This is a genomic window from Nocardia sp. NPDC055321, from assembly GCF_053645575.1.
Map to the genome: position 1 here is coordinate 154,367 of NZ_JBSHMS010000012.1, position 56,482 is coordinate 210,848.

The 56,482-nt window shown below is 70.0% G+C and carries 55 protein-coding genes (1 of these 55 only partly in view); 26 read left to right on the forward strand and 29 right to left on the reverse strand.

Features of this window, described 5'->3' with window-relative positions; all coding sequences use genetic code 11:
- Positions 1-179 precede the first annotated feature (179 nt).
- From ACWIGI_RS20780 to ACWIGI_RS20850, 15 genes are all read right to left on the reverse strand, one after another.
- A complete protein-coding gene (locus tag ACWIGI_RS20780; RefSeq protein WP_454204051.1) occupies positions 180-893 on the reverse strand; it encodes an alpha/beta hydrolase in 714 nt (237 codons plus the stop codon).
- A 109-nt stretch (positions 894-1,002) separates the two neighbouring features.
- Positions 1,003-1,650 carry a TetR/AcrR family transcriptional regulator gene (locus ACWIGI_RS20785; protein ID WP_454204052.1) on the reverse strand — a complete coding sequence of 216 codons (648 nt, stop codon included), beginning with the start codon at positions 1,648-1,650 and terminating at the stop codon, positions 1,003-1,005.
- Positions 1,640-2,503: an alpha/beta fold hydrolase gene (locus ACWIGI_RS20790; RefSeq protein ID WP_454204053.1), complete on the reverse strand. Its 864-nt coding sequence runs from the start codon at positions 2,501-2,503 to the stop codon at positions 1,640-1,642. The genes ACWIGI_RS20785 and ACWIGI_RS20790 overlap by 11 nt, the downstream gene beginning before the upstream one ends.
- Complete coding sequence (locus tag ACWIGI_RS20795; protein ID WP_454204054.1) at positions 2,500-3,765, reverse strand: acyltransferase family protein; 1,266 nt, start codon at positions 3,763-3,765, stop codon at positions 2,500-2,502. The genes ACWIGI_RS20790 and ACWIGI_RS20795 overlap by 4 nt, the downstream gene beginning before the upstream one ends.
- Before the next feature lie 2 nt (positions 3,766-3,767).
- The gene (locus tag ACWIGI_RS20800) at positions 3,768-4,706 is read right to left on the reverse strand and encodes an SGNH/GDSL hydrolase family protein (protein WP_454204055.1); all 939 of its coding nucleotides are present in this window, start codon (positions 4,704-4,706) and stop codon (positions 3,768-3,770) included.
- Positions 4,707-4,748: 42 nt separating this feature from the next.
- Positions 4,749-5,138 carry a hypothetical protein gene (locus ACWIGI_RS20805; protein ID WP_454204056.1) on the reverse strand — a complete coding sequence of 130 codons (390 nt, stop codon included), beginning with the start codon at positions 5,136-5,138 and terminating at the stop codon, positions 4,749-4,751.
- Between the two features lie 26 nt (positions 5,139-5,164).
- Positions 5,165-5,734: a 1,2-dihydroxy-3-keto-5-methylthiopentene dioxygenase gene (locus ACWIGI_RS20810; RefSeq protein ID WP_454204057.1), complete on the reverse strand. Its 570-nt coding sequence runs from the start codon at positions 5,732-5,734 to the stop codon at positions 5,165-5,167.
- A complete protein-coding gene (mtnA, locus tag ACWIGI_RS20815; protein WP_454204058.1) occupies positions 5,731-7,308 on the reverse strand; it encodes an S-methyl-5-thioribose-1-phosphate isomerase in 1,578 nt (525 codons plus the stop codon). The genes ACWIGI_RS20810 and mtnA overlap by 4 nt, the downstream gene beginning before the upstream one ends.
- 13 nt (positions 7,309-7,321) lie before the next feature.
- Positions 7,322-8,428 carry a DUF3419 family protein gene (locus tag ACWIGI_RS20820; RefSeq protein ID WP_454204059.1) on the reverse strand — a complete coding sequence of 369 codons (1,107 nt, stop codon included), beginning with the start codon at positions 8,426-8,428 and terminating at the stop codon, positions 7,322-7,324.
- Positions 8,425-10,032: an MFS transporter gene (locus ACWIGI_RS20825; protein ID WP_454204060.1), complete on the reverse strand. Its 1,608-nt coding sequence runs from the start codon at positions 10,030-10,032 to the stop codon at positions 8,425-8,427. The genes ACWIGI_RS20820 and ACWIGI_RS20825 overlap by 4 nt, the downstream gene beginning before the upstream one ends.
- Positions 10,029-11,507: an FAD/NAD(P)-binding protein gene (locus ACWIGI_RS20830; RefSeq protein ID WP_454204061.1), complete on the reverse strand. Its 1,479-nt coding sequence runs from the start codon at positions 11,505-11,507 to the stop codon at positions 10,029-10,031. Before ACWIGI_RS20830 ends, ACWIGI_RS20825 begins: the two co-directional genes overlap by 4 nt.
- A gap of 37 nt (positions 11,508-11,544) precedes the next feature.
- Complete coding sequence (locus ACWIGI_RS20835) at positions 11,545-12,657, reverse strand: acyl-CoA dehydrogenase family protein (RefSeq protein ID WP_454204062.1); 1,113 nt, start codon at positions 12,655-12,657, stop codon at positions 11,545-11,547.
- 31 nt (positions 12,658-12,688) lie between these two features.
- On the reverse strand, positions 12,689-15,307 hold the full coding sequence (locus tag ACWIGI_RS20840) for an aminotransferase class III-fold pyridoxal phosphate-dependent enzyme (RefSeq protein WP_454204063.1): 2,619 nt from the start codon (positions 15,305-15,307) through the stop codon (positions 12,689-12,691).
- A 25-nt stretch (positions 15,308-15,332) separates the two neighbouring features.
- On the reverse strand, positions 15,333-16,373 hold the full coding sequence (locus ACWIGI_RS20845; protein WP_454204064.1) for a 3-oxoacyl-[acyl-carrier-protein] synthase III C-terminal domain-containing protein: 1,041 nt from the start codon (positions 16,371-16,373) through the stop codon (positions 15,333-15,335).
- A gap of 1 nt (position 16,374) precedes the next feature.
- A complete protein-coding gene (locus tag ACWIGI_RS20850) occupies positions 16,375-18,447 on the reverse strand; it encodes an AMP-binding protein (protein WP_454204065.1) in 2,073 nt (690 codons plus the stop codon).
- Positions 18,448-18,748: 301 nt separating this feature from the next.
- Between ACWIGI_RS20850 and ACWIGI_RS20855 the strand changes: the two genes are divergently transcribed.
- Positions 18,749-20,284, forward strand: a complete 1,536-nt coding sequence (locus ACWIGI_RS20855; protein WP_454204066.1) for an amidase — start codon at positions 18,749-18,751, stop codon at positions 20,282-20,284.
- Between the two features lie 411 nt (positions 20,285-20,695).
- On the opposite strand, the gene ACWIGI_RS20860 is transcribed toward ACWIGI_RS20855, so the two are convergent.
- On the reverse strand, positions 20,696-21,859 hold the full coding sequence (locus ACWIGI_RS20860; RefSeq protein WP_454204067.1) for a PucR family transcriptional regulator: 1,164 nt from the start codon (positions 21,857-21,859) through the stop codon (positions 20,696-20,698).
- A gap of 193 nt (positions 21,860-22,052) precedes the next feature.
- Positions 22,053-22,256, reverse strand: coding sequence for a hypothetical protein (locus ACWIGI_RS20865; protein WP_454204068.1), 204 nt, complete (start codon positions 22,254-22,256; stop codon positions 22,053-22,055).
- Positions 22,257-22,281: 25 nt separating this feature from the next.
- Between ACWIGI_RS20865 and ACWIGI_RS20870 the strand changes: the two genes are divergently transcribed.
- A complete protein-coding gene (locus ACWIGI_RS20870) occupies positions 22,282-22,779 on the forward strand; it encodes a CGNR zinc finger domain-containing protein (protein ID WP_454204069.1) in 498 nt (165 codons plus the stop codon).
- Between the two features lie 49 nt (positions 22,780-22,828).
- A complete protein-coding gene (locus tag ACWIGI_RS20875; RefSeq protein ID WP_454204070.1) occupies positions 22,829-23,725 on the forward strand; it encodes an NAD-dependent epimerase/dehydratase family protein in 897 nt (298 codons plus the stop codon).
- Positions 23,726-23,769: 44 nt separating this feature from the next.
- Here ACWIGI_RS20875 and ACWIGI_RS20880 read toward each other — a convergent pair whose 3' ends face one another.
- Both ACWIGI_RS20880 and ACWIGI_RS20885 read right to left on the reverse strand, forming a co-directional pair.
- Positions 23,770-24,057, reverse strand: a complete 288-nt coding sequence (locus tag ACWIGI_RS20880) for a YciI family protein (protein WP_454204071.1) — start codon at positions 24,055-24,057, stop codon at positions 23,770-23,772.
- A 46-nt stretch (positions 24,058-24,103) separates the two neighbouring features.
- Positions 24,104-24,646, reverse strand: a complete 543-nt coding sequence (locus tag ACWIGI_RS20885) for an amino-acid N-acetyltransferase (protein WP_454204072.1) — start codon at positions 24,644-24,646, stop codon at positions 24,104-24,106.
- Between the two features lie 119 nt (positions 24,647-24,765).
- Between ACWIGI_RS20885 and pgsA the strand changes: the two genes are divergently transcribed.
- The 14 genes from pgsA to ACWIGI_RS20955 all read left to right on the forward strand — a co-directional run bounded on the left by pgsA (position 24,766) and on the right by ACWIGI_RS20955 (position 37,702).
- A complete protein-coding gene (gene pgsA / locus ACWIGI_RS20890) occupies positions 24,766-25,443 on the forward strand; it encodes a CDP-diacylglycerol--glycerol-3-phosphate 3-phosphatidyltransferase (protein WP_454204073.1) in 678 nt (225 codons plus the stop codon).
- The gene (locus tag ACWIGI_RS20895) at positions 25,433-25,960 is read left to right on the forward strand and encodes a CinA family protein (RefSeq protein ID WP_454204074.1); all 528 of its coding nucleotides are present in this window, start codon (positions 25,433-25,435) and stop codon (positions 25,958-25,960) included. Before pgsA ends, ACWIGI_RS20895 begins: the two co-directional genes overlap by 11 nt.
- Positions 25,961-26,042: 82 nt before the next feature.
- On the forward strand, positions 26,043-26,522 hold the full coding sequence (locus tag ACWIGI_RS20900; protein ID WP_454204075.1) for a helix-turn-helix domain-containing protein: 480 nt from the start codon (positions 26,043-26,045) through the stop codon (positions 26,520-26,522).
- A 183-nt stretch (positions 26,523-26,705) separates the two neighbouring features.
- Positions 26,706-27,521 (forward strand): PspA/IM30 family protein, encoded by an 816-nt coding sequence (locus ACWIGI_RS20905; protein WP_454204076.1) that lies wholly within the window; start codon positions 26,706-26,708, stop codon positions 27,519-27,521.
- A gap of 654 nt (positions 27,522-28,175) precedes the next feature.
- The gene (gene pspM / locus ACWIGI_RS20910; RefSeq protein ID WP_454204077.1) at positions 28,176-29,150 is read left to right on the forward strand and encodes a phage shock envelope stress response protein PspM; all 975 of its coding nucleotides are present in this window, start codon (positions 28,176-28,178) and stop codon (positions 29,148-29,150) included.
- Between the two features lie 231 nt (positions 29,151-29,381).
- Complete coding sequence (locus ACWIGI_RS20915; protein ID WP_454204078.1) at positions 29,382-29,558, forward strand: hypothetical protein; 177 nt, start codon at positions 29,382-29,384, stop codon at positions 29,556-29,558.
- A 121-nt stretch (positions 29,559-29,679) separates the two neighbouring features.
- Entirely contained in the window at positions 29,680-30,621 is a 942-nt protein-coding gene (locus tag ACWIGI_RS20920; protein WP_454204079.1) for a quinone oxidoreductase family protein, read from the forward strand.
- Positions 30,622-30,731: 110 nt separating this feature from the next.
- On the forward strand, positions 30,732-31,892 hold the full coding sequence (locus ACWIGI_RS20925; RefSeq protein ID WP_454204080.1) for a sugar ABC transporter substrate-binding protein: 1,161 nt from the start codon (positions 30,732-30,734) through the stop codon (positions 31,890-31,892).
- A gap of 36 nt (positions 31,893-31,928) precedes the next feature.
- Positions 31,929-32,702 (forward strand): ATP-binding cassette domain-containing protein, encoded by a 774-nt coding sequence (locus tag ACWIGI_RS20930; RefSeq protein WP_454204081.1) that lies wholly within the window; start codon positions 31,929-31,931, stop codon positions 32,700-32,702.
- A complete protein-coding gene (locus tag ACWIGI_RS20935; protein WP_454204082.1) occupies positions 32,699-34,138 on the forward strand; it encodes a sugar ABC transporter permease in 1,440 nt (479 codons plus the stop codon). The genes ACWIGI_RS20930 and ACWIGI_RS20935 overlap by 4 nt, the downstream gene beginning before the upstream one ends.
- Before the next feature lie 64 nt (positions 34,139-34,202).
- The gene (locus tag ACWIGI_RS20940; protein WP_454204083.1) at positions 34,203-35,354 is read left to right on the forward strand and encodes an ROK family protein; all 1,152 of its coding nucleotides are present in this window, start codon (positions 34,203-34,205) and stop codon (positions 35,352-35,354) included.
- A gap of 57 nt (positions 35,355-35,411) precedes the next feature.
- Complete coding sequence (locus tag ACWIGI_RS20945; protein WP_454204084.1) at positions 35,412-36,122, forward strand: PIG-L deacetylase family protein; 711 nt, start codon at positions 35,412-35,414, stop codon at positions 36,120-36,122.
- A 72-nt stretch (positions 36,123-36,194) separates the two neighbouring features.
- Entirely contained in the window at positions 36,195-37,355 is a 1,161-nt protein-coding gene (locus ACWIGI_RS20950) for a glycosyltransferase (protein ID WP_454204085.1), read from the forward strand.
- A gap of 155 nt (positions 37,356-37,510) precedes the next feature.
- Positions 37,511-37,702, forward strand: a complete 192-nt coding sequence (locus ACWIGI_RS20955; protein WP_454204086.1) for a DUF3046 domain-containing protein — start codon at positions 37,511-37,513, stop codon at positions 37,700-37,702.
- A gap of 11 nt (positions 37,703-37,713) precedes the next feature.
- Here ACWIGI_RS20955 and ACWIGI_RS20960 read toward each other — a convergent pair whose 3' ends face one another.
- Positions 37,714-38,268, reverse strand: coding sequence for a CGNR zinc finger domain-containing protein (locus ACWIGI_RS20960; RefSeq protein ID WP_454204087.1), 555 nt, complete (start codon positions 38,266-38,268; stop codon positions 37,714-37,716).
- Between the two features lie 149 nt (positions 38,269-38,417).
- On the opposite strand from ACWIGI_RS20960, the gene ACWIGI_RS20965 reads away from it, so the two are divergent.
- On the forward strand, positions 38,418-38,873 hold the full coding sequence (locus ACWIGI_RS20965) for a nuclear transport factor 2 family protein (RefSeq protein ID WP_454204088.1): 456 nt from the start codon (positions 38,418-38,420) through the stop codon (positions 38,871-38,873).
- Positions 38,874-39,001: 128 nt separating this feature from the next.
- On the opposite strand, the gene ACWIGI_RS20970 is transcribed toward ACWIGI_RS20965, so the two are convergent.
- The gene (locus ACWIGI_RS20970; protein ID WP_454204089.1) at positions 39,002-40,408 is read right to left on the reverse strand and encodes an MFS transporter; all 1,407 of its coding nucleotides are present in this window, start codon (positions 40,406-40,408) and stop codon (positions 39,002-39,004) included.
- 96 nt (positions 40,409-40,504) lie between these two features.
- Between ACWIGI_RS20970 and ACWIGI_RS20975 the strand changes: the two genes are divergently transcribed.
- The 4 genes from ACWIGI_RS20975 to ACWIGI_RS20990 all read left to right on the forward strand — a co-directional run bounded on the left by ACWIGI_RS20975 (position 40,505) and on the right by ACWIGI_RS20990 (position 45,111).
- Positions 40,505-41,527, forward strand: a complete 1,023-nt coding sequence (locus tag ACWIGI_RS20975; RefSeq protein ID WP_454204090.1) for an Lrp/AsnC family transcriptional regulator — start codon at positions 40,505-40,507, stop codon at positions 41,525-41,527.
- Between the two features lie 203 nt (positions 41,528-41,730).
- On the forward strand, positions 41,731-42,771 hold the full coding sequence (recA, locus tag ACWIGI_RS20980; RefSeq protein ID WP_454204091.1) for a recombinase RecA: 1,041 nt from the start codon (positions 41,731-41,733) through the stop codon (positions 42,769-42,771).
- Between the two features lie 1,044 nt (positions 42,772-43,815).
- Positions 43,816-44,502, forward strand: a complete 687-nt coding sequence (gene recX, locus ACWIGI_RS20985; RefSeq protein WP_454204163.1) for a recombination regulator RecX — start codon at positions 43,816-43,818, stop codon at positions 44,500-44,502.
- A gap of 207 nt (positions 44,503-44,709) precedes the next feature.
- Complete coding sequence (locus ACWIGI_RS20990) at positions 44,710-45,111, forward strand: hypothetical protein (protein ID WP_454204092.1); 402 nt, start codon at positions 44,710-44,712, stop codon at positions 45,109-45,111.
- A 233-nt stretch (positions 45,112-45,344) separates the two neighbouring features.
- Here the strand turns inward: ACWIGI_RS20990 and ACWIGI_RS20995 are convergent, their stop codons facing one another.
- Complete coding sequence (locus ACWIGI_RS20995; protein WP_454204093.1) at positions 45,345-45,851, reverse strand: hypothetical protein; 507 nt, start codon at positions 45,849-45,851, stop codon at positions 45,345-45,347.
- A gap of 321 nt (positions 45,852-46,172) precedes the next feature.
- Here ACWIGI_RS20995 and ACWIGI_RS21000 point away from each other — a divergent pair, with 321 nt between their 5' ends.
- A complete protein-coding gene (locus tag ACWIGI_RS21000; RefSeq protein ID WP_454204094.1) occupies positions 46,173-46,823 on the forward strand; it encodes a hypothetical protein in 651 nt (216 codons plus the stop codon).
- A gap of 56 nt (positions 46,824-46,879) precedes the next feature.
- Here ACWIGI_RS21000 and ACWIGI_RS21005 read toward each other — a convergent pair whose 3' ends face one another.
- The 5 genes from ACWIGI_RS21005 to ACWIGI_RS21025 form a co-directional block, all read right to left on the reverse strand.
- Positions 46,880-47,152 (reverse strand): hypothetical protein, encoded by a 273-nt coding sequence (locus ACWIGI_RS21005; RefSeq protein ID WP_454204095.1) that lies wholly within the window; start codon positions 47,150-47,152, stop codon positions 46,880-46,882.
- Positions 47,153-47,315: 163 nt separating this feature from the next.
- The gene (locus tag ACWIGI_RS21010; protein WP_454204096.1) at positions 47,316-48,209 is read right to left on the reverse strand and encodes an amino acid ABC transporter permease; all 894 of its coding nucleotides are present in this window, start codon (positions 48,207-48,209) and stop codon (positions 47,316-47,318) included.
- Entirely contained in the window at positions 48,206-48,886 is a 681-nt protein-coding gene (locus ACWIGI_RS21015) for an amino acid ABC transporter permease (RefSeq protein WP_454204097.1), read from the reverse strand. The genes ACWIGI_RS21010 and ACWIGI_RS21015 overlap by 4 nt, the downstream gene beginning before the upstream one ends.
- A 77-nt stretch (positions 48,887-48,963) precedes the next feature.
- Complete coding sequence (locus ACWIGI_RS21020) at positions 48,964-49,791, reverse strand: glutamate ABC transporter substrate-binding protein (RefSeq protein ID WP_454204098.1); 828 nt, start codon at positions 49,789-49,791, stop codon at positions 48,964-48,966.
- 45 nt (positions 49,792-49,836) lie between these two features.
- On the reverse strand, positions 49,837-50,565 hold the full coding sequence (locus tag ACWIGI_RS21025; protein ID WP_454204164.1) for an amino acid ABC transporter ATP-binding protein: 729 nt from the start codon (positions 50,563-50,565) through the stop codon (positions 49,837-49,839).
- A 283-nt stretch (positions 50,566-50,848) separates the two neighbouring features.
- On the opposite strand from ACWIGI_RS21025, the gene miaB reads away from it, so the two are divergent.
- Positions 50,849-52,375, forward strand: coding sequence for a tRNA (N6-isopentenyl adenosine(37)-C2)-methylthiotransferase MiaB (miaB, locus tag ACWIGI_RS21030; RefSeq protein WP_454204165.1), 1,527 nt, complete (start codon positions 50,849-50,851; stop codon positions 52,373-52,375).
- Between the two features lie 272 nt (positions 52,376-52,647).
- Positions 52,648-53,229, forward strand: coding sequence for an Rv2732c family membrane protein (locus tag ACWIGI_RS21035; protein WP_454204166.1), 582 nt, complete (start codon positions 52,648-52,650; stop codon positions 53,227-53,229).
- A gap of 9 nt (positions 53,230-53,238) precedes the next feature.
- Here ACWIGI_RS21035 and ACWIGI_RS21040 read toward each other — a convergent pair whose 3' ends face one another.
- Complete coding sequence (locus ACWIGI_RS21040; protein ID WP_454204099.1) at positions 53,239-54,021, reverse strand: phosphatase; 783 nt, start codon at positions 54,019-54,021, stop codon at positions 53,239-53,241.
- A 354-nt stretch (positions 54,022-54,375) separates the two neighbouring features.
- The gene (locus ACWIGI_RS21045; RefSeq protein WP_454204100.1) at positions 54,376-55,800 is read right to left on the reverse strand and encodes a DUF349 domain-containing protein; all 1,425 of its coding nucleotides are present in this window, start codon (positions 55,798-55,800) and stop codon (positions 54,376-54,378) included.
- 175 nt (positions 55,801-55,975) lie between these two features.
- On the opposite strand from ACWIGI_RS21045, the gene ACWIGI_RS21050 reads away from it, so the two are divergent.
- Positions 55,976-56,482, forward strand: the 5' portion of a protein-coding gene (locus ACWIGI_RS21050; RefSeq protein WP_454204101.1) for a hypothetical protein. Its footprint extends 252 nt past the window's final position; the window shows 507 of its 759 coding nt (coding positions 1-507); the start codon lies at positions 55,976-55,978; its stop codon lies off the right edge, out of view.

The following is a 56,482-nucleotide window of genomic DNA, read 5'->3' on the forward strand; positions in this document are numbered from 1 at the left end:
TGGCAGCTGGCGGTGGCAGCTGGCACCCTGCGGTGACTCAGCTTCGCTGACCGCGCCGGCTTCCCGGGTGCGGTGTGCGCACCCGGAATGCCCACGGCGACCCCGCTGCGCCGCCCCGTGCTCTCGGCGCTTTCGAGTCGATCGGGGTCCGCTCGGTGTACGACGGCTCGAACCGTGCGCTACGTGACGCGCGACGGCTCTTGTCGTACCACCCGGACGGTCCCGCGCGCCCCCGTTCCCGTCGAGCTCGGCCGCGCGTGCTCGACCAGCGGTGCGCGAGCCTCCAACGGCTTTCGCAGACCGTCCACCTCGCGCTGCACGAACTCCACTATCAGAGAATGGATTTCACCCCGCACCGGCTCGTGAAGCAGATCGTGTCCGGCATCGGCGAACTCGTGGAAGCGGACGCCGGCGGAGCGAGCGGCCCAGCGCCGTACCGGATCTATCGCGGCGATGTGGTCGTCGGCCCCGTGCAGCAGCAGCGCCGGGATCGGCGGGGCGGGCAAGTTCATGATCACATCGCGGGTCGGGGTGCCGGTCAGCACGAGGGCCCGCACCTGCCGCGCGGCGGCTCCGCCGGCCTGGGTGGCGAGTAGCGCCACACCGGCGCCGAGCGAGTGCCCGGCCAGGATCAGCGGCGTCCGGGGATGCGCCGCGTGCGCCATGGCCAGGAAGAGTTCGGCATTGGCCACGAGGGTCGGAATCGGCGCCATCGTGTCCGGCTCGCCCTCGCTCAGCCCGTGTCCGGCGTGATCGAGCCCCCAGACCTCGAAACCGCCGCGATTCATCGCCCTGCCGAATCGGTGGTAGAGGGCACTGGACTGCCCGATACCGTGCAGAAAGACCATGACGGCGGCGGCGTCGCCGTCACACCGCCAGATTCGATAACTCATGCGGCCACCCGCGCCGTCGAAAAACACAGTGCACCCTCTCCGCAGCGGATGCTGCCGGAAACGCGGTCGACATTCGTTGACGGCGGGTACTTTCCGGCAGGCGCCGGGGCTACCGCATGGGCTCCGCGGCGCCGTCGACTCGGCTCGCTTCGCCCACCGGGACGCCGCCCACGACCCCGGACACGATCGCCATCAGCGCCCGCAGGGCGCGGTCGGCGGCGAGGTCCGGGTCGGGGGCGCTCGCGACGATCAGTCCCGCCTCGGTGATCGCGCTGAGCAATAGTTGGGCCAGAACGGGTATGTCGACATCGGCCAGGCTCCCGGCCGCCCGCGCCGCTTCCAGCGGCGGGACGACCAGGCCCAGCCCGTGCCGGATCTCGAATTCGCGCCACGCCTGCCTGCCGAGCACCGCGGGACCGTCCGACAGCGCGATGCGCACCATCTCCGGGCGCACGCAGATGTCGAGGAATGTCCGCAGGGCCACCTCGATCAGGACGATCGGTTCCTCCGAGTTCGCGGCGGCTGTCGCCACGCTGATCTCCTCGCTGTTCTCTCGTTCCAATCGTTCGAGCACCACCAGGAACAGTCCGCGCTTGTCGCCGTACTGGTACTGCAGTGCGCCACGGGTGACGCCCGCCGCCGCGACGATCTGATCGGCGGACACGGCGCTGAAGCCGTGCTCGGCGAACAGTTCACGAGCGGCACTCTCGAGGGCGAGTCGTGTAGTGAGCGAACGCTTTTCGTGGCTAGTGGTCATACATGCGAGTGAACTCCAGAATCATGCGGGTCAGCAACTCGGGCTGATCCTCCGGGCTCGCGGTATAGGAGTCGTCTATGAGTTTGAGGGTCGCGTTCGGCAGGTCCGCGGCCAGTCGCTCGGCCAGCCGCAGCGGGAACAATTTGTCCTCGCGCGCCCAGGCCAGCAGGACCGGAATATCGATCTTGTCGAATCGGGCGGCCGCCTCCAGGGTGTACTTCCGGTCGGCGGTCAGCAGGAAGCGGCGCAGGTCCGCGCGGATGGCCGCCGAATTCCGGCTCGGCAGTAGGTAACTGTCGACGATCTCGTACGGCACCTGGTGTTTGGCCACCCAGCCCAGGGCCACCGGCAGCGGATGCAGTGCGCGGATGCGCAGCAGTTCGGTCAGCGGCCGAATGGATCCGGGGATCCGCGCCAGCGGCGGCAGGACGTTGAACGGCGGCGGCAGGAATCGCTCGTAGCAGTCCACCGAGGCGAGCACCACCCGCCCGATCCGGTCGGTCCGGCGGCTGAGCAGCACCTGGGTGATGGCCCCGCCGGTGTCGTTGGCGACCAGGGTCACATCGTTCAGGTCGAGCCGGTCCAGGAAGGCGGCCATGAGATCGGCCAGGCCGGTCGGGGTCAGGTCGGCGTCGGGGACCGGGATCGAATGCGCGCCCAGCGGCCAATCGGGGGTCAGGCAGCGATAGCCGGCGGCCACGATGTCCGGCACGATCTTGCGCCACAGGTTGGCGTTGACCAGCAGCCCGTGGACGAACACCACCGGTGCGCCGGACCCGGCCTCGTAGTACCGGATGCGCGCGCCGGGCAGATCGATGTCGCGCGGGTGACCGAGGGATGCACTGAGCGTCATGGGTTCTCCGTATTCCGGGTAGCGGGATCGGGTGAGGTCGGCCGGCGCCGGCCGGCGAATCTGCGCATCAGCGGCTCGTCGAGCCGGTGGAAGATCAGCGCCGCCGCGGCCGTGGAGACCACCAGGCTCAGCGTGGCGAACCCCAGCCAGCCCAGCGGGCCGAACTGCCGCCCGCCGATGAACCAGCGGGTGATCAAGACCATCACCGGGAACTGGATCAGATAGAAGGCGTAGGAGATCTTTCCGAACCACACCATGGTGCGGGTGGAGTTCAGCCCGCCCCGGCCGGTCAGATCCCGGGCCGCCATCGTCGCCACGACCGCGACCATGGGCCCCACCAGCAGGGCCGACATCTTGTAGTTCACCGGCACGACCCAGGTCGCCAGGTACGCGAGGGCCAGCGCGGCCAGCGGCAGCCGCACGTCGGTCAGACGCCAGCGCCCTTCCAGGACGAGCCTTCCCGCGAGCACGCCCAGGAAGAACTCGGGCAGTCGTGACAGCGGGAAGTAGTAGCTGAGCCAATAGGCCTGCGGCACCGGGATATCCGCCTGCCGGAACCATGCCTGCGACGCGTGGATCTCGTAGTGCGGTGAATCCTCACCCGGTAGCAGCCGCGGGGCGAAGGCGTTCTCGATCCCCTTGGGGCCGGGCGCCCCCAGGTAGTAGATCGTGTGCAGGACGAGGACGAAGGCCAGCAGTCCGCCCAGCCACCACCACAGCCGGCCCCCGCCGATCCGCAGCACCAGCGGCAGGAACAGCGGAAAGCTCAGGTAGAAAAGGATTTCCGCGCCGAGCGACCAGGCCGGGACATTGAGCCCGCCGACCGTCGTCCACTTCGGCACCCAGGTGTGCACCAGGAACAGATTCGGGACCCACACCACCGCGCGATACAGCGGCACGGACGCGGCCAGGATGAAGACCGCGGCCGCCGCGAGATGGGTGGGATAGATCTTCAGCACGCGCCGCCAGTAGAACATCCGCACCGAGCTGCCCGGCGTGAACGACCAGTAGATGATGAAGCCGGACAGCACGAAGAAGAAGGTGACCCCCGCCGCGCCCAGCTGCATCGGAATCGCCTGGTGCAGTTGCCGGAACAGCTCCGACTTCTGGAACGGATACACCGGCAGGAACACCAGTGCGTGCAGGACGAACACCGCGAACGCCGCCCACCACCGCGCGCCCGTCAGCGACGGCAGGGCCGGGCGCGCGGCGCCGGGCGCGGGTGGGGCGTGCGACCGGGGCGTGGCGATCTCGCGGGTCACGGTCAGCCCGCGATCAGCTGCCGCAGCCCGGCGGCCACCACGGCGTCACCGCGGGTGGACGGGTGCACCGGCGTGCCGAGGAATTCACTGGCGGGATCGAGGATTCCGGCCAGCCACGGCTCGGGCGTGCACAGGCCGTGGCCCGCGGTGACGGCTCGGGCATCGAAGAACTCGACGCCGAGCCGGCGCGCGCCCTCGCGCTGGGCCGTATCCACCCGGTTCCACAGCTCGATCGCCGAACCCGCACGCTGCTGCACGATCTGGCCGACGCCGAGCACGTTGACGCACCAGGTCTGCGAACCGGGGGCGTTCATCTCCGGGTAGCCGACGAAGATGATGCGGGCGTTCGGCGCGTAGTAGCGAACGTAATTCACCACGGGCTCGACCCGTTTCACGTATTCGTCGGTGGTCAGGCCGCGGTAGTCGGTCGCGCGCCCCTCGGCGGCGGCCTCGGGCCCGCAGCCGCGGATGACGTCGAGTACACAGTTCAGCAGCGTCTGGCGCAGCTTGACCTGGTTGTCGCCCCAGGAGTCGTTGAGTCCGGTCTGGATCAGCACGGCCTCGGTGCGCGGCCCGAAGGCGCCCTGCGCGTCGACGGCGCGGGCCTCGTGCACCAGGGTGTACCCGGGGCCGCTCACCAGCGTCGCACCGCGGCAGGACGCGTCGATGAAATCCGTTGTGCCCCACAGTCCCATGCTCTGGGCCAGCTGGGTCGGCCACGAGGTGGGGCCGTGCGAGCAGTCGGGTTGCGCGCCGGGCGCGGTGTTCTCCAGCGCGGCGGCGATATCGCCGTTGGCCGTGAAGGAATCACCCATGACCACGATGGATTTGCCGCCGTCGGCGGGGGCGGCCGCGGCGTGCGGCGCGGGCGCGGACAGCAGGGCCGCGGCCGTGATGACGGCGGCGGCGCCCAGCACACTGGGTCGGGTCGAATTCGTCATGCTCTTCCTTGTCGAGTGCATCGGAAACGGACCTGCGGGAGATCAGTAACCGGCTTTGGGTTCGAAGCCCGGCTCGGGCAGGGTCGGAGCTTCGGCCGCGGGCGGTTGCGGCGCGGGCTTCTCCGGCGCCGGGGGCTGGGTCGCGGGACCCTGGGGCGCGCGGGTCGGCGCCGGGGGCGCGACGGTCTCCGGCTCCGGAGCCCGGGCGGGCGGCTCGGTGGTGATGGGTGCGGTACCTGGGGACTCCGGCGCCGTGCTCGGCGGCGCGGACGGCGCGGCCGCGGTGGTGGTGGCCGCGACCGTGGTGGTCGTGGTCGCGGGGCTCTCGGAACTGTCCGAGCCGCACGCGGCGCCGCCGATCGCGATCGCGCCGGCGGCGGCCGCGGCCAGGACGGCCCGTGCCGCGCGTGAGTGAATGACGTGCTGTCGCATGGCGACTCCTGCCGATCGGATGCGGATTACGCGAGCAGTTCGTCCAGGGTGGGCATGTGGCCGCCGATGGGGTCGCCGGTGAAATCGCCGACCCAGCCGTCCTCGCGCTCGAAGAAGCGGATGGCGCAGAATTCCGGCCGTTCGCCCATGTCGAACCAGTGCGTGGTGCCCGCCGGAACGGAGATCAGATCACCGCGCTCGCAGACGACGGCGAAGACCTTGTCACCGAGATGGAGGTAGAAACAGCCCCGCCCCTCGACGAAGAATCGCACCTCGTCCTCGGCGTGCCGGTGTTCGTCGAGAAACTTCTCGCGCGCCGAGACCGCCAGCTCGCGCCAGTGCGCGCTGTCGGGCTCCGGGACCATACGCACCACGTCGACCAGCTGGTAGCCGCCTTCGGCGCAGACCTCGTCGATCTCGGCCCGGTAGGCGGCGATGATCTGATCGGTTCCGGCGTCGAGCGCCAGTTCCCGGGTTTCCCACTGCCGCAGCGTGATTCCGTACGGCGCGAGCAGCGTCGCGATCACCTCGGGGTCGGTGGTTCGTTCGATGACGGTGTGGCGGTCGCCCTCCGGCATCACCTGCACGATGGTCATGGCCGTCGCTCCCTGGTTCGTAGATGTAGTTCGCACAGCAATTCCAGGCACTCCATCCGGTTGCGCGCCGTCTCCAGATCCGGGCCCCACACCGTCGCGCCGTGCCGGCGGATGAGGACGGCGGGTGGGCCGTCCGGTCGCAGCGTCTCGGCCAGATCGGCGGCGATGCGCGGGACGTCGTCGTGATTGGTGAGGACGGGCAGCTCGAAGGGTCCCGGCCGGCGCGGGCCGAAACCCTTGATGATCTCGAAGTTCTCGAAGTCGATCGTCGGGCCGTAGGACATTCCGGCGACCAGGGTCGCGTGCGGTGGATGCGCGTGCACCACCGCGCCGCAGTCGGGCAGCGCGGTGTAGAGCGCGGCGTGCAGCGATGCCTCCGCAGACGGTCGCGGTCCCCGATCCGAGACCGCCGCAGCGGTTTTGGTATCGATGTGGACCAGATCCCGTGCGGTGAGCGCGCCCTTGCTCAGTCCGCTGCCGGTGATGACCGCCCGATCCGGTGAACCGGGCAGCCGCACCGACAGGTTGCCCGCGGTGCCGTCCATCCACCCGCGCCGGTAGAGCTCGGCGGCAACGTGGGGGAGGCCGAAACCGGCTGCGGGCCAGAGGGTTCGCGTCTCGGTCACCACGGCGGTGACCAGGTCGCGCGGGGTGACGTCGAAGGCGGGATTGAAGGCGGCGGTGCCCTCCGGTGCGATCCGGCGCCCCGCCAGGGTGGTCACCTCGTCGGCGGTCCGCTCCTCGATGACGATGTCGCCCGCGTCGTCGAGGGTTTCGTCGACGGTGGACTCGGGCGCGACCACGACGAAGGGGATCCCGGCCCGGGCCGCGGCCAGCGCCAGCGGGTAGGTGCCGATCTTGTTGGCCACATCCCCGTGCGCGGTGATCCGGTCGGCCCCGACCAGCACGCAGTCGACGTGGCCGGATGCGATCGCGGTGGCTCCCGCCGAATCCACGCAGAGCCGGTGCGGGATACCGGCTTCGGCGAGTTCCCACGCGGTCAGCCGGGCGCCCTGCAGCAGCGGTCGCGTCTCCCCGGCGAGAACGGAGTCGAGCCGCCCCCGCTCGGCCAGGTCGCGAATGGCTCCGAGGGCGGTCCCGCCCGCGACGGTCGCCAGGCGGCCGGTGTTGCAGTGCGTCAGCACCCGGAGTCGTTGCCCGCGGGTCAGGGTCAGCACCTCGTCGGCCGCTCGCCGGGCCACGGTCCGATTGACCCGCTCGTCCTCGTCGAGCAGAGCGAGCGCCGCGTCCAGGACCGCGGCGGGTCCCCGTTCGAGCCGCTCCGACACCCGCCGCACCGCCCAGGCCAGATTGACCGCGGTGGGCCGGGCGGCCGCGATGCGCCGGATGTCGGCCGTCACGGCCGCGATGTCCGCGCCGTGCGTGCGCGCCGCGATCGCCACCGCCAGTGCCCCGGCCGCTCCGATGGCCGGCGCGCCGCGGATGGTGAGTGTGCGGATGGCGGCGATGACCTCGTCCACCGTGCGCAGCACGACGATGCGGTACTCCTCGGGCAGCGCGCGCTGGTCCACGGCGTGGACGCTGCCGTCCACCCAGTCGAGTGAGCGCTCCATGATCCGTTCCCCGCTACCGGTTGCCCGCGCCGACGGTGAAGATCTCGAACTGGTAGACGAAGGCGTAGTCGTCGAAGTAGAGCCGGGTGCACAGCTCGTCCTCGCGGTGCAGCAGCTGCCGCAGATCCGCGTCCGGCGTGTGCCGGGACAGGAAGTTGCGGTAGCAGATTCGCGCACCCGGCCGCGCCACGCGCACGACCTCTTTCATGAGGGTCGCGAACTGCTCGCGGTCGATGCAGCTGGTGACGTCCGAGAGCGAGAACTTGTCCACCGAGCCGTCCGGCAGCGCGCGCAGCTGTTCCATGAGATCGCCGCGCACCACGTTCACCTTGGTGGTCGCGGCGCGAATGGCCTCGACGTTCTCCCGAAGCAGGTAGTGCGGCAGCACATCCCGGCGCGGGTAGCGGCCGTGGAACATGAACGACACCCAGTCGTTCTCCCCGGCGAGATGGTTCTCGAAGGTGTGGTCGAGCCGCTCGAGCACGTAGTCGCCGCAGGACTTCTCGTCGGTGACCACGTTGTAGGAATCGTCGTTGAGCACGGCCTTGAGCGTGCGCTCGGTGAAACCGTAGCGAATCATGCTGCGCCACAGCACACCGTCGACCCGCTCGCGGTAGACGCGCCGCTGGGTCGCGAGATCGGGGGCGGCGAACAGGTCCCGCATCGCGCGCCCGTACAGCAGTCTCATGGCCGGCGCGACCAGCCGGACATACAGCTGTTCGTGCCGCCCGGCCTGGAGCACCCCGCCCACGATGGCCTTGCGGTAGTGCGTGAAGTAGGCGACCGCGCCGTCGGACAGTTCCGGCTTCAGTTCCTCGAAAAGCCGCCACCTGCGCGTGGATTCGTCCACCCCGAGGAACTCCAGCAGGGTGTCGTAGGGGAAGTGCCGGATGGCGGCGAGCTTGAGTTCGAGCAGGTAGGTCTGCCCGGGGGAGCTGTCGATGGCGGTGACGGTGTGCGGATTGTTCACCACCAGGCTCAGCGCCCGGCAGCCGCTGCCGGTCACCGCGAGCACATCGTCGTTCTTCTCGATCTCGAGCGCCCGCATCTCCGAGCGGGAGTCCTCGTCACAGGTGCTGTAGAGCAGCCAGCGGTCCTCGGTCTTGCCTGCGGTAGTCACTGTTGTTCACCCTTCGCGGAGCGCACGGCTCGGGGCCGGGCCGCGTCCGTCGGATCGATGTCGGAGTCGTCGGAGGTCACCGGCGGTGGTGGCGGCCCGGAGGGCAGCAGCGCGGCGGCGATCACCGCGGCCACGGCACACACCACGGTCACCACCAGACAGGTGATCTGGAAGCCGTGCACGAACGCGTCCTGGACGGCGACGCGCAGCGCCTCGGCCGCGCCGGCCTGCCCCCGGTCGAGCAGTCCGGCCGCCTGCTGCAGGGCCGCGCCCACGGAATCGCGGGCGCTCTCCAGCACCGGGGCGGGTACGCCCGGCACGCTGCCGTCGGGCAGTTCGCCGGTGTAGAGCGAGTGGTGCACGCTGCCCACCACGGCGATGCCGAGCGCGCCGCCGAGCAGCCGGGTGGCGTCGTTCATGGCCGACCCCACGCCGGCCTTGGCGGCGGGCACCACACCCATGATCGATTCGGTGGCCGGGATGGCGACCATGCCGATACCGAGTCCGATCACCGCCATCTGCGCCGCGATGATCGGGTAGCCGGTCGCCGCGTCGTCGAAGGCGAACCAGGCGTAGGCGATTCCCATCAGGATCAGCCCGGCCGTCACCACCGCGCGGGTGCCGAGTTTGACGGTCAGCTTGCCGCCCAGCACCGAGCCGATGATGATCGCCACCGCGACCGGGATGAGCCGCACGCCCGCGCCCAGCGGGGTGTAGGCCTTGAGGAACTGGAAGTACTGCGTCACCAGGAAGGTGAAGCCGTTCAGCGTGAAGAACGTGATGGTGATGATGCCGCAGGCCGCGGAGAACCGGAGGTTGCCGAACAGGCGCACATCGAGCATCGGCGCCCGGGTGGTGAGCTCGCGCCGGACGAGCCCGGCCAGCAGCACCGCCGCGCCGGCGAACCCGAGCAGGGTCCGCGCCGAGAGCCAACCCTGTTCCGGCGCTTCGATGATCGTGTACACCAGCACGCCCAGCCCGGCCGTGGACAGCACCAGCCCGGGCAGATCGAGCCCGCGCCCCCGCGGATCCCGGGAGTCGGGCACCAGCAGCGCCACCAGCACCAGGCACACCACGCCGACGGGCACCACGACGACGAACACACTGCCCCACCAGAAGTGGTCGAGCAGCAGGCCGCCCACGATCGGCCCGAGCACCACGCCGATGCCCGACACCGCGCCCCACACGCCGATGGCCGCGGCGCGCTCCTTGCGCTCGGTGAACACGGTGGTGAGAATCGACAGCGTCGACGGGTAGATCATCGCCGCGCCGACGCCCATCACCGTGCGCGCCGCGATCAGCTGTTCGGTGCTCTCGCACAGCGCGCCGGCGCCGGTGGCGACGGTGAACACCACCAGCCCGGCGAGCAGGATCCCGCGGCGGCCGAACCGGTCGCCGAGGCTGCCCGCCACGAGCACCAGGGCGGCGAAGGTGAGCGCGTAGGCGTCCACGATCCATTGCAATCCGCTGGTGCTGGAACCCAATTCGCGCACCAGGCTGGGCAGCGCGAGATTGACGATCATCGCGTCCATGTAGATCGCGATGACGCACAGGCACAGCACCGCCAGGATCGGCCCCTTGGCGCGGGTCGGCGTCGTGGTCATGACAGTCGGACTCCTTCGTCGTCGATCGTGCGCAATGCGGTGGCGAGCAACACGGCTTGGAAGGACAGGGCGATGACGTCGTTGGTCACCAGCACCGCGCCGCGAATCAGATCGCCGAGGATGTGCAGGCCCGGCACCGGGGCGCCGGTGGCGTCGAGCGCCTCGAAGGTCGCCACGTTCACCCGCACGCCGCCCAGCGGATGCGCGCTGAGCAGCCCGGCGTCGAGCAGCCCGGCCAGCAGCGGTTGGGTGCGCAGCGCGACGGCGTCGGTACCGGCCCCGGTGGCGTTGACCACCACGTCGGCGAATTCGACCGTGTCATCGAGGTGTACGGCGAATTCCGACCCGGTGTGCCGGACCTCGCGCAGTCCGGCGCGCACCCGCAGCCGCCCGGCGTCCATGGCCGCGACCAGCCGGTGGGCGGTCTCGGCGGGGATGGGTGCGCCGTGCACCAGCAGCGGGGTGAGCCACCGGGCGAAGAACTCCGCCCGATCCGGCTCGACCAGCAGCTGCCAGGCCGGCAGCAGGGTGGGGGAGGCGCCGTTGACGACGCGCTGCCAGCCGCGTTCGACCCCGGCCTCGACCTCGGCCAGTTCGCGGGCGAGCAGGTCCCGGGTGGTCGGGCCGCCGTCACGCACCTCGGCCCAGTCCGGCGGTTCGGGCGAGGCCGCCTCGATGTCGGCCATGAGCGCCCGCCCGAAGTCGTCGAGCCGCAACGCGCCGGCCGCCGCGGCCCGTCCCATGCACGCCTCGATGTGCGGGGTGGGAGCGGTGGTCTCGGGGCCGCGCAGCCGGGGCAGGCGGCCCGATCGCGACGCCAGCAGTACCGGGCCGGTGTGCCCGCGCGCGGCCAGCGTCAGGGCGATGTCGACGGCGGTGAGCCGGGTGCCCAGCACCGCGACCCGGGCGTCGCCCGCGATCTCCGGCAGTTGCCATGGATCGGTGAAATATCCTGCCGCACCGGTGATCCCGGGATACGGGTCCCCCTGCGGCAGCATGCCGATCCCGACGACGACGCGGTGCGCGTCGAAGCCCTGCCCGCTCGCGCACTCCACCCGCCAGCGGGTGCCGGTTCCGGCCCGCACCCCGACCGCCTCGTCGGTGATGACGTCGACAACGACCCCGGCCGCCGTCGCCTCCTTCACCGCCCGATCGAACATGTCGCGCACGTAGCGGCCGAACCAGTACCGGGCCGGGAACTCGGTGACCGACTCGCCCGCGGCCGCGGCCTGTTCGGTGACCCAGCGGTCGTACTCCTCCGGATCACCCAGGTTCAGACTGGATTTCGCGGCCCGGGTGTTGATCAGATGGGTCGGCTCCGGCGAACCGAACGGCAACCGCGGGGCCGCCGGATCCCGGTCGATGACGACGTAGCGCGATCCGGGCGGCATGGCGGGCAGCAGGTGCCGTGCCAGCGCGGTGCCGGTGGGCCCGCGCCCGATCTGGACGACCGCGCTCCCGACGTTGATGGTCATGGGCTGTGCACCTCGATCCTGTTCTGCGACAGCGGCGTCAGGCGACGATCAGCGGCTCGCCGGCCACGAATCGGTCCAGCGGCTCGGCGATGTTCATGCGCGCCGGCGGATGGAAGGCCAGAGCCCGGCAGCCGGTGTAGAGGTGCGCGGAGTCGCCGGTCATGAAGGCGATGCCGCCGAGCAGCTCGGTCGCCAGCGCCGAGGTGCGCTCGATCACCCGCTGGGTGGCGAAGCGCAGGTGCAGCGCGCGGGCCACGGTGGCGGGATCGACAGCGCCCCCGTCGATGTCGGCGGCCACCGACTCGATGGCGGCCATGGCCGTGTCCAGATCGCCGACCATGGTCATCCGGTCCGCGGCGGTGCCCCTGCGGCCGTCCAGGACCCGCTCGACCAGCCCGCCGGCCATACCGAGGTAGCAGGAGGAGACCAGCACGCTGAAGGTCAGCCAGGCCGCGCTGAGCGCGTCGTTGAGGGTGTCGTCGGCGCCGCCGAAGAACGAGACGGCCTCATCGGCGACCTCGACATCGGTGAGGACCACCTCGTGGGTCTCCGAGCCGGGGAAGATCGCGGTGCCGGGCAGTGGACGCACCTCGACACCGGGCGAGGCGGCCGGAATGACCGCCAGGGCAAGCTGATCGGCGTCTGCGCCGTCCGGGCGCAGGCGCACGCTCGCGGTCAGGATGTCCATGGACTTGGACAGGCTGCACGGCTTCTTGCTGCCGCTGATCCGCCAGCCGCCCGCCACGCGTTCGCCGTGCAGCGTCGGGGTGACGACGCTCGCCCCCGGAATCCCCTCGGCGAAGGCCGACGCCAGGTACAGCCGGGCCTGGGCGACCATGTCCAGCATCATGTCGCCCGCCGGGCCGGGCGGCATCGCGGCGACCGTGCACGAGTGCATGTTCACCGCGATGGCGAGCGAGGGCGACCGCGCGCCCAACGCCCGGTGCACCCGGGCGGCCTCGACCAGATTCGCGCCGCTACCACCGCGTTCGGCGGGGATGAGCAGACCGGTGCCGCCCGCGTCGCGGAACAGCGCCAGGGCCGGGGTGTCGGCCGATTCCAGCAGATCCAGCGGCATGCCGGCGAGCTTGGCATCCAATCCGGGGAGGAAACGCTCGGTTGTCTCGCGTTCTCTGACCATGAAGTTCATTGCGTTCCTTGGGAAGTCAGGTGGTTGCGGGTCAGATGACGAAGAGTTGATCGGCGAGCATCTCGTCGAGGCTCTTCTCGAACGCGTGCGCCACCTGGTCGAGATCCTCGATGGTATGCGCGGCGCTGATCAGGAAGCTGTGCAGTTCCGGCAGGTACACCTGGTGCTTGCGCATGTAGTACGCCAGCGCGATCGTGGCCTTGAAGTTGCTGCCCGCCATACGCTCTCGGTACAGCCCGGCCTCGCGATGGCTGAAGTTGAGCGAGAAGATCGAATTGCGGGCATTGATGCGGCAGGCGATCTCACGCTGCGCGGCGGCCTCGCGCATCAGATCCGCCAGGCGCCCGGTGTTCTCGTCCAGCGTGGCGTAGATGTGCTGGTTGTCGCGCAGGTACCGCAGCGCGCCCAGGCCGGCCGCGCAGGTGAGCGAGTTGCCGCTCAGCGTGCCGCCCGCGAAGACCTTGTTCTCGTAGTCGTAGTACGGGTCCTGCGAGCTCTTGGCCATATCGATGAAGCGCGCCTCGCCGATCACCGCGCCGCACGGCAGCCCGCCGCCGATCACCTTGCCCAGGGCCGTCAGGTCGGGGTGGATGTCGGCCATGACCTGCACGCCGCCGTAGGCGACCCGGAAGCCCGAGACCACCTCGTCGAAGATCAGCGGAATGCCGAGTTCGGTGCACAGCCGCCGCAATTCGACCAGGAAGTCGCGGTGCAGGGCGACCACCGACGTGGGCATGGGCTCGAGCAGGACACAGGCCAGCTCGTGGGCGTGCTCGCGCAGCCGGGACAGCCCCGCGATGTCGCCGTACTGCAGCACAACGGTATTGGCCACCGCGCCGGGGTCGACGCCCTGCGATCCGGCCACCGGATCGGGCCGGTCCTTGTCGCCGGCGAAGCGGAACCACGAGCTGACCATGCCCTGATCGGAGAAGCCGTGGTAGTGGCCCTCGAACTTGGCGACCATGTTCTTGCGCCGGTAGCCGCGGCACATGCGAATGGCGAACTGGATCGCCTCGGTACCCGAATTGCACAGCAGCGCTTTGTCCGCCGCCGGGAAGGCGTCCACCAGCAGTTCGGCCAGCTCGATCTCGGCGCGATTGCCGATGCCGTTGACCAGGCCGCGCGCGGTGCCCTCGGTGATGGCGGTGTTGATCGCCGGATGCGCGTACCCGAGCAGGTGCGGGCCGTAGCCGCCGGACAGGTCGATGTACTGGTTGCCGTCGTAGTCGGTGACACTGCCGCCGGCCGCCTCGGCCACGAACACCGGGAACCCGCTGGGGAAGAAATACCGGTCGATGTGCGTCGGCGCCACGAGCGAATCGCGGGCGCGGTCACGCAGTTCCAGCGAGGCGGGCATCTGCCGTTCGAAATCGACGGCGAATCGCCGCTCCACCTCCGCGTTCATGTACGGCGAGTACCGGTCGGTGAACTTGCGGGCATTGGCCCAGATGTCGATATCCGGATCGATCTGGGTGGCGAAGCCCTCGCACGACAGGAAGACCAGCTCGACCTTCGTGAAATTGGTCGTGTAGCGCGAATCATACTGGCGCAGAATGGCGTTCACGTCGTTGAAGTACGAGATGGTAGACCACTGGCTGGAGCTGACGTCGAAGTGGAACTTCAGGACCTCGGCCATCTGCGCGTCGTAGGCGGCGCGTTCGCGCTCGAGCCTGTCCCCGGCGATGACGAAGTACCGCGTGAAGCGGTCGATCGCGATGTCCCATTCCTTGCGGGTGCAGGCGTAGTAGAACGACGACAGCCCCCACTTCTCGTCCTCGGTCAGCTCCACCGTCACGCCGTAGTCCAGCAGCACGAGCTTGCCGTCGGGGGTGAACAGCACATTGCCCGGATGCGGGTCGCCGTGACAGACCCCGTGCATGTACAGCATGGTGTAGATGACGTCCTGGAGCCGGCGCGCCAGCTGGTCGTCCGGGAAATCGACGGTGCGCGAGAGCTTTCCGGGGATGCCCTCCATGAACTCCATGACCAGCATGCGCGGCGTGACCAGCTCCGGGATCACCGAGGGCACCAGCACGTAGGGGTGGGACTTGAAGTTCCGGTGGATCCGCTGCTGCTGACGGGCCTCGTAGGTCATGTCGGCCTGCGGCCGCAGCAACCGCGCCACCTCCGCGAAGCGATCGGGCAGGCCCAGCTCACGCACCTGCGGGGTCACCCGGTGCACGAGCTTCACCAGCGAGCCGATCGCGGTGAGGCTCTGATCGATCTGCTCGGGCACGGTGTTCTTGACCAGCTTGACCGCGACCTTGCGACCGTCGGGCAGCGTGCCGATGTGCACCTGTGCCACCGAGGCGCTGGCGATCGGGACCAGATCGATGGAACTGAACGTGGATTCGAGCGGCCCGCGCAATTCCCGCTCCAGCGCCGCGCGCGACTCCTCCGGGCTCATATGGGGCGCCTGGTCCTGCAGCACCCGCAGGGTGTCGACCCAGGAGGGCGGCAGCAGATCCGAACGGGTGGCCGCGATCTGGCCCATCTTGATGTAGATGGGCCCCATGCGCAGCAGGAACGCCAGGATGGCGTCGGCGCGCCGCTGCTCGGCGCCGACGTCCTTGCGCAGAATCCACGCCACCGAGTACTCGGCGGCCCCCAGCGCCGTGCACGCGGTCGCCTTGGCTAGATGTCGCAACACTGAAATCACCTGATCCGATCGCGTGTCAGAAGACGAAAGTGAAGGCGCCGAAGGACATTCCGGCACTGCCGACCCAGCCGACGGCCCGATCGCCGGGCCGGACCAGGCCCTGCTCCAGCGCCGAGGCGATGGCCGCGGGCACCGACGCGGAAACCACGTTGCCGGTCCGGTCGAAGACGTGGTGGATGGCCGAGCCCAGACCGACCTTGTCGGCCATACCCTGCCAGTAGCGCTTGCTGGAGGCGTGCGTGAACAGCGCCTTCACCTCGTCCACGGGCGGGTCGAGCCGTTCGAACACCTCGAAGCCGTCGTCGGCGTGCTCGTGCATCTCGAAGCCGTAGGAGGTGAAGAAGCCGACGCCGTTCGCGGCCAGCTTGTCCGACGGATCGCAGAAGCCCTCGTAGCCCTCGAGGGTCACGTTGCACAGCGGCGCGAGATCGGGCCGCGACGCGAAACGGAACTCCCACGGCTCGTGATCCTCGGCGGTGAGCACGGTAGCGGTGGCCGCCTCGCCCAGCGTGTAGGCGGGGAAGATCGACTCCAGCGCCTCGACCTTCGGAATATGGAACAGATGCGGGAACACCACGCCGCCCGAGCGCAGATTGAACTCGGCGTTCACGATCAGCGCGGTGCGGTATTGCCCGGTGCGGAACAGGGATTCGGTGACCTGCACCGCCCGCGTCCAGCTCATACAGGCGTCCAGGATGTCGAAACAGTGCGCGTTGTCCAGTCCCATCGCCGCGGCGGAGTGGTACGCCCCGCCCGGTTCGATGAAGCCGCGGCCGATGCCGGTGTAGATCAGCAGATCCACGTCTTCGCGCCGCACCTCGGCCTGTTCGAGGGCGGTGCTCGTGGCCGCACGCAGCAGGTCGATCGGGCGTTCGCCCTCGTCCAGCCACCGGCGCGATTCCGAGCCCGCGTACTTGAGGTAGTACTCCACCTTGCGCAGGGCGTCGTCGAGATCGCCGGTGAACCCGGCCGCGCTGTGCTCGGCGATGAGGGCGGTGATGTCGGCGTTGGTCACCGTGCGCGAGGGCAGACCGGCGACGGCGGATTTGAGTCTCATGTCAGCGCACTCCCACCGCGGAATCGGTGGCGGGCGCGGTGATGTGCGCGGCGATCGCCTCGATCATCTCGGCGACGGACGGCGCGTCCCACATGAGCTCGGGCGGGAAGCGCTTGCCGGACCAGGACTCCAGGTGTTCGTGCAGGGTCATCTGGTCCAGGGAGGCCAGGCCGAGCTCGGCGAGGGAGCGGGACTCGTCGAGTTCCTGGTCACCCGGGTGCTCGGCGAACCAATCCCGCGTCGCGGCCAGCAGGCCCTGCTGCACGAGAACGCGCATCGAGGGCATCCCCGTGGATGCGGATTCGGTTGTGGTGGTAGCGGTTTCGGTGACAGTGGTGGTTTCCGAAGCCATGTCGGCCTCCCATCGGTAGACCTCGCTGAGCGCACCCGCGAGGTAGTCGGTTCGACATTGCTGCCGGCGGAGCTTGCCGCTGGTGGTCCGGGGCACCGTGCCCTCGGTGATGAGCACGATCGCGCTCGGCGCGATACCGTGCGTGCGTGCGACGGCGTCGTGGACGGTCGCGACCAGACGTTCGGGGTCGAGATCCTCGGCGCGTGGCTCCGCGGCCACCACCAGGCTCTCCTGCCCCGCGCGTTCGACCGCGAACGCGAGAACGGCACCGGCGCGCAGGGATTCGTCGCAGTTCACCACCGTGGCCTCGAGATCCTCGAGGTAGTAGTTGACGCCGTTGACGATCATCAGGTTCTTGATGCGACCGCAGATGTAGAGCTCGCCCCGATGGAAGAAGCCCAGATCGCCGGTGCGCAGGTAGGTGCGATCGTCCTCGGCCCCGGTGATGCGCGCGCGGAAGACCGCGGCGCTCTCGGAGTCCCTGTTCCAGTACCCGGGCGCGACGATCGGTCCGCTGGCCCAGATCTCACCGATCTCGCCGTCCGGCACCCGCACGCCGGATTCCGGTGTGACGATGGCGATTTCGGTGGGCAGCGTGGTGGTCCCGCAGGCGACGAGTTCGGTCGCGGGCGACATGCCGCCCGGCACCACCTTGCGCCGGCCCAGCGCCTCGTTGTCGAAACGGGTCGCGACGTAGGGCGCGGCCGAGGTGCCCGAGGCCAATTTCAGGGTGGCCTCGGCCAATCCGTAGCCGGGGGTCACCGCGGTGGGCGGCAGACCGTGCGGCAGGAACGTCTCCTGGAAGCGGTCGAGCGTCGCCCTGCGCACCGGCTCGGCGCCATTGCTGACCATGCGCCAGGAGCTCAGGTCGAGTGCGGCGCGTTGCTCCGGGGTGGTTTTCTCCGAGCACAGGTCGAACGCGAAATTCGGTGAGCCACTGTGTGTTCCGCGATAGGCGGTTACCGCGTCGAGCCAGCGGATCGGATTCTTGACGAAGGTGGCGGGTGCCATCAGTACGGCTCGGATGCCGCTGTACACGGGCAGCAGTACGCCGCTGACCTGCCCGAAGTCATGGAAATGGGGCAGCCAGGAGACCACCGTGCTGTCGGTGTCGATGCCCCAGGTGTACGCCAGTTCCGCGCACTGCTGGAGCATCATCCGATGCGTGATGATGACGCCCTTCGGGGCCGAAGTGGAACCCGACGTGTATTGCAGATAGGCGATATCGAAAACGCGCGGAGTGAATTCGGACATTGAATCCGGTGTGGCCTCGAAAGAATCCGAAGAAATTCTCGGAAGGCTCTCGAGATAGGTTTCGCCCGGCGCCTCGCGCATTCTTGACAATGTCGCCGATGTGCTGATCACCACGCTCGCCGCACAGTCGCGAGCCACTTCGTCGATGTGATCCAAGCGTGCGCGTTGCGGTGGAAAAAGTGGTACTGCGATCACGCCGGCATACAGGCAGGCGTAGAACGAGATGACATATTCCAGTCCCGGCGGATGCAGCAGCAGCGCTCGATCCCCGGGTGAATATGTGCTGCTCAAGTGGGTTGCCAGCGCCTTTGCGCGCAGGTCGAGTTCGCGATAGGTGAGCGCTTCGGACGCACGGCCCTCGTCGTCGAGAAATTCGAATGCTGCTTTCTCGCCATTCGTGGTGGCACGGTCGCCCAGCAGCTCGATCCAGTTTTCGAATGCGGCGGACTGAATTGACGCTGAATTCATCGACTACTACTCCCGTTGGTCCCCCCAAACGGAACTGAAGACTTCGCCACGAAGATGCACTGCTGCGTCGGAGATGCAATGTGGGGCTTGAAATCCGAAGCCGACGTTAGACGAGGCGGAGGGGCCCGTCAACCGATGGAATTTAAATTCGAAAATATGACATCCATGTTAACTGGACGCGGAAACCCCCGCTACGCTGCGGATTTAGTGCATCCGAAGTGCTTGTGTTGCAACGTATTCGACCAGTATTAACCTGAATACCCTTCATCTGCAGCGTGTTTCAGCGATAGCGTGTGCGAGCATGTCCGATTTCTGTGACTCAGACCCTGTCCTGCTGCCCGCCGCCGAGCTCGCACAGCGGATCCGCGGCCGGCGGGTGTCGCCGGTGGAGGTGGTCGAGGCGTACCTCGCGCGCATCGACGCGGTGAACCCGGATCTCAACGCCTACGTCAGCGTCTCGGCCGACACCGCGCGCGAGGACGCGAAGACGGCCGAGCGTGAGCTGAGCGAAGGCCGGCTGCGCGGGCCGCTGCACGGCGTCCCGATCGCCATCAAGGATCTGTTCGACTTCCAGCGAGGCGTGCCGAACACCTTCGGCGTCAAGGAGTTCGCCGGTTATCTCCCCGAGGATACCGCCCCGCACGTCCAGCGGCTGCAACGGCTCGGCGCGATCATCCTCGGCAAGACGAACACCCCGGAATTCGGGCACAAGGCCACCACCGACAACCGCCTGTTCGGGCCGACCAGCACCCCCTTCGCGACCGGTCACAACGCGGGCGGCTCCTCGGGCGGCAGCGCCGCGGCGGTCGCCGCCGGCCTGTGCGCGCTGGCGCAGGGCTCCGACGGCGGTGGCTCCGTGCGCATCCCGGCCGCGCTGTGCGGTGTGGTCGGGCTCAAGCCCAGCTACGGCCTGCTGGCCGGAGTGGTCCGGCCCGACGCGTTCTTCGCCTTCAATCCGTTCATGGGCAACGGCCCGCTGACCCGCACGGTGGAAGACTGCGTGCTCATGTTCGAGGCCATGGCCGGCTTCGACGCCCGCGATCCCGGCAGCGTGCCGCTCCCGGCGCGGTCCTACCGCGAGGCCCTGTTCGCTCCGGCCGCGGGCCTGCGCGTCGCCTATCTACCCACCCTGGGCGGTTTTCCGGTGGCCGCCGACGTCGCCGCGGTCGTCGAGACCGCCGCCCGCACTCTCGAATCCGCGGGCGTCGTCGTCGAACAGCCCGGCTTCACCCTGCCCGCCGCGCACACCGAGGTCACCGATCTGTGGCTGCGCTATACGGGCTCGGCGATGATCGGCCTCATCGAGACCTTCCGCGACTCCGGCCTCGATCTGCGCGCGGTGTCCTGGGAGAACCTGCCGCCGCAGCTGCGCGCCGCCGCCGACCGCGCCGAATCCTTCTCCGTCGCCGACACCCGGCGCGATCAGTTCCTGCGCACCGCGATCTTCGACGCGCTGGCCGCGGTCCTGGAGAACTTCGACGCGATCATCACCCCGACGACGGGCGTGGCCGCCGTGCCCAACGCCGCCGACGGCTGGACCGTCGGCCCGGCCGAGATCGACGGCGAGGCCGTGGACCCCGTCCTGGGCTGGTGCCTGACGCACCCGTTCAATTACACCGGCGGCCCGGCCATCTCGGTCCCGGCGGGCCTCACCCCCGACGGCTTCCCGGTCGGCCTCCAGATCGCGAGCAGCCGCTTCCGCGACGACACGGTCCTCACCCTGGCCGCGGCGTTCGAGCGCATCGCCCCGTGGCACGACCGGCTGCGGTTCCCCCGCTGGGACTCGAACGACACCGGCCTCGCCGCGGCTCCGTCCTTACGTGCCGGCGCCGCATGAGGATTCGCGCGGATTCACCTGTCCGGTGGCGCCCAGCGCGTGCGCGACGGCGCCGCTGATCGAATCGGCGACGGCGCCCGTTCGAACGCCCCGCGATCCACACGGTTCGGTGCCCCGCGTCCCCAACTCGGTGCGATGCCTGCCGCCAACTCCCGTGGCATCTCTCGCGGTCGCCGCAGGTCGACGGGCAAGGCGGTCATTCGCCACCCGCAGCGGCGTCGGCGGGGCGCAACCGCATCCGGATCGATGGGATGCCCCTGTCTATCAAGGGTGATAGGGACTTATCGGGGACGGGACACCGCGTCCCCGGGCGCGATCGGACGACACGGTTCCCACGGGGCGCTCGGCCCGACAGCGGTGCGAGGTCTCGCGCCCCGATGGCATGTCCGCTTCGCCGACGGGCCGGAAAGCTCAGGGGCGCAGGGCCGCCCGCCGGTGCTTGATCGCCCACCACACTCGCAGGGCGGTGTTCGCGGACTTCAGGTCTATCCCCGCGAGCTCCTCGAACCGGCCGATCCGGTAGCGAATCGTATTGGGGTGCAGCCCGAGCCGCTCGGCTGTCGTCTCGAACCGCATGCCCGTGTCCAGGAAGGACTCGGTCGTCTCGATCAGAGTTCGTGCCTGCTCGGCGTCACCGAGCGGGTCGAGGTAGCGGCGGGTGAGTTCGGTTCCCACGTCGGTGTCGGCGATGACCGCGGTCAGCAACCCGGCGCGCTCGAGATCGATCGGGCCGTCCAGGTCGAAGGCGCGGGCGGTCGCCAGCAGGCGACCGGCGAGCCGGAAGGAGTGGTCCAGCTCGCTCAGCCGGGCCGGCGGGCCGTAGCCGACGCGGTCCTCGAACTCGAACAGGGCCGTGCCGCCGCGGAACCCGGCGACGTCGCCGTCGATGGTGGTGGTGAACACCGGCGCGCCCGGGGTCGCGCGCGACCGATGCCGCAGCTCGGCGTCGACGACGGGGTGGGTGGAGGCGTGCGCCCGGAACGCCCGGTACTCGGCCTGGAGATCCAGCCCGTACTGCTGTGCGCGAATGCGCAGATCGGCGGGTGTCAGCGTGCCGAGCAGCAGACCGCGCGTGAACTCCGCGCGCGCCTGGTGGTCGCGCCGGGTCAGGTCCAGCTCGACGTCGTGATGACCGCTGGTGTACGCGTGGGTGGCCTCGTCGATGATGTCCAGCAGATCGTGGGTGAGCTCGAGCAGGGTGCGGTCCGATGCCCGGCACGCGCGTCCCGCGGCGGTGAGTTCGGCGCGCGCCCGGATCAGCGCGATCCGCCATCCGGTCTGCACGTCGATCAGCGAAATGCCCTGTCTGGCACGGACTTCGCCGTACTTGCGCAGGTTCCGCACATCGTCGGCGGTCAACGCGCCGATCCCGCTCAGCGCGGTGAGTATGCGGTCGACGATGGCGGTGGTGTCGCCGGTGATCGTGGTCTCGGACAGTGCCGCGTAGGCGGGCAGGCGTTCGCGGGTCGTCTGCGCGATCGCCGCGGCGATCGCGTCGGTGCGCGCGGTCATTCGGGCGACGACTCGGGCGCGCTCGCCGGCGGCGCGGGGGGTGGGCCGACTCGGCTCGCTCAACTCGGTGGATCCTTCGGGCGGTCGGAGCGGTCGGCGACCGGCGGGGCCCGAGTTCGATCCGTCTCCATGGTCTGAGGGCGGTCGCCTTCAGATGCTGGAAACTTACAGCACGCGGTCTCGGCGCCACCGTCGGTCCAGGGCCGTCACGCCGATCGGCGTCGCGCGGGCCGGCACTCGCGCTCTCGGCCGGTATCTATGCCGAGGTCGCGTCGCACGACGGCTCGCACTCGTCCGGCAGGACCGCGTCGGCGATGCTGCTGCGGCCCGCGGTGGCGAGTAGAGCGTCGTGTTCCTCGATCAGCCACTTGCCGCAGACGCACAGCAGGTAGCGGACGCTGCCGTGGGTGGACACGAGGGCCGGGTCGGGCCAGGAGCAGGACGGGCAGGTGGCGGTCATGAGGCCACTCTGATGTAATGGTCTAGTGCATTTCAACCCTTACGGTGGGGCCGCGGTGGAGCTGGCCGTCCGGCTGGTGAACGCGCCACCGGAACGGGACCTGAGCGAGCTGCTGCGGGAGTCCGACTACCGGCCGTTCGTGCCGGTGACGCCCGAGCAGGACGCCGAACTCCGGAGCTGGATCGGGGAACTGGACGCCGTGTTCCGCGCCCCCTCGGTCGACCTGCTGAACGCGCTGCTGGCCAAAACCACCAGCCGCCCCTACATCTCCACGCACGACGGCAGAAGCCCGCACCTGCACTACTCGCAGGAGACCGCGCCCGTCGACGAACGCGTCAAGGCGTACACCGCCTTCGGCCTCGCCGCGCTCTTCTGCGAGGCGCCCTCCCGCATCGGCTGCTGTGCCCGCCCGGGCTGCGCGATCGTCTTCGTCGACACCTCCCGAAACGGCAGGCGCCGTTACTGTTCCACCCGCTGCGCCACCCAGGTGCACGTCGCCGACCACCGCCGCCGCGCGTCCTGAGCCCGGCCCCGGCAGTGGCGGACCGGCCCGCGCCTGCAAGGGTTGCGGTGTGCGGGTACTGGTGACGGGAGCGGCGGGCTATCTGGGACGCGAGGTCGTGCGAGCGCTCGCCACCGCGGGACACACGCCCGTCGCGATGGTGCGAGCCGGGACCGCGGCGATCGCCGGGGCGCGCGAGACCCGGCACGCGGACCTGCTGGATCCGGCGGCGCTGCGGACAGCCGTGGCCGATGTGGACGCGGTGTGCCATCTGGCCGGGCTGGCGCGCGCCCGGGAGTCGGTCACCGATCCGCTGCCGTTCTTCCGCGTCAATACCGAGGGCACCGTCTCGCTGCTGGAAGCCATGGCCGCCGCGCGGGTGGAGCGCATGGTCTTCGCGTCCACCGGGTCCATCTACGGCACCCCCGAGCGGCAGCCCATGACCGAGGACTGTCCCGACGCGCCGCCGCATCCCTACGCGAGCAGCAAACTCGCCGCCGAATACGCGATCGAGGCGCAGGCCGGGTCCGGTGCACTGGGCGCGATCGTCGTGCGGTTGCTCAACGTGGCCGGGGGCGACGACCCCGACCCGACGCGGCTGCTACCCCGCACCCTGGCCGCCGCGCGCGAGCGGTCCGCGTTGCGAATCAACGGGGACGGCACCGCCGTTCGCGACTACCTGCACGTGCGGGACGCGGCCGCCGCGTTCGCCGCCTGCGTGGACCGCGTGCCCGCGCCCGGTGCGAGCACCCGCTACAACATCGGAAGCGGCCGCGGTACAAGCATTCTCGACGTGATCGCGGCCGTGGAGCGCGTGACCGGGCGCTCGGTGCCCGTGGTGCACGGCCCGGCCGCGCCCGAACCCGCGGCGCTGATCAGCGATCCGGCCAAGGCCCGGGCCGAACTCGGGTGGTCACCCGGCCGGTCGGCCATCGACGACATCATCGGGGAGATGGCGGGGAACTGACCGCCGCGCGTACTGCCCGGCGGGTGACCCGCGTCGATACCGGGCTACTCCTCGGAGAACACGCCCATGACCGGCAGCCACTCCACCGCGCGCTTGTCCTCGATCAGCCCGAGCTTGGCGAACGGATCCTGCGGCAGCAGATCGGTGACGAACTCGAGGCTCTCCGCGCGGAACAGGATCAGCGCGCCCGTGCCGTCGGGGTAGGGGCCGCTGGTCAGGATGGTGCCCTGATCCACCAGGTTGTTGAGCCAGGCGCGGTGCTCGGGGCGGTTCTCCAGGCGCGCGGCGGCGGTGGCCTCGGTGTAGACGTAGTGGACGGCGAAGATCGGCACGGGTGTCGCTTTCTGGCTCGAATGAATCGGGGGTGAATCGAATAGTTCAGAGGGTCAACAGCATTCGGGTGTTGCCGAGCGTATTCGGCTTCACGAAGCTCAGGTCGAGAAATTCCGCGATGCCCTCGTCGTAGGAGCGGCACATCTCCTCGTAGACCTCGGCGGTCACCGGGGTGCCCTCGATCTCCGCGAAGCCGTGCCTGGCGAAGAAGTCCACCTCGAAGGTCAGCACGAACAGCCGCGACAGGGAGAGCTCGCGCGCGACCGCGATCAACTGCCGCACCAGCAGATGCCCGGCGCCGGTGCCCTTGATGTCGGGCCGCACCGCGACCGTGCGCACCTCGCCCAGATCCGCCCACAGCACGTGCAGCGCGCCGCAGCCGATGAGCTCGCCGTCGCGCTCGGCCACCCAGAACTCCTGGACCGACTCGTACAGGGTGACCAGGTTCTTCTCGAGCAGGATCTTGCCCGCGTAGAAGTCGATCAGCTTTTTGATACCGGGCACGTCAGAGGTTCGGGCGCGACGAACGAGCGGCGCCGAGGCCGTCGTACCGTCCGCAGAACCGCTGTGGGGTGCCCGTGTTGTCATGGGGTGCACAGTAGTCGGCCCCCGTACCGATAGGCTTGGGGTGTGTCGTACTTCCAACCCCTCCCGATACCGGATAACTCCGGGAACCATGGCCGTTGCCGCGGCCGGTGGGGGTGCTGGTGACGGTGCAGCGTGATGAGGTGGAAGGTCGCTGGGCAGATGCCGCTCCAGCGAGATCCGGATTTGCCCCGGCACCCCGGACCGAACCGGGCGCGGTAGAACCGGCGGCGGTGCCGCTGATGAACATCGCCAACGTGCTGACGGTGCTGCGCATCGTGCTGGTCCCGATCTTCCTGGCCGCGCTGTTCGCCGGCGACGGGCACGATCCCCGCTGGCGCTGGGGAGCGGCCGCGCTGTTCGGCATCGCGGCCATCACCGATCGCATCGACGGTCAGCTGGCCCGCAAATACGGCCTCGTCACCGACTTCGGCAAGCTCGCGGATCCGATCGCGGACAAGGCCCTGATCGGCGCCGCCCTCGTCGGGTTGTCCATGCTCGGTGATCTGCCCTGGTGGATGACGATCGTCATCGTGGCCCGCGAGATCGGGGTGACCCTGCTGCGGCTGGCCGTGGTGCGCCGCGGCGTGATCCCGGCCGGGCGCGGCGGCAAGCTCAAGACGCTGGTCCAGTCGGTTGCCATCGGGGTGCTGCTGCTACCCCTGTCCGGCGGGTTCGAGTCCGCCGGAATGTCTTTGATGTATCTGGCCGTCGCGCTGACCGTGGTCACCGGCCTGGACTATGTGGTGCAGGCGGCCCGGCTCTGGTTCGGTTCGCCCGGCGGCAGCCGTGCGGCCTGAGCTCGACTCGGCCCCGAATCCCGGATCGCTCGATCCACTCGTCTCCGCCGTGCCCGCCGCCGATCTGGTCGCGGCCCTGAAGTCGGCCCGGCTCACCGTCGCCACCGCGGAATCGCTCACCGCGGGGTTGCTCGCCGCCACCATCGCGGGAATTCCGGGCGCGAGCGCGGTGTTGCGGGGTGGGCTGATCGTGTACGCCACCGATCTGAAACACGACCTTGCCGGTGTGAGTACCGATACTCTCGCCAGCGATGGACCGGTTGCCGCGAGTACCGCCGAACAGCTGGCCGTCGGGGCCAGACTGCGCTGCGGCGCGGATTGGGGAGTGGGGCTCACCGGCGTGGCGGGCCCCGATCCGCAGGACGGCCGCGAGGTCGGCACGGTGTTTCTCGGGCTGGCCGGTCCGGACGGTACGGAGGTCATCCGGTTGAAACTCCCGGGCGACCGGTGGACGATCAGGGTGGGCGCGGTCCGCGAGGCGATCACCGAGCTCGCCCGGAGTATTCGGGGCGGGTGAGCAAGACCGGGAACGCAAGCCCGACGCCGGACGTTGTCCAGTCAAACGCTGGGTCCGGCGAGACGAGTGTGAGGAGAACGAGATGACGCTGCTGCGAGAAGCGATCGGGGAAAGCCTGCGGCGTGCTCGTGTCGCCCAGAGCCGGACCCTGCGTGAGGTCTCCACCTCCGCGCGGGTGAGCCTGGGCTACCTTTCGGAGGTGGAACGCGGGCGCAAGGAGGCTTCCAGCGAGCTGCTGGCCGCCATCTGCCAGGCGCTGGATCTGCCGCTGTCACAGGTACTTTTCGATGTGAGCGCCGCCATGGCCGACGCCGATCGGGCGCAGGGTCGCACGACCCCGGCCGAGTCGCTGTCCGCGGCCACCACTCCGGCTCCGGCGGGCGCAGCGCGCCGGGCCGAACCGGTCGGCGCCGGCGCCAAGGCCCCCGCTGCCTCGGCGAATGCCAAGATTTCGACCGCCCGCAAGGGCATGCCGCCCCGCCGCGGGGACGGTGGTTTCGGCCCGCGCATCGTCATTCCGGCCCCCAAGTCGGACCGGCTGGTGCTGGTGGCCGCGAAGTGAACGATGTGCGCTGGAGCCGAAAGGGATAAATTCTCTGTAGGCTTCGTGCCGGAGGCGTCGCGCGGCTGCGAGTTTTCCGGTCGCCGCCGCGCAGTGGATTAGTAGGGACAACCGGGTGCGTGACGGTCGCGCACTATGTCGCGCGGCAGCGCGCGGCATGTCAGATGGAGGCGGGATCAATCGATGGCTAATCCGTTCGTGAAGGCCTGGAAGTACCTGATGGCCCTCTTCGATTCCAAGATCGAGGAGCATGCGGATCCGAAGGTTCAGATCCAGCAGGCTATCGAGGAGGCCCAGCGGCAGCATCAGGCCCTGTCGCAGCAGGCGGCGTCGGTGATCGGTAACCAGCGCCAGCTGGAGATGAAGCTGAACCGCCAGCTCGACGAGGTCGAGAAGCTCAATGCCAATGCGCGCCAGGCGGTTCTGCTGGCCGATCAGGCGTCGGGCGCGGGCGACACCGAGAAGGCGATCCAGTACACCAACGCCGCCGAGGCGTTCGCGGCGCAGCTGGTCACCGCCGAGCAGTCCGTCGAGGATCTGAAGGTGCTGCACGATCAGTCGCTGCAGGCGGCCGCGCAGGCCAAGAAGGCGGTCGAGCAGAACGCCATGCTGCTGCAGCAGAAGGTCGCCGAGCGCACCAAGCTGCTGTCCCAGCTCGAGCAGGCCAAGATGCAGGAGCAGGTGTCGGCCTCGCTGCAGCAGATGGATTCGACCCTGTCCGCCCCCGGCTCCACCCCGAGCCTGGACGCGGTGCGCGAGAAGATCGAGCGCCGCTACGCCAACGCGCTCGGTTCGGCCGAGTTGGCGCAGAACTCGGTGCAGGGCCGCATGATGGAAGTACAGCAGGCGAGCATTCAGATGGCCGGTCACAGCCGTCTGGAGCAGATCCGTGCCTCCATGCGCGGGGACGCGCTGCCCGCCGGCGGCAACCAGCAGGCCGTCCCGAACCCGGCCGCAGCGCAGCCGCAGATCAACAAGGGCCAGGCCGCCCAGCAGTAGGCAGGCGCGGCACCGAAAGGCGTTGGAGTGATGGGGAGATCGCGGGCCGGACAGGACCCCGCGGCCTCCCCTGCGCGTTTTCCCCGCCTGACCCGCACGAAGAAGGCTCCGTCCCCGATCCCCGGCTTCCCGACTCTGCTGGAAGCCAATTCGCCGGGCGCCCGCGACAGCGCCCCGCCGGCCCCGGATTCCGCGCCCGGCGCCCAGCCTCCGCCGCGCGAGGGCGGCGCGCACGCCCCGGACTCCGGGCGGGCCGACCGGTCCGTGACCGGGGACAGCGCGCCCTCGCATACGGTGCCCATCGCGGACGCGAACACCGTTCCGGCGCACGTCGACCCCGCGCGATCGCACGCCCACCCTCCGGCTCACCCCACCGAGCGGCTCCCGAATCCCGGCGCGTCGCCGACCCGCCGCTACCCGCCCGGATTCGAAAGTTCTTCCGCCGCAACCGAGTTCGCATCCGGCCGAGCGGGCGCTGGTTCCACAGCCGTCCCGCATCGGGGTGCGCCGGGTGCTGCTCCGGCCGGTCCGCCGCCGGGTGAGTCCCCGTGGGCGGCTGCTCACGCGCCGTCGTATTCGCCGTCGGCCGAAGGGTTTTCCGCGCCGCAGGTGTCGTTCGGCGACGTCCGGCCGCGAGCCGGGGCCGAACCGGCGATGGACGCCGGCGTCGACGCGCGCGCACGGCGTCGCCGGGCCCGGGCGGCCGATCGCGAACGGGATGTGCCGCCGCCGCCCGGATACGGCTTCGACCCGGGTGCCACGTCCGTGCCCGGTGACAAGGGCGGCAGGCGTGAGCGGGCCACCCGCGTCGCCCGAGACTTCCTGGCTCCCACCGGCGTCGAGCCGGAGGAGCTCGCGCAGCGACTGCCCGACACCCTGCGCGGGGTGGGGGAGCAGGCGCTGGTCGCGGTGCGCAAGTGGGCCGATCCGCGCGAGCGGGAACTGCGGAAGCGCAGGCGGTCGCGGCGGCGCAGCTTCCGGCTCGGCACCGCCTCGGGTCTCACCACCGCGGGAACCGTTGGACTGGTGCTCATCTCGGCCCCGGCCTGGGCCGTGATCGTGGTCGGCGGCGGCGCGGTCGCCCTGGTGACCGGTGCCGCGGTGACGACCCGCCGCTACCTGCAACTGCGCAAGGAGCCGTTGCCGCAGGCCGCGTTCATCCCCCGGAAGCTGCCGCCCGGGCGTTCGGCCGCCCGCGCCTCGATCGCCCGGCTCGTGCGCGCCGAACGCGCGCTGCACGGTCTGATCGGCCAGATCGCCAAGTCCCAGCGTCTGCTCGCCGACGATCTGACCGACACCGTCGACACCGCCGCCTCGGGCGCGGCCGCCCTGCACGCCCTGGCCGCCGACGTGGTCGCCATGGAGAACGCCGCCGGCGCCCTCGGCCCCCGCAATTCTCCACTGGGCGAGCACATCCGGGCGGTCTCGATCCGCTTGGACTCCGGCGTCGTCGAGTTCGAGGGCATGGTGGCCGCCGCCGCCCGCGTCCTCGCGGTCCCCGACAGCGCCCCCCTGGCCGACGATCTCGGCTGGGCCACCCTGCACCTCCGCGACGCCGCCGACCGCCTCGACGGCTGGGCCCAGGCCCTCACCGAGCTGGCCGACGGCCGCTTCCGCGCCGGCCCCTGATCCCCGGCGCTCGGCCCGAAGCTCTTTCACGCCCGCCATCTCGGCACGACTCGGCGACCGACTCCGGCCCCTCGATCCGGACCGGCGCCGGGTCAGGGGGTGTGGGTGGGAACCCTGAACTTTCCCGGATATCGGGTGTGACCTGGTGCTTTTCGATCGGTAGGCGGCCAGTATGGAGGGTGTCGGATCGCGCTGACGGCGGTTCGGAGACATCTCCGGGAGGATTCACCCATGTTGTGGAAGATCATCGGCGTCGTCGCGGTCATCTGGATCGCGCTCGCCATCATCGGTGCGCTGATCAAGGGTCTGTTCCCGATCCTCATGATCAGCCTGGTGGTGTTCGGCCTGTACCTGCTCTACAAGGCGGTGTCGGGGTCGAACGACAAGTCGCCGCTGAGCAAGCTGTAGCGCTCGGTTTGCGGTGGTCGTGCCCGCACGGCGCGCGACCGGCGGGTGGGCCGTCCGGATTTCCGGGCGGCCCACCGGTGTCCGGGGAATCGATCACCGCGCGGCGACGCTACGTTGAGGTATGACAATCGCGATCGTCGCCACCGCCTACGGTGGCCCCGAGGTACTGGCTCCGCTGGAGATCGAACTTCCCGATCCGGGACCGGGCGAAGTCACCGTCGAGATCCGCGCGGCGGGTGTGAACCCCTTCGACTACAAGCGCTACAGCGGCGCGTTCGGCACCGACTCGAGCGCCCTGCCGATCCGTCTCGGCCTGGAATCCTCGGGCGTGGTGACCGCGGCCGGTCCGGACGCGGTGGGCCCGGCCGGTCCGGTCCGGGTCGGTGACGAGGTCATCGTGCGCGGCGGCGCCTACGCCACCGCGGTGACCGTGCCCGCCGACCGGGTCGTGCCCAAGCCGCTCGAGATCGGCTGGGAGGTCGCGAGCGGTTTGCTCGCCGTCGGCGGCACCGCCGTGCACCTGCTCACCGCCACCGCCGTCGGCCCGGGCGACACCGTGCTCGTGCACGGCGCGGCGGGCAGCGTCGGCTCGCTGGCCGCGCAGCTCGCCGTGGCCCGCGGGGCCCGGGTGATCGGCACGGCCTCGGCCTCGCGGCACGAACGGCTGCGGGGCTACGGGGTCGAACCGGTCACGTACGGACCGGGTCTGGCCGATCGGGTCCGAGAGCTGGCCCCCGGGGGCGTCAGCGCCGCCATCGACACCGCGGGTACCGATGAGGCGGTGGACGTTTCGCTCGAGCTGGTCGCCGACCGTTCCCGCATCGCCACCGTCGTCGCGTTCGGCCGCGCCGCTGAGGCGGGCTTCCAGGCCCTGGGCGGCGGCCCCGGCGCGGATCCCGGTACCGAGATCCGGGCGGGCGCGTGGCGCGAACTCATCCCGCTGACCGCCGCCGGAAAACTGGATCTGGTGATCAGCGCGACCTATCCGCTGGCCGAGGCCGCCGACGCGCACCGGTACGTCATCGGCGGACACGCCGGTGGAAAGGTTGTTCTGCTGCCCTGATTCGGCGAATTCCCCCGTCGGGGTGACCCCACTCGCATATGTTGTTGCCCACAACATATAGCTCGCGCACGGCCGCAATCCGGTGGCCGCCGCTCGAAAGGGTCACCCTGATGAGGTCGAAAACCCCGCTCCCACAGTTGTATCCGGGCCACCGCCGCGCCCGCCGAAAAACGGCGATGCTGGCCGTCGCCCTCACCGGGTTGCTCACCCTGACCGCGTGCGGCTCCAACTCCAGCGGCGACGACGCGCCCGATTCCCCCTCCGGCGGCGGCGCCAACGGCACCGTGGGCGTCATCCTGCCCGAGACCGCCACCTCCGCCCGCTGGGAGTCCTTCGACAAGCCGATGCTCCAATCCGCTTTGCGCGCGGAGGGTTTCGACGCCGACGTGCAGAACGCGCAGGGCGACGTGCAGAAGTTCAGCACCCTCGCCGACGGCATGATCGCCAAGGGCGTCAAGGTCCTCATCATCGCCTCGATCAACAGCGAGGTGGGCGGCGCGGTGGCGGCAAAGGCCAAGCGCGCGGGCATTCCCGCCATCGACTACGACCGCCTCAATCTGGGCGGATCCTCGGACTACTACGTGTCCTTCGACAACGTGCGGGTGGGTGAACTCCAGGGTCAGGCGCTGGCCGGCGCGCTGAAGGACAAGCCGGGCGCCGAGGTCGTGGAGATCGAGGGCGCGCCGACGGACAACAACGCGACTCTGTTCCATGAGGGGCAACAGAAGGCGTTGCGTCCGCTGTACGACTCGGGCGCGCTGAAACTGGTGCGCAGCCAGGCCATCGACGGCTGGGACAATCAGAAGGGCGGCAGCACCTTCGAGCAGATCCTGACCGGCAACGGCGGCAAGGTCGACGGCGTGGTCGCCGCCAACGACGGCCTCGCGGGCGCGGTGATCACCGTGCTGAAGAAGAACGGTCTCAACGGCAAGGTGCCGGTCACCGGCCAGGACGCGACGGCCGACGGCCTGAAGGCGATCCTGCGCGGGGATCAGTACATGACCGTGTTCAAGCCGATCCGCGACGAGGCGGAGGCCGCCGCGAAACTCGCCGTGGCCCTGGCCAAGGGCGACACCGCGGCCGCGGATGCGCTGGCGCAGGCCGTGAGTCAGGATCCCAAGGGCAAGCGCACCGTGAAGTCGGTGCTGCTCACCCCGCAGACCGTGACCCGGGCCGAGGTCAAGACCGTGACCGACGCCGGATTCGTGAAGCCCGCCGACATCTGCGGCGGTGATCTGCAGGCCGCCTGCACCGAACTCGGCATCTCCTGAGTTCTCGGCCACCGCTCGCTGACAAGGAATGACGACGTGACCGAGCCGCTACTCCGAATCACCGGTCTGAACAAGAGTTTCGGCCCGGTGCACGTACTCCACGATGTGGCCTTCACCGTGCCGGCGGGGGAGGTGACCGCGTTGGTCGGCGACAACGGCGCGGGCAAATCCACACTCGTGAAATGCGTCGCGGGCATCCACCCGGCCGACTCCGGCGAGATTCGCTTCCGGGGTGAGCCGGTCCAGGTGAAAGCGCCGAAAGACGCTGCCGCACTGGGGATCGAGGTGGTCTACCAGGATCTGGCCCTGGCCGACAATCTCGATATCGTGGCCAACATGTTCCTCGGGCGCGAACGCGGGAAACCGTGGCTGCTGGACGAGGCGAGTATGGAGGAGGCGGCGCGGCGCACGCTGGCCTCGCTGGGCGTGCGCACCGTCAAGTCGGTGCGCACGCCGGTGGCGGCGCTGTCCGGCGGGCAGCGCCAGACGGTGGCCATCGCCAAGGCGGTGCTGTGGAACAGCGAGCTGGTGCTGCTGGACGAGCCCACCGCCGCCCTCGGGGTGGCGCAGACCAGGCAGGTGCTGGATCTGGTGCGGCGCTTGGCCGAACAGGGTCTGGGGGTGGTGCTCATCAGTCACAATCTGGCCGATGTCTTCGAGGTGGCCGATCGCATCGCGGTGCTGTACCTGGGTCGCACGGCGGCGCAGGTGCGCACCGCGGACGTCACCCACGCCCAGGTGGTCGAACTGATCACCGCGGGGCGATCGGGCGACCTGGGCCTGGCTCGCCCCGAGGCGGTGGCGCTGTGAGCGAGCAAGCGGCGGAACGGGATTCGGTGACGGAGCGGGTGACCGAGCAGGCGGTCGCCGATTTCGGCATCGACACCACCACGCTCACCACGACCGAGGCCGTGCGCGAGTACCTCACGCGGCTGCGCGCCGGGGAGATCGGCTCGCTGCCCGCGCTGCTCGGGCTGGTGGCGCTGGTGGTCCTGTTCTCGGTCCTGTCCGATGTCTTCCTCTCGCTCAACAACATCGCCAATCTGCTCGCCCAGGGCGCGGGTCAGACGATCATCGCCATCGGCATCGTGTTCGTCCTGCTCATCGGCGAGATCGACCTGTCGGCCGGCACCGCGTCCGGGGTGGCGGGGGCGGTGCTGGCCATGCACTACGTGGAGAACGGAAACCTGCTCGCGGGCATGGGAAACACCGTGTTCTTCGTGTTCATCGCGATGCTGCTGCTCGCGGCCCTGCTGGCCGGGCTGCTGCGGATCTGGCCCGGGGTCGTGTTCTCGCTGCTCGGGGTGCTGATCACGGTGCTCGGCCTGGCCGCCAACCCGTGGGTGGAGATGCTGCTCGCGGTGTGTGTCGGCGTCGGAATCGGTTGTATCACCGGATTTCTCATCGCCAGGATCGGCATGCCGTCCTTCGTGGTCACCCTCGCGCTGTTCCTGACCTGGCAGGGCGTGATCCTGCAACTCATCGGCGAGGGCGGGGTGCTCGGCATCAGTTCCTCGCCCGTGCTGGACAAGGTGGCCAACGGCAACCTGTCCACGGCGGGCAGCTGGGCGCTGTGCGTGCTCGCGGCCGGGGGCTACGCGGCGGTGACCCTGGGCGGTCAGCTGCTGCGCCGGCGGCGCGGCCTGGTCACCCCGCCCACCCCGCTGGTGGCCGCGAAAGTGGTGGCGCTGTGCGTGTTCGCGGTCGGGGTGACGGCGCTGCTCACCATGAACCGCTCACCGAGCACGCTGATCGAGATCTCCGGCGTGCCCTACGTGGTGCCGATCGTGCTCGCCCTGCTGGTGGCGGGTACCTACGTGCTCACCCGCACCACCTACGGCCGGCACATCTACGCCGTCGGCGGCAACGCCGAGGCCGCGCGCCGCGCCGGAATCAACGTGACCCGTTTGCGGGCAAGCGTTTTCGTCATCTGCTCGGCGTGCGCCGCCGTCGGCGCGATCGTGTACTCCTCCAAGGTGGGTTCGGTCGACCCGCAGGCGGGCGGGCTCAACACCCTGCTGTTCGCGGTCGGCGCGGCCGTGATCGGCGGCACCTCGCTGTTCGGCGGCAAGGGCCGGGTGGCCGACGCGGTGATCGGCGGCGCGGTGCTGGCGGTGGTCTCCAACGGCCTCGGGCTGCTGAGCCAGCCCGCCGCGGTGGTGTCCATCGTGACCGGTCTGGTGCTGCTGCTGGCCGCGACCGTCGACGCCCTCTCGCGCAGGCGCGCCGCGGTCGCGACCCGATGAGGGCGGGCGTACCCGAACCGGGCGGTGCCGTCGCGGCCCGCGCGGTAGTGGTATTGCTTTCTCCATGACCGTCGCCCGACCGGACGAGGTGCGCCGCTTCAACCGGTCGAGCCTCCTGCGCCTGCTGCACACCGGGGGCCCGGCCACGCGCGCGGCGCTGGCCGCCGCCCTGGGACTGAACCGGTCCACGATCAAGATGCTGGTCGACGGGCTCGCCGAGGGCGGGTTCGTGGAGGAGCGGGTGCCGCGCCTGGCGCGCGGGGCGGGCCGTCCGTCGCTGCTGGTGCTCCCGCAACCGCACGCGGCCGCGGTGCTGGCGGTGGACGTGCAGGCCGAGCGGGCGGGTATCGCGGTGATCGGGTTCGGCGGGCAGATCCTGGCCCGCAACAGCTGGAATCTGCACGGTCGCCAGCGCGAACCCGAGGAACTCATCACCCACATCGCCGAGTCGGCCGCGCTGCTCACCGGCGATCTCGGGATTTCGCCTCGGGCGGTGGGTGTTTCGGTGCCGGGGGTGGTGCGCCGCGCCGACGGGCTCGTGCACACGGCGGTCGCGCTGGGCTGGTCCGAGGTGGCCCTGGGCCGGCGCCTGACCACCGTTCTGGACCTGCCCGTCGTGGTGGGCAACGACGCCGAGTTCGGTGCGCTGGCCGAACACGTTCGCGGCGCCGGTCGCGGCGCGAACGACACCGTGTTCGTCGCCGCCGATGTCGGGGTCGGCGGCGGGCTCATCGCACAGGGCGCGCTGTTGCGCGGCGCCGCCGGGTATCTGGGCGAGATCGGTCACATGAGCGTGCGCCCCGACGGCCGCCCGTGCCACTGCGGCAATACCGGGTGCTGGGAGACCGAGGTCGGCGAGGCGGCGCTGTGCCGGGCGCTGGGCTTGCCCGGCTACGGCCCGCGCGGGGTGATCGTCGCCGAACTCCGTGCGCTGCGGGGTGATTGGGAACCGGCGCTGCGCGACTACCTGGACTGGCTCACCCTCGGACTGGTCAACGTCGTCAATATCCTGGGTCCGGAGCTGGTGGTGCTGGGCGATCTGTTCACCGCGCTGCCGGACGCGGCGGTGACGCGGGTCGGCGAGCAGGTTCGCGCGCGCAGCATGGTCAGCCGCGCGATCGGCGGGGTGCGGATCGAGAAGTCCGGGCTGGGGCCCGATCTCAAGCTGCTCGGCGCGGCCGAAGCCGCCTTCGACGACGTGCTGTCCCAGCTGTGAACGCGCCGTGCGCCGAAGGAGTGTGCGTATGCGACCGGACGGCGGTTGAATTCAGGTATGGAACAGCTTCCCGAGGATTGGCAGCGCGGCCTGGTCATCGTCGCGCACCCCGATGACATCGAATACGGCGCCGCCGCGGCGGTCGCCCGCTGGACCGCGCAGGGCAAGGACGTGCGCTACCTGCTCGTCACCAGTGGCGAGGCGGGCATCGCGGGGTTGCCGCCCGCCGAATCGGGGCCGCTGCGCGAGGACGAGGAACGCGCGAGCGCCGAGGTGGTCGGGGTGAGCGTCGTGGAGTTCCTCGGCTACCCGGACGGACGGGTGGTCGAAAGCCTGGAACTCCGAAGGGATCTGGCCGCGGCGATCCGCAGGCACCGGCCGGAACTGGTGGTGCTGTTCAACTTCGGGGACATCTGGGCGCGCGGCTACGCCAACAGCGCCGACCATCGCGCCGTCGGCCGCGCCGCCCTGGACGCGGTCTCGGACGCGGGCAACGAGTGGATCTTCCCCGAAATCGCCGATCTGCCCAGGCATTCCCCGCGCTGGGCGGCGGTGGCCGGGGTCGCCGACGGCAGCCACGCGGTGGACGTCACCGACCATATCGAGCAGGCCGTCGAGTCGCTGACCTGCCATCACCGGTACCTCGCGGCGCTGAGCGACGAACCGGTCGCCGACCAGGCCCGCGCGGTGCTGGACATGACCTCCGGTCCGAAGGAGGGCTTCCCGGCCGCCCGCGCGGTGGCCTTCGAGCTCTACAACTTCGGCTGAAGCGATTCCCGGCGGGGCGACATCGGCGGTGTTGGTGCCGCCGTTCCCGGCGGGATATGACACCCTGGGCGCGTGCGAGTAGCAGTGGTGGCCGGGCCGGATCCCGGACATGCCTTTCCGGCGATCGCCCTGTGCGTCCGGTTGCTGGCGGCGGGCGACGAGCCGGTGCTGTTCACCAGCCCGCGCTGGTTCGACGCGGCGCGCGACTCCGGGATCGGGGTGCGCAGGCTCAAGGGCCTGGCGCCCCGCGCCGGGGACGACGACGCCGACGCGGGCGCGCGGATTCACGAACGCGCCGCGCACATCTCGACCGAGATCCTGCCCGATCTCAGTGCCATGCTGCCCGAGCTGGTGGTCTCGGACGTGCTGACCGCCGGGGGCGGCATGGCGGCCGAACGGCTCGGCCTGCCGTGGCTCGAGCTCTCGCCGCATCCGCTGTATCTGCCGTCCAAGGGGCTGCCGCCGATCGGCAGCGGGCTCGCCGCGGGCGAGGGCGTGCGGGGCCGGGCGCGCGACTCGGTGCTGCGCACGCTGACCGCCCGCGATATCCGCCGCGGGGAGACCCAGCGCGGCCTCGCGCGCGCCGGTGTCGGTCTGCCGGCACAGGATCCGGGGCCGACGGCACGGCTCGTGGCGACGCTGCCCGCGCTCGAGGTGCCGCGCCCGGACTGGCCGGACAACGCGCACCTGGTCGGACCGCTGCTGTGGGAGCCGACCCGGGATGTGCTGGCGCTGCCGCCGGGCGACGAGCCGCTGGTGATGGTCGCGCCGTCGACCGCGCACACCGGCGTGGCGGACATGGTCGAGACAGTGCTGGCGGGTCTGGACGGCGCGGGCGTCCGGGTCGCGGTGTCCACCCTGGACACCCCGCCCGCGGATCTACCCGACTGGGCCACAGCGGGTTTGGGCCGCCAGGACGAACTGCTGAAGCACGCGTCGGTCGTCATCGGCGGCGGCGGGCACGGGCTGCTGGCCAAATCGCTGCTGGCCGGCGTGCCGCTGGTCACCATCCCGGGCGGCGGAGATCAGTGGGAACTGGCCAATCGCGCTGCGCGCCGGGGCAGTTCGATCCTGGTTCGCCCGCTCACCGCCGACGCCGTGCGGGACGCGGTCGCCCGCGTGCTCGCCGAGCCCTCCTACCGGGCCGCCGCGCAATCGGCCGCCGCGGGGATAGCGGTGGTGTCCGATCCGGTTCAAATCTGCCACGACGTGCTCGCGGCCGCGCGCGCGTGAATCGCAGGACAGCTCGGGCGCTCGACCCGTGCGGGTGATCGGGATCGGCGCGGACGGTCGGCACCTCGGCGTCGTTCGCCCGCGGCACGGTCACCTACCGGCCCGCTCTCCCGGTGCGCGGCGGTCGATTCGGCCCGTGGCGTAGGCTCGCGGCCGTGCGATTGACGGAATTCCAGGAGCTCCTGCATACCGAATTCGGCACGGCGCGCGGTGACGCGCTGCTGATCGACCATGTGCTGCCGTCGATGGGACGCACCGGCGCGGCCGCCATCGAATCGGGTGTCGACCCGCGGGATGTGTGGCGGGCGCTGTGCGCGGAATTCGACGTCCCGCGCTCGCGCTGGTGAGTACCCGCTGATCACTCCTCGGCGCGCGTCTTCTTCGCGTAGTGCCGGGTCGCCTTGGCGCGATTGCCGCAGGTGAGCATGGAATGCCAGCGACGGGTGCCGTTCTTGGACGTGTCGTAGAAATACAGCACGCACTGGGGGTGAGCGCACTGTTTGATGCGCTCGGGGGCCAGGCTCCACAGCCGCAGTAGATCGTCGGCGGCGAGCCAGGCCGGCAGCCAGCGGGCCTGGCCGACGTCGGGCAGGTCGGCGGGCCCGTCGGGGGTGAGCCTGCGGCGCACGCGGCCGTGGTCCAGGACGGTGTTCAGCGGGTCGAACGAGTGGTCGCCGATGGCGGTGGCGATCGCCGCGCGGGCGGTGAGCAGCGCGCGCAGGGTGGGCTCGTCGGCGGGCGCGGTGAGGGCGTTCTCGGCCAGCCACTGGCGCAGGCCGTCCACATCGGTCAGCAGGTCCTGCGGTCCCTCGGGGGATATCCAGCGGGTGTTCAGCAGGTCCAGGGCGAGGGGTTCGCCGAGATGCGGGCGGGGAACGAGCACGCCTGAGGGTAACGGGCGGGCGGTCGTCATCGTGGGAACACCACCTTCCACCGGGTGAACTCTAACCGGTAATCACCGTCACAGGGGTTGACGAGGTCCTGTCGGCGGCCTTAGTTTCTAACCTGTCAAACAACGAACGACCGTTAGTTCTTCCGGTTCCCGCTCGAGAGACAGGACGCGTGATGCGACCCCCTTTGCCACCCTTCGACCTGGATTCGGCCACAGCCAAGGTGCGGGCCGCCGAGAACGCCTGGAACACCCGCGACCCCGAAACCGTCGCCGGCGCCTATACCGAGGACTCGGTGTGGCGCAATCGTGAGGAGTTCCTGACCGGCCGCGCCGAGATCGTGGACTTCCTGAAGCGCAAGTGGTCCACCGAGAACGGCTACGCCCTGCGCAAGGAACTCTGGGGCTTCCGCGAGAATCGCATCGCCGTGCGATTCCAGTACGAATGGCACGACGAGGCCGGGCAGTGGTGGCGCAGCTACGGCAACGAACTGTGGGAGTTCTCGCCCGAGGGGCTCATGTCGCGCCGCGAGGCCAGCATCAACGACACCCGTATCGAGGAATCCGAGCGCCGGATCTTCGGCCCGCGCACCGAAGCGGACGCGGAGTGGGAATTGCCCCTGCGGTAACTTCGCGCGACCGGTTGAGTCCGGGCGCGCCGAGGATCATGATCGATATGAGCATCCCTGCTCCGGTCGCGCCCGAGCCACAGCGGTTTTCAGGTTCCCGGTACCCCGCTGCGGCCGGGCGCGCCGACTCAATCGACCGGGATCGGTGCGGGCTGTTGCGCGGTCACCGCGGTCCCCGCGCGCCGCAGCAGTGCGAACGCCGCCGCGCCGAATCCGACACCGACCGCTCCCGCCACCACCAGCGCGGTATCGAGCCCGGAGACGAACTCCGCGCGCGGCAGCGGCCGCTCGTCCCCGGCCGTACCGCGAAATACGGTGCCCAGCACCGCGACTCCCAGCGCCAGGCCCAGTTGCCTGGCGGTGTTCACCGCGCCCGCGGCGATGCCTGCCTGCCGCGCCGGAACCGCCGCCATGCTCGTCGCGACCAGCGCCGGGGCGTTGATCCCCGCGCCCGCGCCGATCACCATGAATCCGGGAATCAGTGCGGTCCACGAGGATTCGGGGCCGATCAGGGTGAGCAGGCCCGCGCCCGCGCCGATCACGATCAGGCCCGCGCCGATCGTCCACTCCGGTGCGGCGTCGTGCAGGATCCGGCCCGTCGCCCCGGCCACCACGAACGCGGTGATCGCCATCGGCAGCATCGCCAGACCGGTGTGCAGTGGTGACAGATTCAGCTGCTGCTGCAACCACAGCGAGAGCAGCGGGGCGGAGGCGAACGCGGCGAAGGTCTGCCCGGACGCGCCGAGCAGCGTCGCGGACAGCACCCGGTTGCGCAACAGGCCGAGCGGGAACATCGGTGCGGCGGAACGGGCTTCGACGGCCGTGAACAGGATCAGGGCCGCGCCGCCGAGCAGCAGCGCCGCCAGCGTGCCGCCGTCGGCCCAGCCGTGCTCGCCGCCGCGAATGATGCCGACGGTGATGCCGGCCGCTGCGGCGGTGAAGGTCGTCATGCCCGGCAGATCCAGCCCCCGGCCCGGAATCCGTTGCGAGGCCGGGAAAGCCAGTACCGACAACACGATGGTGAGCGCCGCGACCGGGAGGTTGACGTAGAAGATCCAGCGCCAGGACAGCAGGTCGGTGAGCACGCCGCCGAGCACCACCCCCAGCGCGGCGGCCGCGCCGCCCACCGCGCCCCACGCGCCGAAGGCGATACCGCGGTCGCGGCCGGTGTAGGTGGCGTGCAACAGGGCCAGGGTGGTGGCGAACATGGCCGCGCCGCCCACCCCCTGCGCGATCCGGGCGACGACGAGAAACGCGGTGTCCCCGGCCATTCCGCAGGCCAGGGACGCGATCGCGAACAGGGTGAGGCCGGCCAGGTAGACCGGCTTCGCGCCGATCCGGTCCGAGATCGAGCCCATGGCCAGCACCAGCGCCGCCAGGGCCAGCGCGTACCCGTCCACGATCCATTGCAGGCCGGACAGGCCCGCGCCGAGATCGGCCGTCATATCGGGGAGCGCGACATTGACGATGGTGACGTCGATGAGCAGCATGAGCGTGCCCAGGCACGCGGCGTACAGCGGGAGCCATTTCCGCACGGGAACCTCCGGGAGAACGAACGACTATGTTCGCTCAGCCTGTGACTCGCGCCGGTTTTGTCCTACTCGTGGCCGGAAAATCGTTAGATTCCTCCGGTGGAGGTCGAAACACCGCACTATTCCGTCATTTTCGATGATCTAGATAAACGAATCGTCCACGCGCTGGTCGTGGACGCGCGCATACCGTTCGCGAAACTCGGTGAGATCCTGGGTGTGTCGGAGCAGACGGTGGCGCGGCGGTACCGGTCGCTGCGCGTGCGCGGAATCATCCACCTCTCCGGGCAGGTGAACGTGGTGCCGCTCGGGCACGCGCGCTGGATCATGCGCATCAGATCCATGCCGGACGCCGCGCTGCGACTGGGGGAGTCGCTGGCGCGCATCCCCGATCTGAGCTGGGTGTCGCTGCTGTCCACCGGATCCGAGGTGATGTGCGTGAGCCGGGCGCGGTCGGCGCAGCGGCGCGACGCGCTGCTGCTGCAATTGATTCCGCGCGCCCCACACGTCACCGGCCTGCTCGCCTACGAAGTGCTGCACAACTTCCCGCTCGACGAGGAGTGGCCGCGCTACAGCCGGTTGTTCGACGCCGATCAACTGCGCGAGCTGGGACCCCGTCGCCCGGTACAGGATCGGGCCGTGCACGAGTTGCCCATCGCCCTCTCACCCGAGGACGAGGCCATGCTGGCGGTGCTCGGGCGCGACGCCCGCGCGCCGTACGCGCAGCTGGCCGCGGCCACCGGGTGGAGCCCGCCCCGGGCGGCGCGGCGCATGAGCGAACTGATCGAGGCCGGGGTGCTGTACTTCGACCTCGACTTCGCCTTGGAGCGTATGGGTTTCGCGGTGCGGGCGGCGCTGTGGATGCGGACCAGGCCGGCGGATCTGGCCGCGGTGGGCGCGATCCTGGCCACGCATCCCGAGGTCACCTACGTCGCTGCCACCACCGGGCCGACCAATCTGACCGCCGCGCTGGTGTGCCGGGACACCTCGCACCTGTACCGCTATCTCACCGAACGGCTGGGCGCGCTGGCCGGCATCACCGACGTGGAGGTGACGCCCGCGCTGCGGGTGTTCAAACAGGCGCAGACGCTGCTGGACGCTGATCGGATCACTCCGGTGCCGTGAGTGCGGGACGGTCGCGGGGGAGTCATGCGTGATCGCTGTGCCCGGTGGCCGCTCGCGCGCGGATTGGTCCCGCGTGTCGCGTGGCGTGGTGTTTGCCTCGAACAGGTGTTCGTTTAAGCTGTCGTCGGAACTTGTCGGTGCCGCCCTCTAACGTGGGCGCCAACCACAGATTGAGACTCACCCGTCGAAAAGGGGACCGGACGATGGCACCACAGGCATTCGATCGCGACAAGGCACTCGAGCTGGCGCTCGCGCAGATCGAGAAGGGCTTCGGCAAGGGCGCGGTCATGCGCCTGGGCGAGGAGTCCCGTCAGCCCATCGCGGTGATTCCGACCGGCTCCATCTCGCTGGACGTCGCGCTCGGCATCGGCGGTCTGCCGCGTGGCCGTGTCGTCGAGATCTACGGTCCGGAATCCTCCGGTAAGACCACGGTCGCGCTGCACGCGGTAGCCAACGCGCAGGCCCAGGGCGGTGTGGCGGCGTTCATCGACGCCGAGCACGCGCTCGATCCCGACTACGCCCGCAAGCTCGGCGTCGACACCGACGCGCTGCTGGTCTCCCAGCCCGACACCGGTGAGCAGGCGCTCGAAATCGCCGACATGCTGGTGCGTTCCGGCGCCATCGACATCATCGTCATCGACTCCGTCGCCGCCCTGGTGCCGCGCGCGGAAATCGAGGGCGAGATGGGTGACAGCCACGTCGGTCTGCAGGCCCGCCTCATGAGCCAGGCGCTGCGCAAGATGACGGGCGCGCTGAACAACTCGGGCACCACCGCCATCTTCATCAACCAGCTGCGCGAGAAGATCGGCGTGATGTTCGGCTCCCCCGAGACCACGACCGGTGGTAAGGCGCTGAAGTTCTACGCCTCGGTCCGCCTGGACGTGCGCCGCATCGAGACCCTCAAGGACGGTTCCGACGCGGTCGGCAACCGCACCCGCGTCAAGGTCGTCAAGAACAAGGTCAGCCCGCCGTTCAAGCAGGCCGAGTTCGACATCCTCTACGGTGCGGGCATCTCCAAGGAGGGCTCGATCATCGACATGGGTGTCGAGCACGGCTTCATCCGCAAGTCCGGCTCCTGGTACACCTACGAGGGCGACCAGCTCGGCCAGGGCAAGGAGAACGCCCGCAAGTTCCTGCTCGAGAACAACGACGTGCGCGACGAGATCGAGAAGAAGATCAAGGAGAAGCTCGGCATCGGCGCCGATGTCACCGCGGAAGCGGCGGCGGCCCCCGCTGACTTCTAGGCCTTCGTGCCCGATGAACGTCCCGCCACCGGGCCCCGGCAGCTTCCGCCGGGGCCCGATGGTTCGCGCCTGGACGCGGTAGAGAACCTCCGGCGCCAGTTCGAGAACTCGAAGTCCCGAAAGTCACGTTCGCGCGGCGGTTCCCGCACCGCCGATCCGTGGGCTCCCACCAGCCGCTGGGATGAAGGCGGCGCCGCGGGTAACTGGGATTCCGGCGCGGCCGCCGACGAATCCGCCCGCGTGGCAACCAATTCCCGCCATATCTCGGACTGGGAGAACGCCGCCCCGCCCGCCGGCGCCGATCCGTGGGGCGCGCCCCCGCCGGTCGACGACGCCGCCTGGCAGGGCGTCACCACCGACGATTCCTGGGACCGGACCGGCACTCGCGAAGATCCCTGGGCCGCACCGTCCGAGCCCGACGCCGGGATCCGCACCGAGCCGGATGGCCGGAACGACCTCGGCGCGGGCGCGCGGAATGCCGCGGCGCAGCGCACAGCAGACCCGCGCAGCCCCGAATACTCCGGTCGGCGTCGGCCGAACGGGCAGCGAGAGGAAGCGCCGCCCGCCCCAGGCGACGTCGACCGGCTCCGCCCCGAAAATCACTCGGCGGCAACGTATCCCGACGCCGATGCCCGGGATTCCGCGAGCTCGCCCCGTCGTGCCCGCCGCTCGCGTCCCGCACCCGAGGACTCCGGTGAGCCACCCCGCATCGAAGATTTGTTGCGCGCGGGCCTGCTCCGCCGCGGCACCGGCCCGGCGGACGAATCGGGTAGTGCGGAGTCGGCGAAGAAGCGGTCGTCTCGTCTCGGAGACGCGACGGCTCCCGGTGCGGATCGCCGGACGGCCGACTACGAACCGGCGGACGGTGAAGCCGCTCGCCGCACGAGGCGTTCGCGAGCACACGAGCATTCGCAAGGCGGTGTGACCGAGGCGGATTCGTGGTCGGGTGACGACGCGTCGTCGGATGATGGCCGGCCGGGCGGCGGTCGTCGCTCGCGCGGTGACGATGAGCTATCTGGCGCGCGGGAGTTCGGCGCTGACGACGTGCGGGATGGTCGGTCGTACGGTGCGGCGGACACGGACGCGTTCGAGCGCGAAGATCGTGGGCGACGTCGGCGCGGGGGCCGCCGGGGCCGCGAGGATTCGGCCGGAGGACGGGACGATGACGAGTCGCGCGCGGGTGGGCGGTCGCGGCGGGCCCGGCGGATGCCGGGGGAGCCGTTGCCGGACGGGGGCACCGAGGTCGCGGCCAAGGACGCGTGCCTGCGGCTGCTGACCGATCGGGCGCGCAGCCGGTCCGAGCTGGCGGATCGACTGGCCACCAAGGGGTTCAGCGTCGAGGTCGCGAATCGCGCCCTCGACCGGCTCACCGAGGTCGGGCTGATCGACGACGCCGCCTTCGCGCAGGAGTGGGTGTACTCGCGGCACACCTTCTCGGGTAGGGGCAAGAAGGCCCTCGCGCTGGAGTTGCGGCGCAAGGGCATCGACGAGGAGCAGGCGCAGGAAGCGCTCTCGGCGATCAGTTCCGACGACGAAACCGAGCGCGCTGCCGAACTGGTCCGGCGCAAACTTCGTTCCCTGCCCGCGTCTCTCGACCGCGAGAAGGCGATCCGCCGCCTGGTCGGCATGCTGGCCCGGCGCGGTTACAACCCCGGCACGGCCTACACGGTCGTCAAAGCCGAACTGGAAGGCTTCACCTTCGCCGCGCCCGGCGACGATTCCGAGGAATAGCGCACCGGCACGGTCCTTTCGACGACGTGTGCGCGGCGGCGCGCCGATCGATCGCACCGTCCTGCGCGTGCCATTTCCGTGTCAGCGGACCTGTCAGGCGGCTGTCAGCGCGGTGTCAGCCGGGCCGGACAAAGTGTGTACATCAACGAAGCGAGCGGGCCGGGAACCGAAACACCCGGGCAGCGAACAACAATCGAGGAGTACACCATGTCGAACACCACCGTCGCCCTGACCGCCGAGAACCAGAGCGTCCTGCGCACCGCCGCCTACGGCGCGGTCACCCTGCTGGCCGCCGCCGGCGCGCCCGCCAAGAGCGTCTCCCGCGGCTCCATCGCACTGCTGTCCGCGACGGGTCTGGTCGGGCACGTGCTTTCCGGCAAGTCCAACGACATCCACCTGTCCGGCAAGTCGGTCGCCGACATCGCCGAGCAGGTCCTGCCGAGCCTGACTGCGACCGTGCGGCTGCTCGACCAGTACCCGGGCGAGGCGGCCAACTTCCGCGACACGGTCATGGTCGCGGTGGCGGCCGCGTCGCAGCCGAAGAAGGGCGAGACCGCCCCGGCGGTGGTCGCGATGTCCCAGAAGATCGCCGCGGCGCTCGCGGCGTGACCCCCGCGCCGGTGGTTCCAGCCACCGCGGAAGGCCTGGCTCGAGGCTGTGCTGCGGGAGCGGCTGGGTCGCGGCGAATATGCCGCGACCCGGCGTTCTCGCCTCGGCTTTCCCGCCCGGGTATCGGCGCTCGGGTGCTGTCCGCCGCGACACCGGACGGCGGTGGTGTTGCGGCCCAACGGATGCGGCTTCGCCGGGTATCGGCGAGGCCGCATCGGCGCGGGTGCGCCGGATCAGTTGGCGGGCGCGGGCATCACCCCGCGCGGCACCACCCGGACGAAATCGGTGGGCCCCAGGTTCCCGTCGACGCCGACGCAGGTGACGTCGACGCCGCCGCCGGGCACGCTCGCGGGCGCGGCGATCGTATAGAACGGCAGGTAGGTGCCGCCGTGGGCGGCGGATTCGGGTTCGGCGTCGGCCGGGGGCGGCAGCAGTTCGACCGGGCTACCCGCGGAATCGACGACCGTGCACTGCACCCAGGCGGGCTCCCACTTCGCCTTGCCCTTGATGTCGAGCACCGCGTCCGCCGGCACCGCGACCCGCTGGGTGTCGCCCAGTGGAATCCGCACGCCCCCACCCTGTTCGCCCGGGTCGTCGCTCTCGTTCGCGGGCCCGGGCGTCGGGGTGACCGTCGTGACCGTCGTGGCCGGTGCACTCGGCGTCCCGGCATCGGCCTCGGCGTCGTCCTTCGTCGAACATCCGGCCATCGCCAGCCCCGCCGCCGCGACAGCCGCTACCACCACAACCTTCTTCCCACCGAACATCGCAACCTCCCGACTAGACGAATGAGTTCAGACGGTAAACCGGCAGCATTCGAACCGCTGTTAGCCTCGAGTGGCACCTGTCACGCCCGCCGATTAAAGCGATGAAACTAGCCTTGAAAAGCACTTATACAACAAAACCGCACGGTGATGATAGGCGAGTTCGTCAATCGAATCGGCGGAGTCCGGCGATAGACACGCCCCGAGAGAACGATTCAGCAAACTTTTCGCACACGAGGCGTCTCATCTCCCCGAAACCCGTTCCCGCTCTCCGCCGTCGCCCGATGCGATGATCGGACGGTGAACACGGACCTCGAAACGGCGCTCACGGCCGTGTCCTCCGCGTTCGACACCTATCCCCGCCGCCCGGTCCTCGACCGCTGCCCCCACTGCGGCCCGCCGGTTCACGTCGACCGGGTGGACCTCTTCTGGCTGTTGATCAAGCTCGGCAACACCGTCGGCGATCGCGCCGACGTGAAGGCCCTGCTGCCGATGTTCCTGGGCCGCTTGGTCACCACCACCGAACTCGATGCGGACCTGGTACTCGGCCTGCTCGACCGCAACGAGTGGCTGACCTGGCCGCCCGTGGAGCAGCGAGCGGTGGCGGACTACCTGAACGCGGTGTGGCGGGCGTTGCTTGCCGAGTTCCCGGCCGAGTTGGGCGCTTTCACCGGCACGGGTGAATTCCTCGGCTCCCTCGCGCGGGCCGTCGTCGACACGAACCGTTTTCTGCGGGAGTGGTCGTCCCACGACACCGAAGCCGCCGACCGGCACCTCGCGCTGCTCGTGTCGGACATCGCCGATGGCCGGATCGGCGCGAACCTGATCGAGGGTTTCGGCCGGGGTGCCGTGCGGGACCGGCTGTTTCGGGCCTTCGAACGGGACTGCGACCGAGAATGGGCGGGGGAGTTGGCGCGGGCGTACGACCTGGCCTGCTGTTGGGAACTCTGAACTCGACGCGGCCGCGTGGTCGGGACGCACCCGGACCGGGTACGGAACCGATTGATTCAGTGCAGGATTCGGCCGGTGTGGCGGGTGGGGGCGCGGCGGGGGCGGCGGTGGTCGGTGCGGCCGGCGGGGCGCGGGGTGGGGAGGCGGGCGGGGGAATCGGGGCGTCTGGGGGGAGATTCGGCGGCGGACAGGTGGTTTCGGGCATCCTCCACCAGGCGGGCGCCGATCGCGGCGGCCAGGGCCGCGCAGAGGGCGGCGAGGGGGGCGATGACCGCGGCCACTATCAGGCCGAGGTACAGCTGCCTGCGCGCGCGGTCATGGTCGCTCATGAGATTCAGTATGGGAGCCGGGAGCGCCGATTGTCCTGCTCTCCAGTGACATTGGACGTAACGACTCGGCCCGGCGGAACCGGATCGGGCGGAATCGGACAGCGAAACGGCCCCGGAGGTGGAACCTCCGGGGCCGGTCACGGTCGTATCTACGGGCGGGTGACTACTTCTTGCCGCCGGTCAGATCCATGCCGGGGGTCGCGTCGGCGATATTGGCGTCGGCCGACACCACCGCGCTGCCCCGCTTGCGCGTGCGCAGCCACTTCTCCAGGCGGGTGGCCGCCACGGACAGCGCGTAGTTGAGCGCGATCATCAGCGCCGCCACCACCAGCAGCGCGGGAATGGTGTTCTGCTCCGCCGCGCCCAGGCGTTTGCCCGCCCGCACCACCTCGGGGTAGGTGATCGCGTACCCCAGCGCGGAATCCTTGAGCGCCACCACCATCTGCGACACCAGCGCGGGCAGCATGGCGGTGATCGCCTGCGGCAGCAGCACCAGCCGCATGAGCTGGCCCTTGCGCATACCGAGCGCGACCGCGGCCTCACCCTGACCGCGCGGCAGCGAGCGGATGCCCGAGCGCACGATCTCGGCGATGACCGAACCGTTGTAGATGGTCAGCGCCGTCACCACCGCCGCCAGCGCCAGCTGATCGGACGGGAAGACGTTGTACTCGGAGTAGATCGCGAACAGGAAGATCATCAGTATCAGCACCGGAATCGCCCGCGACACCTCCACCACGGCGCCCGCGATCCAGCGCACCACCCGGTGGTCGGACAGTCGCAGGATGCCGAAGGTCATGCCGATCAGCAGCGCGAGGGTGATCGAGAGCACCGCGGCCACGATCGTGCCCTGCAAACCCGGCAGCAGGTAGGTCGTCCAGACCTGCCCCTCCAGGAACGGCTTCCACTTCTCCGCGGTGAACTGATCCTTCTCCGCGAGCCCGCTGTAGACGAACCAGCCCGCCGCGAGCACCAGCGCGATCACGACCACCGAGTACAGCCGGTAGCGCAGGCGCGCCTTGGGACCGGGCGCGTCGTACAGGACCGAAGCCGACGTCATCGTGCCACCTCGTATCGTTTGGCCAGCCAGCCGAACAGCAGCCCGGCGGGCAGGGTGAGCAGCACGAAGCCGAAGGCGAAGATCGCGCCGACCAGCAGCGGCGCGGCCTCGACCTCGATCATGTCGTCCATCAGCAGCGCGGCCTCGGTGACACCGATCACCGAGGCGACGGTGGAGTTCTTGGTCAACGCGATGAACACGCTACCCAGCGGCGCGATCACCGCGCGAAAAGCCTGCGGCAGCACCACGAGACGCAGATTCTGGAAGAACGTCAGCCCCAGCGAGCGGCCCGCCTCGGACTGCCCCAGCGGCACGGTGTTGATGCCCGAGCGCAGCGACTCACACACGAAAGCCGCCGTGTACACGCTCAATCCGAGCACCGCGTACCGGAAGTTGTTCTCCATGAGGTCGTTCGGGCCGTCCGGCGCCAGTTTGATCTGCAGCGTCGTGTACAGGCCGAGCGAGCAGAACACGATGATCACGGTCAGCGGCGTATTGCGGAAGATGTTGACGTACGCCGTGCCGACCCAGCGCGCGATCGGCACCGGCGAGACCCGCATGCCGGCCACCAGGGTGCCCAGGATCAGCGCGCCGAGCGCCGAGTACAGCGTCAGTTTGATGGTCACCCAGAACGCGTCGTACAGCTGGGTGTCGTACCGGGAGATCAAGTCGAACACGGCTGTCGCGTCCCTCCGATCGAAATGCGAAGCGTGCCGGGCGGATTCGGAAGAACCGCCCGGCACGCGCCATCAACTCAGTAGCGGTCGACCGTCGGCGGGGCGGGGACCTCGAAGCCGACGCCCGCGAAGTTCTTCTCCACCGCGCTCTTCCAGGCGCCGCTGGTGATCATGGCCTCGATGGCGTCATTGATCTTGTTGCGCGACTCGGTGTCGCCCTTCTTCACGCCGATGCCGTACTTCTCGGTGGTGAAGGGCTGCCCGACGACCTTGAACACACCCGGCTGCTGCGCCGCGTAACCGGCCAGGATCACCGCGTCGGTGGTGACCGCGTCCACGGCCTTGCCCTTGAGGCCCTCGAGGCACAGCGAGTACGTGTCGTAGGTCTGCAGCTGGGTCTCGGGGTAGTTCTTCTCGATGTTCTGGGCCGGGGTCGACCCCTTGACCGAGCACACCTTCTTGCCCTTGAGGCTGTCCGGCCCGGTGATGTCGGTGTTGTCCGAGCGCACCAGGAACGACTGTCCCGTAATGAAATACGGTCCCGCGAAGTCGACCTTCTCCTTGCGCTTGTCGTTGATCGAATAGGTCGCGACGACGAAGTCGACCTGCCCGTTCTCGATCAGCGTCTCACGCTGCGGGGACGGGGCCTCCACGAACTTGATGTCCTCGGCCTTGACGCCCATCTTGTCCGCGACGTAGGTCGCCACGTCCACGTCCAGGCCGCTGAACGAGCCGTCCTTGTTCTGCAGCCCCAGACCCGGCTGGTCGTACTTGATGCCGATGGTCAGCTTGCCGTCGGCGGCGTTCTCGCTGGCGGTCTTGTCACTGCCGCCGCCACAGCCGCTGGCGACGACCGCGAGCGCGAGTGCGCCGGCCGCGACCTTGAGCGTGTGTGTGAACCTCATCGCGAGTCCTCTTCTCTCGGTGAAACGTCTCTCGGTACTGCTCGGTCAGTGGCTGAGGATCTTGCCCAGGAAGTCCTTGGCGCGATCGGATTCGGGTGCGGTGAAGAATTTCTCGGGGTCGGTGTCCTCGACGATCTGCCCGTCCGCCATGAACAGCACGCGATTGCCGGCCTTGCGCGCGAAGCCCATCTCGTGGGTGACCACGACCATGGTCATGCCGTCCTTGGCCAGCTGCACCATGACCTCGAGGACCTCGGACACCATCTCCGGATCCAGCGCGGAGGTCGGCTCGTCGAACAGCATGACCTTGGGATTCATGGCCAGCGCGCGAGCGATCGCCACGCGCTGCTGCTGCCCGCCGGACAGCTGCGCCGGGTACTTGTCGGCCTGGTTGGCGATGCCGACCCGGTTGAGCAGCTCCATGGCGCTGGTCTTGGCCTTGGCCTTGTCGATGCCGCGCACCTTGACCGGCGCGAGCATGACGTTCTCGAGAATGGTCTTGTGCGCGAACAGATTGAAGGACTGGAACACCATCCCCACATCGGCGCGCAGCTTGGCCAGGGCGCGGCCTTCGTCGGGCAGTTGCACCCCGTCGATGGCGATGGTTCCGGAGTCGATGGTTTCGAGGCGGTTGATGGTGCGACACAGCGTCGACTTGCCGGATCCGGACGGTCCCACCACGATCACGACCTGCCCTTTGGGCACTTCGAGGTTGATGTCCCGCAGAACGTGCAGCGAGCCGAAGTGCTTGTCCACCGTCCGCATGGAGATCATCGGCGCGGATTTCGTGACGGATACAGGCGCGTCGGTCATGACCAGTGACCTTAGAGGGATCATGCCCGAAATGCTCGTCTTTGCTCTGGCAAAGGACACTGTGCCTGGACTCGACATCCCCGCGTAACCGCGGGTTGACGCTCGTGTGACCGGGGAGAGCCAGGTCACCGTCGGTGGACGGGGTGGATGAGCCGATCCGCACAGCCATTACCCTGGTTGGGTGAATTCGTTGGGGCAGGTTTCGGCACTTGGCGTGGTTGACGGGCTCGGCGCGGACGCGGAGCTGGGTACGGCCACGCGGACCTATGAGGTCCGCACCTACGGGTGCCAGATGAACGTGCATGACTCCGAACGCCTCTCGGGTCTGCTCGAGGACGCCGGCTACCGCCGCGCCGTCCCGGGCGCCACCGCCGACCTGGTGGTCTTCAACACCTGCGCGGTGCGCGAGAACGCCGACAACAAGCTGTACGGCACGCTCGGGCACCTCGCGCCGATCAAGGCCGAGCGCCCCGGCATGCAGATCGCCGTCGGCGGCTGCCTGGCGCAGAAGGACCGCGACACCGTGGTCAAGAAGGCGCCGTGGGTGGACGTGGTGTTCGGCACCCACAACATCGGCTCGCTGCCGGTGCTGCTCGAGCGCGCCCGCCACAACGAGCAGGCGCAGGTCGAGATCATCGAATCGCTCGAGGCGTTCCCGTCCACGCTGCCCGCCAAGCGGGAGTCGGCCTACGCCGGGTGGGTGTCGATCTCGGTGGGCTGCAACAACACCTGCACGTTCTGCATCGTGCCCGCGCTGCGCGGCAAGGAAGTCGACCGCCGTCCCGGCGACGTGCTGGCCGAGGTGCAGGCCCTGGTCGATCAGGGCGTGCTCGAGGTGACCCTGCTCGGCCAGAACGTGAACGCCTACGGCGTCTCCTTCGCCGATCCCACCGAGGAGCGCGACCGCGGCGCGTTCGCCAAACTGCTGCGCGCCTGCGGGAACATCGAGGGGCTCGAGCGCGTGCGCTTCACCTCCCCGCATCCGGCGGAGTTCACCGACGACGTCATCGAGGCCATGGCCGAGACGCCGAACGTGTGCCCGCAGCTGCACATGCCGCTGCAGTCCGGGTCCGACCGGGTCCTCAAGGCCATGAAGCGGTCCTACCGCAGCAAGAAGTTCCTGGGCATCATCGAGAAGGTGCGCGCGGTCATGCCGCACGCGGCCATCACCACCGACATCATCGTCGGCTTCCCGGGCGAGACCGAGGAGGATTTCCAGGCCACCCTGGACGTGGTGCGCGCGGCGCGGTTCACCAGCGCCTACACCTTCCAGTACTCGATCCGCCCGGGCACACCGGCCGCGGACATGCCCGATCAGCTGCCCAAGGAAGTGGTGCAGGAGCGCTACATGCGGCTCATCGCGCTGCAGGAACAGATGTCCCTGGAAGGCAATCAGGCGCTCATCGGCACCCGGGTCGAGCTGCTGGTCGCCGAGGGCGCGGGCAAGAAGAACGCCGCCACCGCGCGCATGAGCGGGCGGGCCCGCGACGGCCGCCTGGTGCATTTCCGGCCGCCCGCCGACCTGCCCGCGGGCTCGGAGATCCGTCCCGGCGACATCGTCACCGTGGATGTGACCGAAGCGGCCCCGCATCACCTCATCGCCGACAGCGCGGTCTTCAGCCATCGCCGCACCGCCGCGGGCGACGCCCACGAGCGCGGCGTCACCCCCAAGACCGCGCCCATCGGCGTCGGACTGGGCCTGCCGCGCATCGGCGCGCCCGTGGTCGTGGAGACGGCGGCGGCCGGGTGCGGCTCGGCCTGCGGCGACTGATTCGGCCGGTGACGGCGGATTCCGGGACGACGCGCGCCGACTGATTCCGACACCCCGTAGTAGATCGAATCGGCGGCCGGGCATGATGTGGGTCGACACCACTCCCGCATGACTCAGGACCACACCCCATGAGCGAGCACAAGCCCACCGGCCCCGAAGATGCCGAACCGGACCGTGTCGAGAACCGGGACGCGGCGAGCGGGCGTACGGAAGATCGAGCCGCACAATCCGATTCGGCGCCCGAGTGCGCGCCCGAGGCGAACGAGGAGACCATGAAGTCGGCGAAGGACAGTCAGGACTTCGAACAGTTCCGCGCGGATCTGGAAGCCGTCGAGCGCAGGATCGCCGGGGAGATCGACCCGGGCGTGCGCGCCATGGTGGTCGCGATCGCGGTGTTCGCCCTGCTGATCTCGCTGGTGCTCCCGCACGCCGGCGGCGCTCGCGGCTTCGACGTACTGCTCTACGACGCGGCCGCCCAGGCCGAGCACATCGGGCTGCCCTCGCGGATCTTCGAATGGTTCGTGGTCGTGTTCGGCATCGGCTTCTCGCTGCTGGCGCTCATGACCCGCCGCTGGGTGCTGGCGTGGATCGCGGTCGCCGGCTCGGCCATCGCCAGCGTGTTCGGCGTCTTCTCGATCTGGCACCGGAACACCCCCGGCCTCGGCAACTACCAGGGCGCGGGCCCCGGCTTCGGCCTGATCCTGGCCACGATCGCGGTGATGGTCCTGACCTTCCACTGGATTCGCGTGGTGTGGAGCCGGACCGCCCTGCACCTCGAGGCCGAGGAGCAGCGCCGCCTGGCCGCCGCCGAGGCCGAGCAGCGCGATCGCCGCCGCCTCTTCGGCGAGGACTGAGCGGTAGGGTCAGGAACCCAGGACGAACTCGGCGAGCAGGTCGTACTGCTCCTCGTCGATGCCGTCGTCGAGGGGAACCGCGACCAGGACCGTGCCCTCTTCCTCGCCGACGAACAGGGCGGGGTCGTTGCAGTCCGCGAAGCCGATCGCGTCTATCCCCGCGAAAGCCGCGCCGCCGCACCAACCGTGGTCGGCGACCACCAGATCCGGCGGCGGGGCCCCGGCCGCGGCCATCTCCTCGAGGACCACCCGCGCGGCCTGGGCGGTATGTGAATGCACCGAGTTGCCGGCCACCGCCACGGTCGCCACACCCAGGTCGAATCGGACTTCCTGTTCCTGCACCGCCCATTTCGTATCGCCCTGGAAGCGCGCGCCCGCACCGAATTCCAGCACCGTGCCGCCCGCCGCGCTCAACTCCCGCGCCAGCCGCTGATACATGCGCCGCAGCGTGCGCGGATGGCCCGTCGCGAACAGCACCCGCTCCCGGTCGCGCAGCGCCCGGCGGAACCGGACCGCATACCGCTCCAGCGCGTCGGCGGTCAGTTCGGGGTCGATGGTGTCCACCCCGCGCCGGAAGTTCAGCCGCGGGTTGACCCCGGCCCGGCGCACCATCACCCCCAGCACGGCGTCCGCGTCCCACCGCCCGCCGAAGTCCATCCCGAACTGAAAGTACGTGTCCCCCTCCGCCATCATGCGGTAGTGCTCGAGGTTGTTCTCCCGGGGCGTGGCCACCGACCCCGCCATACCGGTTTTCAGCAGATGGGTGATCAGTTCGTCCCGTGTCGGAGCCATACTTCCGAGCGTAACCCCGCCCGACCCGCCACCGTGCCCCTATTTCCCCTGGAGCCCAACATGATTGACGCACGGACCCCGGCCCGCTGCCCCACACCCACCGGCTGCCCGACAAACCCCGTTCCGGGACAACGACTTCGAGACGCGAGTTCCTGGTGCGCACGCCGCGCCGGTGAGCGTGCGCGGTCGGAGGCATGCGACAGCCCATTATTCCGCCCGGCGAGACGGCAACGGACACCACGCGATCGAGTGGGACGCCATGCTCACGACTCCGCTCGGGCACGACAGCGCCCCTGCACGACAGCGCCCGCCGACCACAAGGTCGGCGGGCGCGGTTGCTACCTCGGGGCGGGATCAGCGCTGGCTGACCGCGCCTTCGGCGGCCTCGGCCCATTCACGCCACTGCTTGGCCTGCTCCAGGGCCTTCTCGGCGTCCCTGGTCTTGCCCGCGGCCTGGGCCTTGGCGGCCTGCTCTTCGAACTGGGCCACGCGCTCGCGGAACTGGGCCGCGCGGGCCATCGCCTCGGGATCGCTGCGCCGCCACTGGGCGTCCACGGCGTCGCGCACGCGCTTCTCGACCGCGCGCAGACGGGCCTCGAGGTCGTGGATGCGCTCGCGCGGGACCTTGCCGATCGCGTCCCACTTCTCCTGCAGCTCACGCAGCGCCGCGCGGGCGGCGTCGAGACCCGTTTCCGGGTTGAGGTTCTCGTAGTGCAGCAGCAGCTCTTCCTTGGCCGTCGCGTTCTGCTCGAACTCGGCGTCGCGCTCGGAGGCGGCGGAGTTGCGGGCCGCGAAGAACACGTCCTGCGCGGCCTTGAACCGCTTCCACAGCTGCTCGTCCGCTTCGCGGGGCGCGCGACCCGAACCCTTCCACTCGGCCAGCAGATCGCGGAAGATCGCCGCGGTGCCCGCCCAGTCGGTGGAGCCGGAGAGCTCCTCGGCCCGCACGCACAGCTCTTCCTTGTGCGACTTGGCCGAGGCGCGTTCGCGATCGAGCTCGGCGAAGTGCGCGCCACGGCGCCGGTTGAACGCCTCACGCGCCTTGGAGAACCGCCGCCACAGCGCGTCGTCGACCTTGCGGTCGACGCCGCGGATGGTCTTCCACTCGTCGAGGATCTCGCGCAGCCGGTCGCCGGCCACCTTCCACTGGGTGGAGTCGGCGGCGATCTGCTCGGCCTCGGCGGCCAGCGCCTCTTTGCGCTCGGTTTGCTCGTGCCGCGAGCGTTCCTTCTCCTCTTTGGCGTGCGCGGCGGCCTCGTCCGAGTGCTCGATGATGGCCCGCAGGCGCACCGTCAGCCCGTCGATATCGCCGATGACCGCGGCGGTCGGCAACGTTTCGGCAAGCGCGGTGGCGGCCGCCTTGGTCTTGCGTGCGTCGGTGCCGGCGGCCAGGCGCGCCTCCAGCAGGGCGACCTCGGTGGCCAGATCGTCGAAGCGGCGGCCGAAGTGGGCCAGCCCCTCGGTGGCGTCGCCGGCCTGCCAGGAGCCGATGACGCGTTCGCCCTCGGTGGTCTTGACCCACGCGGTGCCGTCCTCGTCGACGCGTCCCCACTGGCTGGGGTCGCTCGAGGCGGGTACGACCACGGGATGCGGGTGCGGGGTGGCCGGGCCGGGAGCGGGCTTGACGGCGTGAGGTTTGGGGGCTTCCGGTTTGTGCGGCACGGGCCCGGGACGGGGTCCGGCGGCAGCGGCCGGTGACGGTCGCGCGGCGGCGCCGGACACGGGCGTCGCGGTCGACTCCGGGTGGGTAGCCTTCTCGTTTCCGCTGTTCTCGGTCATCGCTCCTCGTCCCTGCCGCGCGTCACGGCTGCCTGGTTACGCCCTAGCTCATCTGCCTAGCAGATCCCATTCAACCAGGCTGAGGTGGGAAATGCTGTCTTTGAGCCCACCTCCGTGGCGCGGCGACCCGGGCGGGGTGGGGCTGGTGAGGCACGGTAGCGCTACGGTTGACGGCGTGTTCTGTGTTGCGTCGCTGGTTCCTTCCCCGCCCGTGCTGGTGCCCCGGCTCGGGGGCGCGGCGGGTACCGCGGCTGAGGGCGAGGTAGCCGCGCTGCGTGCGGCGGTGCGCCGGGCGGCGACCGAACTCGCCGAGGCCGCCGACCAGTGGATCGTGGTCGGCGCGGCCGACGCCGATCGAGTCCTGGGGCCGGAGACGGTGGGCACGTTCCGGGGATACGGCGTGGATGTGCGCGCCGGTTTCACCGAGACCCCCCTTGACGACAATTCCGCGATCGCCGACCCGACGCTGCCGCTGCCCGCGCTGATCGGCGCGTGGCTGCGCGAGCAGGTGGCCCCGCACGCGGTGGCCCAGGCGCGCCTGGTCGCGGCCGACACCCCGGCCGCCGAGTGCGTGGCCTTCGGCTCGTGCCTGCGCGGCTCGCTGGACGCCGGTCCCGCGCGCTACGGCGTCCTCGTGGTCGGCGACGGCGCGGCAACCCTGACCACCGCCTCGCCCGGTTAC

Excerpts from the sequence above, each read along its gene's own strand:
- ACWIGI_RS20780 (WP_454204051.1), bottom strand. The coding sequence starts at position 893 with ATGAGTTATCGAATCTGGCGGTGTGACGGCGACGCCGCCGCCGTCATG.
- ACWIGI_RS20785 (WP_454204052.1), bottom strand. The coding sequence starts at position 1,650 with ATGACCACTAGCCACGAAAAGCGTTCGCTCACTACACGACTCGCCCTC.
- ACWIGI_RS20790 (WP_454204053.1), bottom strand. The coding sequence starts at position 2,503 with ATGACGCTCAGTGCATCCCTCGGTCACCCGCGCGACATCGATCTGCCC.
- ACWIGI_RS20800 (WP_454204055.1), bottom strand. The coding sequence starts at position 4,706 with ATGACGAATTCGACCCGACCCAGTGTGCTGGGCGCCGCCGCCGTCATC.
- ACWIGI_RS20805 (WP_454204056.1), bottom strand. The coding sequence starts at position 5,138 with ATGCGACAGCACGTCATTCACTCACGCGCGGCACGGGCCGTCCTGGCC.
- ACWIGI_RS20810 (WP_454204057.1), bottom strand. The coding sequence starts at position 5,734 with ATGACCATCGTGCAGGTGATGCCGGAGGGCGACCGCCACACCGTCATC.
- mtnA (WP_454204058.1), bottom strand. The coding sequence starts at position 7,308 with ATGGAGCGCTCACTCGACTGGGTGGACGGCAGCGTCCACGCCGTGGAC.
- ACWIGI_RS20825 (WP_454204060.1), bottom strand. The coding sequence starts at position 10,032 with ATGACCACGACGCCGACCCGCGCCAAGGGGCCGATCCTGGCGGTGCTG.
- ACWIGI_RS20830 (WP_454204061.1), bottom strand. The coding sequence starts at position 11,507 with ATGACCATCAACGTCGGGAGCGCGGTCGTCCAGATCGGGCGCGGGCCC.
- ACWIGI_RS20835 (WP_454204062.1), bottom strand. The coding sequence starts at position 12,657 with ATGAACTTCATGGTCAGAGAACGCGAGACAACCGAGCGTTTCCTCCCC.
- ACWIGI_RS20845 (WP_454204064.1), bottom strand. The coding sequence starts at position 16,373 with ATGAGACTCAAATCCGCCGTCGCCGGTCTGCCCTCGCGCACGGTGACC.
- ACWIGI_RS20850 (WP_454204065.1), bottom strand. The coding sequence starts at position 18,447 with ATGAATTCAGCGTCAATTCAGTCCGCCGCATTCGAAAACTGGATCGAG.
- ACWIGI_RS20855 (WP_454204066.1), top strand. The coding sequence starts at position 18,749 with ATGTCCGATTTCTGTGACTCAGACCCTGTCCTGCTGCCCGCCGCCGAG.
- ACWIGI_RS20865 (WP_454204068.1), bottom strand. The coding sequence starts at position 22,256 with ATGACCGCCACCTGCCCGTCCTGCTCCTGGCCCGACCCGGCCCTCGTG.
- ACWIGI_RS20885 (WP_454204072.1), bottom strand. The coding sequence starts at position 24,646 with ATGACAACACGGGCACCCCACAGCGGTTCTGCGGACGGTACGACGGCC.
- ACWIGI_RS20900 (WP_454204075.1), top strand. The coding sequence starts at position 26,043 with ATGACGCTGCTGCGAGAAGCGATCGGGGAAAGCCTGCGGCGTGCTCGT.
- ACWIGI_RS20905 (WP_454204076.1), top strand. The coding sequence starts at position 26,706 with ATGGCTAATCCGTTCGTGAAGGCCTGGAAGTACCTGATGGCCCTCTTC.
- pspM (WP_454204077.1), top strand. The coding sequence starts at position 28,176 with ATGGACGCCGGCGTCGACGCGCGCGCACGGCGTCGCCGGGCCCGGGCG.
- ACWIGI_RS20915 (WP_454204078.1), top strand. The coding sequence starts at position 29,382 with ATGTTGTGGAAGATCATCGGCGTCGTCGCGGTCATCTGGATCGCGCTC.
- ACWIGI_RS20920 (WP_454204079.1), top strand. The coding sequence starts at position 29,680 with ATGACAATCGCGATCGTCGCCACCGCCTACGGTGGCCCCGAGGTACTG.
- ACWIGI_RS20925 (WP_454204080.1), top strand. The coding sequence starts at position 30,732 with ATGAGGTCGAAAACCCCGCTCCCACAGTTGTATCCGGGCCACCGCCGC.
- ACWIGI_RS20940 (WP_454204083.1), top strand. The coding sequence starts at position 34,203 with ATGACCGTCGCCCGACCGGACGAGGTGCGCCGCTTCAACCGGTCGAGC.
- ACWIGI_RS20945 (WP_454204084.1), top strand. The coding sequence starts at position 35,412 with ATGGAACAGCTTCCCGAGGATTGGCAGCGCGGCCTGGTCATCGTCGCG.
- ACWIGI_RS20960 (WP_454204087.1), bottom strand. The coding sequence starts at position 38,268 with ATGACGACCGCCCGCCCGTTACCCTCAGGCGTGCTCGTTCCCCGCCCG.
- recA (WP_454204091.1), top strand. The coding sequence starts at position 41,731 with ATGGCACCACAGGCATTCGATCGCGACAAGGCACTCGAGCTGGCGCTC.
- ACWIGI_RS20990 (WP_454204092.1), top strand. The coding sequence starts at position 44,710 with ATGTCGAACACCACCGTCGCCCTGACCGCCGAGAACCAGAGCGTCCTG.
- ACWIGI_RS21005 (WP_454204095.1), bottom strand. The coding sequence starts at position 47,152 with ATGAGCGACCATGACCGCGCGCGCAGGCAGCTGTACCTCGGCCTGATA.
- ACWIGI_RS21010 (WP_454204096.1), bottom strand. The coding sequence starts at position 48,209 with ATGACGTCGGCTTCGGTCCTGTACGACGCGCCCGGTCCCAAGGCGCGC.
- ACWIGI_RS21020 (WP_454204098.1), bottom strand. The coding sequence starts at position 49,791 with ATGAGGTTCACACACACGCTCAAGGTCGCGGCCGGCGCACTCGCGCTC.
- ACWIGI_RS21025 (WP_454204164.1), bottom strand. The coding sequence starts at position 50,565 with ATGATCTCCATGCGGACGGTGGACAAGCACTTCGGCTCGCTGCACGTT.
- ACWIGI_RS21035 (WP_454204166.1), top strand. The coding sequence starts at position 52,648 with ATGAAGTCGGCGAAGGACAGTCAGGACTTCGAACAGTTCCGCGCGGAT.
- ACWIGI_RS21040 (WP_454204099.1), bottom strand. The coding sequence starts at position 54,021 with ATGGCTCCGACACGGGACGAACTGATCACCCATCTGCTGAAAACCGGT.
- ACWIGI_RS21045 (WP_454204100.1), bottom strand. The coding sequence starts at position 55,800 with ATGACCGAGAACAGCGGAAACGAGAAGGCTACCCACCCGGAGTCGACC.